At 56.3% G+C, this 48,658-nt stretch carries 44 protein-coding genes (1 of these 44 running past the window's edge); 31 read left to right on the top strand and 13 right to left on the bottom strand.

Features of this window, described 5'->3' with window-relative positions; all coding sequences use genetic code 11:
* The 13 genes from NG99_RS15020 to NG99_RS14960 form a co-directional block, all read left to right on the top strand.
* Positions 1–588: MmgE/PrpD family protein (locus tag NG99_RS15020; RefSeq protein WP_198138788.1), on the top strand; the 588-nt coding region annotated here is incomplete at its 5' end.
* 106 nt (positions 589–694) lie between these two features.
* Positions 695–1,501: an N-acyl homoserine lactonase family protein gene (locus tag NG99_RS15015; RefSeq protein WP_034894476.1), complete on the top strand. Its 807-nt coding sequence runs from the start codon at positions 695–697 to the stop codon at positions 1,499–1,501.
* A 27-nt stretch (positions 1,502–1,528) separates the two neighbouring features.
* The gene (locus tag NG99_RS15010) at positions 1,529–1,855 is read left to right on the top strand and encodes an NIPSNAP family protein (RefSeq protein ID WP_034894473.1); all 327 of its coding nucleotides are present in this window, start codon (positions 1,529–1,531) and stop codon (positions 1,853–1,855) included.
* A 32-nt stretch (positions 1,856–1,887) separates the two neighbouring features.
* Positions 1,888–2,763, top strand: coding sequence for an NAD(P)-dependent oxidoreductase (locus NG99_RS15005; protein WP_034894470.1), 876 nt, complete (start codon positions 1,888–1,890; stop codon positions 2,761–2,763).
* Positions 2,764–2,778: 15 nt separating this feature from the next.
* Positions 2,779–4,209, top strand: a complete 1,431-nt coding sequence (locus NG99_RS15000) for an aldehyde dehydrogenase family protein (RefSeq protein WP_034894467.1) — start codon at positions 2,779–2,781, stop codon at positions 4,207–4,209.
* A gap of 77 nt (positions 4,210–4,286) precedes the next feature.
* Positions 4,287–4,685 carry a carboxymuconolactone decarboxylase family protein gene (locus NG99_RS14995; RefSeq protein ID WP_034894464.1) on the top strand — a complete coding sequence of 133 codons (399 nt, stop codon included), beginning with the start codon at positions 4,287–4,289 and terminating at the stop codon, positions 4,683–4,685.
* A gap of 102 nt (positions 4,686–4,787) precedes the next feature.
* Positions 4,788–6,140: an MFS transporter gene (locus NG99_RS14990; protein ID WP_034894461.1), complete on the top strand. Its 1,353-nt coding sequence runs from the start codon at positions 4,788–4,790 to the stop codon at positions 6,138–6,140.
* A 19-nt stretch (positions 6,141–6,159) separates the two neighbouring features.
* A complete protein-coding gene (locus tag NG99_RS14985) occupies positions 6,160–7,062 on the top strand; it encodes an NAD(P)-dependent oxidoreductase (RefSeq protein WP_034894459.1) in 903 nt (300 codons plus the stop codon).
* A 10-nt stretch (positions 7,063–7,072) separates the two neighbouring features.
* A complete protein-coding gene (locus NG99_RS14980) occupies positions 7,073–7,462 on the top strand; it encodes a cupin domain-containing protein (RefSeq protein ID WP_034894456.1) in 390 nt (129 codons plus the stop codon).
* A gap of 175 nt (positions 7,463–7,637) precedes the next feature.
* Positions 7,638–8,303: a GntR family transcriptional regulator gene (locus NG99_RS14975; RefSeq protein WP_034894453.1), complete on the top strand. Its 666-nt coding sequence runs from the start codon at positions 7,638–7,640 to the stop codon at positions 8,301–8,303.
* 188 nt (positions 8,304–8,491) lie between these two features.
* Positions 8,492–9,502, top strand: coding sequence for a LacI family DNA-binding transcriptional regulator (locus NG99_RS14970; protein WP_072017603.1), 1,011 nt, complete (start codon positions 8,492–8,494; stop codon positions 9,500–9,502).
* A 20-nt stretch (positions 9,503–9,522) separates the two neighbouring features.
* The gene (locus tag NG99_RS14965) at positions 9,523–10,644 is read left to right on the top strand and encodes a mandelate racemase/muconate lactonizing enzyme family protein (protein WP_034894446.1); all 1,122 of its coding nucleotides are present in this window, start codon (positions 9,523–9,525) and stop codon (positions 10,642–10,644) included.
* Positions 10,645–10,670: 26 nt separating this feature from the next.
* The gene (locus tag NG99_RS14960) at positions 10,671–11,894 is read left to right on the top strand and encodes an MFS transporter (protein ID WP_034894443.1); all 1,224 of its coding nucleotides are present in this window, start codon (positions 10,671–10,673) and stop codon (positions 11,892–11,894) included.
* A gap of 40 nt (positions 11,895–11,934) precedes the next feature.
* On the opposite strand, the gene NG99_RS14955 is transcribed toward NG99_RS14960, so the two are convergent.
* Positions 11,935–12,792 (bottom strand): SDR family oxidoreductase, encoded by an 858-nt coding sequence (locus NG99_RS14955; protein WP_034894440.1) that lies wholly within the window; start codon positions 12,790–12,792, stop codon positions 11,935–11,937.
* Between the two features lie 117 nt (positions 12,793–12,909).
* Between NG99_RS14955 and NG99_RS14950 the strand changes: the two genes are divergently transcribed.
* The 8 genes from NG99_RS14950 to NG99_RS14915 all read left to right on the top strand — a co-directional run bounded on the left by NG99_RS14950 (position 12,910) and on the right by NG99_RS14915 (position 19,395).
* A complete protein-coding gene (locus NG99_RS14950; RefSeq protein ID WP_034894437.1) occupies positions 12,910–13,326 on the top strand; it encodes a winged helix-turn-helix transcriptional regulator in 417 nt (138 codons plus the stop codon).
* Between the two features lie 72 nt (positions 13,327–13,398).
* A complete protein-coding gene (locus NG99_RS14945; RefSeq protein ID WP_034894434.1) occupies positions 13,399–13,815 on the top strand; it encodes a nucleotide triphosphate diphosphatase NUDT15 in 417 nt (138 codons plus the stop codon).
* Positions 13,816–13,989: 174 nt separating this feature from the next.
* The gene (locus NG99_RS14940; protein WP_034894431.1) at positions 13,990–14,754 is read left to right on the top strand and encodes an IclR family transcriptional regulator; all 765 of its coding nucleotides are present in this window, start codon (positions 13,990–13,992) and stop codon (positions 14,752–14,754) included.
* Between the two features lie 108 nt (positions 14,755–14,862).
* On the top strand, positions 14,863–16,404 hold the full coding sequence (locus NG99_RS14935) for an OPT/YSL family transporter (protein ID WP_232298315.1): 1,542 nt from the start codon (positions 14,863–14,865) through the stop codon (positions 16,402–16,404).
* 21 nt (positions 16,405–16,425) lie between these two features.
* Complete coding sequence (locus tag NG99_RS14930) at positions 16,426–17,364, top strand: DUF1177 domain-containing protein (RefSeq protein ID WP_034894425.1); 939 nt, start codon at positions 16,426–16,428, stop codon at positions 17,362–17,364.
* 1 nt (position 17,365) lies between these two features.
* Entirely contained in the window at positions 17,366–18,046 is a 681-nt protein-coding gene (locus tag NG99_RS14925) for an AroM family protein (protein WP_034894422.1), read from the top strand.
* Between the two features lie 11 nt (positions 18,047–18,057).
* Positions 18,058–18,750 (top strand): dipeptidase PepE, encoded by a 693-nt coding sequence (gene pepE / locus NG99_RS14920; protein ID WP_034894419.1) that lies wholly within the window; start codon positions 18,058–18,060, stop codon positions 18,748–18,750.
* 12 nt (positions 18,751–18,762) lie between these two features.
* Positions 18,763–19,395: an aspartate/glutamate racemase family protein gene (locus NG99_RS14915; protein WP_034894416.1), complete on the top strand. Its 633-nt coding sequence runs from the start codon at positions 18,763–18,765 to the stop codon at positions 19,393–19,395.
* Positions 19,396–19,443: 48 nt separating this feature from the next.
* On the opposite strand, the gene NG99_RS14910 is transcribed toward NG99_RS14915, so the two are convergent.
* Positions 19,444–20,046, bottom strand: a complete 603-nt coding sequence (locus NG99_RS14910; RefSeq protein ID WP_034894413.1) for a TetR/AcrR family transcriptional regulator — start codon at positions 20,044–20,046, stop codon at positions 19,444–19,446.
* Between the two features lie 148 nt (positions 20,047–20,194).
* On the opposite strand from NG99_RS14910, the gene NG99_RS14905 reads away from it, so the two are divergent.
* Entirely contained in the window at positions 20,195–20,956 is a 762-nt protein-coding gene (locus NG99_RS14905; protein ID WP_034894410.1) for an SDR family NAD(P)-dependent oxidoreductase, read from the top strand.
* A 126-nt stretch (positions 20,957–21,082) separates the two neighbouring features.
* Here NG99_RS14905 and NG99_RS14900 read toward each other — a convergent pair whose 3' ends face one another.
* Positions 21,083–22,729: an alpha,alpha-trehalase gene (locus tag NG99_RS14900; RefSeq protein ID WP_072017602.1), complete on the bottom strand. Its 1,647-nt coding sequence runs from the start codon at positions 22,727–22,729 to the stop codon at positions 21,083–21,085.
* A gap of 534 nt (positions 22,730–23,263) precedes the next feature.
* On the opposite strand from NG99_RS14900, the gene NG99_RS14895 reads away from it, so the two are divergent.
* The 3 genes from NG99_RS14895 to NG99_RS14885 all read left to right on the top strand — a co-directional run bounded on the left by NG99_RS14895 (position 23,264) and on the right by NG99_RS14885 (position 26,268).
* Entirely contained in the window at positions 23,264–24,565 is a 1,302-nt protein-coding gene (locus NG99_RS14895) for an MFS transporter (protein ID WP_052130727.1), read from the top strand.
* A gap of 158 nt (positions 24,566–24,723) precedes the next feature.
* Positions 24,724–25,353 (top strand): LysE family translocator, encoded by a 630-nt coding sequence (locus NG99_RS14890; RefSeq protein ID WP_034894405.1) that lies wholly within the window; start codon positions 24,724–24,726, stop codon positions 25,351–25,353.
* A 21-nt stretch (positions 25,354–25,374) separates the two neighbouring features.
* Positions 25,375–26,268: a LysR family transcriptional regulator gene (locus NG99_RS14885; RefSeq protein WP_034894401.1), complete on the top strand. Its 894-nt coding sequence runs from the start codon at positions 25,375–25,377 to the stop codon at positions 26,266–26,268.
* A gap of 36 nt (positions 26,269–26,304) precedes the next feature.
* Here NG99_RS14885 and NG99_RS14880 read toward each other — a convergent pair whose 3' ends face one another.
* A complete protein-coding gene (locus NG99_RS14880; protein ID WP_034894398.1) occupies positions 26,305–27,084 on the bottom strand; it encodes an L-threonylcarbamoyladenylate synthase in 780 nt (259 codons plus the stop codon).
* Positions 27,085–27,333: 249 nt separating this feature from the next.
* On the opposite strand from NG99_RS14880, the gene NG99_RS14875 reads away from it, so the two are divergent.
* Complete coding sequence (locus NG99_RS14875; protein ID WP_034894395.1) at positions 27,334–27,855, top strand: GNAT family N-acetyltransferase; 522 nt, start codon at positions 27,334–27,336, stop codon at positions 27,853–27,855.
* A gap of 2 nt (positions 27,856–27,857) precedes the next feature.
* On the opposite strand, the gene NG99_RS30225 is transcribed toward NG99_RS14875, so the two are convergent.
* The 5 genes from NG99_RS30225 to NG99_RS14855 form a co-directional block, all read right to left on the bottom strand.
* Positions 27,858–27,992 carry a hypothetical protein gene (locus NG99_RS30225; RefSeq protein ID WP_269745685.1) on the bottom strand — a complete coding sequence of 45 codons (135 nt, stop codon included), beginning with the start codon at positions 27,990–27,992 and terminating at the stop codon, positions 27,858–27,860.
* A gap of 46 nt (positions 27,993–28,038) precedes the next feature.
* A complete protein-coding gene (locus tag NG99_RS27630) occupies positions 28,039–29,628 on the bottom strand; it encodes a methyl-accepting chemotaxis protein (protein WP_052130726.1) in 1,590 nt (529 codons plus the stop codon).
* 234 nt (positions 29,629–29,862) lie between these two features.
* The gene (locus NG99_RS14865) at positions 29,863–31,179 is read right to left on the bottom strand and encodes a c-type cytochrome (protein ID WP_034894392.1); all 1,317 of its coding nucleotides are present in this window, start codon (positions 31,177–31,179) and stop codon (positions 29,863–29,865) included.
* 8 nt (positions 31,180–31,187) lie between these two features.
* Complete coding sequence (locus tag NG99_RS14860) at positions 31,188–32,969, bottom strand: GMC family oxidoreductase (protein WP_034894389.1); 1,782 nt, start codon at positions 32,967–32,969, stop codon at positions 31,188–31,190.
* Positions 32,970–32,971: 2 nt separating this feature from the next.
* Entirely contained in the window at positions 32,972–33,709 is a 738-nt protein-coding gene (locus NG99_RS14855) for a gluconate 2-dehydrogenase subunit 3 family protein (RefSeq protein WP_034894386.1), read from the bottom strand.
* A gap of 275 nt (positions 33,710–33,984) precedes the next feature.
* On the opposite strand from NG99_RS14855, the gene NG99_RS14850 reads away from it, so the two are divergent.
* On the top strand, positions 33,985–35,397 hold the full coding sequence (locus tag NG99_RS14850) for an MFS transporter (protein WP_034894383.1): 1,413 nt from the start codon (positions 33,985–33,987) through the stop codon (positions 35,395–35,397).
* A gap of 52 nt (positions 35,398–35,449) precedes the next feature.
* Here the strand turns inward: NG99_RS14850 and NG99_RS14845 are convergent, their stop codons facing one another.
* Positions 35,450–38,044, bottom strand: a complete 2,595-nt coding sequence (locus NG99_RS14845; RefSeq protein WP_052130725.1) for a sensor domain-containing protein — start codon at positions 38,042–38,044, stop codon at positions 35,450–35,452.
* A 331-nt stretch (positions 38,045–38,375) separates the two neighbouring features.
* Between NG99_RS14845 and sbmA the strand changes: the two genes are divergently transcribed.
* The gene (sbmA, locus tag NG99_RS14840; protein ID WP_034894380.1) at positions 38,376–39,605 is read left to right on the top strand and encodes a peptide antibiotic transporter SbmA; all 1,230 of its coding nucleotides are present in this window, start codon (positions 38,376–38,378) and stop codon (positions 39,603–39,605) included.
* Between the two features lie 28 nt (positions 39,606–39,633).
* On the opposite strand, the gene NG99_RS14835 is transcribed toward sbmA, so the two are convergent.
* The 3 genes from NG99_RS14835 to gltP form a co-directional block, all read right to left on the bottom strand.
* Positions 39,634–41,277 (bottom strand): dihydroxyacetone kinase subunit DhaK, encoded by a 1,644-nt coding sequence (locus NG99_RS14835; protein ID WP_034894376.1) that lies wholly within the window; start codon positions 41,275–41,277, stop codon positions 39,634–39,636.
* Between the two features lie 415 nt (positions 41,278–41,692).
* Complete coding sequence (locus NG99_RS14830; RefSeq protein ID WP_034894374.1) at positions 41,693–43,237, bottom strand: methyl-accepting chemotaxis protein; 1,545 nt, start codon at positions 43,235–43,237, stop codon at positions 41,693–41,695.
* 306 nt (positions 43,238–43,543) lie between these two features.
* The gene (gene gltP / locus NG99_RS14825; RefSeq protein WP_034894372.1) at positions 43,544–44,845 is read right to left on the bottom strand and encodes a glutamate/aspartate:proton symporter GltP; all 1,302 of its coding nucleotides are present in this window, start codon (positions 44,843–44,845) and stop codon (positions 43,544–43,546) included.
* 534 nt (positions 44,846–45,379) lie between these two features.
* Between gltP and acs the strand changes: the two genes are divergently transcribed.
* From acs to actP, 3 genes are all read left to right on the top strand, one after another.
* Positions 45,380–47,335, top strand: a complete 1,956-nt coding sequence (gene acs / locus NG99_RS14820; RefSeq protein WP_034894369.1) for an acetate--CoA ligase — start codon at positions 45,380–45,382, stop codon at positions 47,333–47,335.
* A gap of 165 nt (positions 47,336–47,500) precedes the next feature.
* The gene (locus NG99_RS14815) at positions 47,501–47,812 is read left to right on the top strand and encodes a DUF485 domain-containing protein (protein ID WP_034894366.1); all 312 of its coding nucleotides are present in this window, start codon (positions 47,501–47,503) and stop codon (positions 47,810–47,812) included.
* On the top strand, positions 47,809–48,658 hold the 5' portion of the coding sequence (actP, locus tag NG99_RS14810) for a cation/acetate symporter ActP (protein WP_034894363.1). 809 nt of this gene lie beyond the right edge of the window; the window shows 850 of its 1,659 coding nt (coding positions 1–850); its start codon is at positions 47,809–47,811; the stop codon falls past the right edge of the window. Before NG99_RS14815 ends, actP begins: the two co-directional genes overlap by 4 nt.

Genomic DNA, 48,658 nt, shown 5'->3' with positions numbered 1-48,658 from the left:
GCGGTATTTAACAAAGAAGTCCCCGCCTGTAACTTTGCCCAGTCACCCTGTCAGGTCGCGCTGGCTGCGGCCAAACGGATCAAAAGTATTGACGACATAAAGAGTATCGAGCTTTCCACCTATCAGGCAGCGATTAACTATCCCGGATGCGCCTGGCGCGGGCCGTTTAAAACGCCGCTGCAGGCCAAAATGAGTATCTACTTTGGCATCGCCGCGACCCTGACGCAGCGGGAGATTGCCGAGTCGAATTACGCGCTGCTGGCGGATGAGCGCATCGCCGGTCTGATCGATAAAACCACGCTGACCCTCTCCGCCGAACTGGATAGCGCCTTCCCTGCCCGTCAGGGCGCGGCAATCCGTGTTGAAACCGTTCAGGGCGAGGTGATTAGCGAGTCCCTTGAGGACGTTCGGGCAGCCTCGCCGGAATTAGTGGTAAGCAGGCTGAAACAGGTGGCAGGCGAACGTCTCTCCGCCGCCGCTTACCAGAGTTTTATCGCCGCAATGAATGAGTTAGTCACCGGGGAAGCAACTCCGCAACAGTTACTGAATCTGGTACGCCTGTGCAGCGGCAACGACGCACAGAGGTGATGAACGAGACACCGACATTTAATCCTGAACCGGCAACGCCTGAAAAGGTGGAGGGTTGTGCTCAACTCAGCCGTATCAGGCTCCACAGACGCAAAAGGGCCGATTTATGTCAGCAGAATGTGAACACTATCAGATCTACGCCATTCGCTATGCGCATCATGACCGCCAGGCGAGAGAAAATTTCATTGGTGGCGATATTCATGATGGCCCAATGCCAATGGACTATTTTGTCTGGGCTATTGTTGGCCGGCAGCACACCGTCGTGGTGGATATGGGATTTGATGCGGCAATGGCGGAAAAGCGCGGCCGCACCCTTACCCATCCGGTGGAAGAGGGATTGCAGCGGGCAGGGATTAATGCGGATACGGTGAAAGACGTCATTGTGACGCATATGCATTATGACCATGCGGGCAACCAGCACCTGTTTCCAGCGGCGACCTTTCATGTTCAGGACCAGGAAATGGCCTTCTGTACCGGTCGCTACATGTGCCATGAAGGGGTACGCCATCCCTTTGCGGTTGAAGATGTCCAGGCGATGGTCGGCAAACTGTTTGCCGGGCGGGTCCGTTTTCATCATGGCGACAGTGAACTGCTGCCTGGGATCAGTTTGCACCGCGTGGGCGGGCACTCCGATGGTTTGCAGATCGTCAGAGTTCACACCGAGCGGGGCTGGGTAGTGCTGGCTTCCGACGCCACGCATTATTACGCCAATATCGATCGGCAACTTCCTTATCCGGTGGTGTTCAACGTCGGCGATATGATGGAGGGCTATCAACGGGTCAGGCAGCTGGCCGACTCTCCTGACCACATCATCCCCGGGCATGACCCGCAGGTTTTACAACGTTATCCCGTGTTTCAGCCGGGGACGGAGGCATGGATTGTCCGCCTCGACCTGGCTCCATCCCCTCAATGATTCATTACCGAACACCTGGGAGGTTCCATGCTATTTGAACTGCGCGTTTATCACTGCCTGCCGGGGCGCTTACCGGCACTACTTGAACGTTTCCGCTCTACCACGCTGGAGTTCTTCAGCACCTATGGCATTGAGCAGGTGGGTTTCTGGACCACTCTGGTAGGGGAAAACAACCACACGCTGACCTATCTGCTGAAATGGCAGGATATGGCCGACCGTGAAGCACGCTGGAACGCTTTTCAGGCCGACAGCGACTGGATAGCGAAACGTGCGGAGAGCGAGCGGGAAAAAGCCATCGTCGCACGAATTGAAAACAGTTTTCTGGCGCCGACCGATTTTTCCTCACTGCGTTAGGCGATAACTGAGCTGCATTAAGAGAGGTTAGAGTGAAAGAGTACAGCAAAATAGGTTTTATTGGGCTTGGCATGATGGGCACGCCAATGGCGACCTGCCTGGCGCGGGCGGGCTATACGCTGCTCCTGCACGATGCCGACCAGGCCCGCACCGCGGCGCTCAGCGACACGCTGGGCGCCAGCGCGTTAACCACCGACACTATCGCCGCCTGCGACGTTCTGATCACCATGCTGCCCAACTCCGACATTGTGGAAGATGTGCTGCTAACCAGGAGATGGGCGGCAGGTCTCCCCCCAGGCGCGACGGTGATTGATATGAGTTCTTCGGTGCCGACGCGTTCGCGCCAGCTGGCCGAAAAGCTGCAGGAGACTGGGCTACAGTGGCTGGATGCTCCGGTGTCAGGCGGAGTGAAGCGCGCTGAACAAGGCCAGCTGGCGATTCTGGTTGGCGGTGACGCGCAGGTGCTGGCGCGCTGCCAGGCGCTACTGGAAACCATGGGGCGCTCCGTATTGCATATCGGCGCGGCGGGCGCTGGTCACGCGGCGAAAGCGCTGAACAACTATGTCTCGGCGGCGGGGCTGGCGGCGACCGTGGAAGCGCTGCATATCGCCCAACGCTTTGGCATTGATGCGTCGGTGATGACCGATGTTCTCAATGCCTCGACCGGACGCAGCAATACCTCAGAAAACAAAGTGAAGCAGTTCATGCTCAGCGGCAGTTACGCTTCCGGCTTTGCCCTGAAACTGATGGATAAAGACCTGCATATTGCCCAGGGGCTGGCGGACGATGTGCACTACCCGATGCAGCTTGGCCGCAGCTGTATCGCGCTATGGCATCAGGCGGCGGAATTGTCTTCGGCCACCACCGATCACACCGAAATGTACCGCTTACTGGCGGATAACCGTTAATTTCAGGAGCTCGTGATGTCTCACGCTGCACAATTTTATATTGATGGTCACTGGGTCGAACCGGATGCTCCCCGCCCGTTCAGCGTTATCAATCCGGCGACGGAACAGCCGTTCGCCAGCCTGGCGCTGGGTAACAGCCGCGATATCGATCGCGCCGTCAGTGCCGCCCGACGCGCGTTCCTTCCCTGGGCCGCAACCCCGGTAACGGAGCGGCTGGCGTTATTACGGCGTATTCTTGACGGCTATCAGCGCCGTTATGAGGAGTTTGTGGAGGCGATCCGCTTGGAGATGGGGTCCCCGGTCACCTTTGCCCGCGATGGCCAGGCGGTGCGAGGACCGGCACACCTGAACGCCATCATTGAGGTACTGGAAAACTTTAATTTTGAGACGCTGCGCGGCACTACCCAGATCCGGCTGGAACCGATAGGCGTCTGTGGGCTGATTACGCCGTGGAACTGGCCGGTAAATCAGGTGATGGTTAAAGTGGCGCCAGCACTGGCGGCAGGCTGCACCATGGTGCTGAAACCGAGCGAATACTCCCCTATCAGCACACTCTTACTGGCAGAGGTCCTGCATGACGCAGGAGTGCCTGCCGGGGTGTTTAATCTGGTCAACGGTGATGGCGAAGGCGTGGGCGCAGCCCTCGCCTCGCATCCTGATGTGGATATGGTTTCTTTCACCGGTTCAACCCGCGCCGGGATTGCGGTAGCGAAGCTGGCGGCGGATAGCGTGAAACGCGTCGCGCAGGAGCTGGGAGGGAAATCCGCCAATATCCTGCTGGACGATGTCATGCTGGAAGAGGCGGTAACGCGCGGCATCGCTGGCTGTTTCACCAACAGCGGGCAGTCCTGCTCAATCCCGACCCGTATGCTGGTGCCACGCGCCCTGCTGCCCCAGGTCGATGAGATAGCCAGACGCGTAGCGGCAGGTTACCGCACCGGCCCGACCGACGATCCGCAAACCCAGCTAGGGCCGCTGGTGAACCTCGCGCAATTCACGCGCGTGCAGCAACTGATCGCCAGCGGCATCAGCGAAGGTGCCAGGCTGATTGCCGGCGGCTGCGGCAAACCGGAAGGCCTGGAAACGGGTTACTACGTGCGCCCAACGATATTCAGCAACGTCACGCCCGGGATGACCCTCGCTCGTGAGGAGATCTTTGGCCCGGTGCTCTCGATTATTCCTTATGACAGCGATGATGACGCAGTAGCTATCGCCAACGATTCCGACTACGGCCTCGCGGCTTACGTTCAGTCCGGCGATCCGGCGCGCGCGCGTAACGTCGCCCGTCGCTTACGCGCTGGTCAGGTGCATATCAACTATCCCCGCCCCGATTTTCACGCGCCGTTTGGCGGCTATCGCCGCTCCGGCAACGGGCGTGAATGGGGAGAAGCAGGCCTGCGCGAATATCTTGAAATCAAAGCCATCGTTGGCTACGGCGACGCGTAAGCACAAAAAATTTTCGGCAAAACCATTGTATTACAATCATATAATGCGGACTTATCCGCATGCCGTAAGGAGGCAAAATGGACGAAAGCGAGCTGTTCCAGAAAGGGTTTAACCATCGTAAAGAGGTGCTGGGCGCGGCGCATGTAGACCGCTCCTGGGCCAACGCCGACGAGTTTAATCGTCCGGTGCAGAGGCTGGTGACCGAATTTTGTTGGGGGGAAATCTGGGGCGATAAAACGCTCAATTTTAAAACCCGCAGCATGTTGAATATCGCCATGCTGACCGCGATGAGCCAGCATCACGAACTGGCGGTACACGTACGCGGCGCGCTGAACAACGGCGTGAGCCACGAGGAGATCCGCGCGGTGCTGATGCAAACGGCGGTTTACTGCGGCGCGCCTGCGGCCCTGGCGGCATTTCGCGTTGCCAGTAACGCCATCAGCGAGTGGGAAAAGGAGAAGTCAGCAGCGGTGTAACTCTCTATCCAGTCCTCTGACCCTGCAACGAATTATCAGCGGCGCTGGATATCCAACCCAGAAAAGGCATCCACAGAGATGCGCTAAGAAACGGGAGACAATATGGTTAGCATAAGCGCCAATACGGCTGTTGCGGATGATGTTCACGCTCATTCGCACGAAGAGAAAAGAAAAAACGCGATCAAAGGCGCCTTCTTTTCTGAATACATCGATATGTTCGATATTTATCTGCCGGTCGTTGTGCTGTCGCCGGTGCTGTTCTATTTTCAACCGCCCAATCTTTCCACCGCCACGGAAACCATTCTCGCATCACTGGTTTTTATCACTACTCTTCTTGGCCGCCCGCTGGGCGCGCTACTGTTTGGCATTGTGGCGGATAAGCTTGGCAGGCGGAAGGCGTCAATCTATTCGGTATCCGGCTTCGGGGTGGTGACGCTGTTAATCGCCCTGCTGCCAGGCTATCAAACGCTGGGCGTTGGCGCTTATATCCTGCTGGTGGTGCTGCGCTTTATTGACGGTATTTTCCTTGGCGGCGGCTATACCGGTGCGATGCCGCTGGCCATCGAGTACTCAAAAAAAGAGAAGCGCGGTTTTGTCGGCGGGTTAATTATCGCCGGATTCCCGGCCGCTTACGTCAGCATTAACCTTGTCACCATGCTGATGTTTGCCCTCTTTCCGCTAAGCGGTATGGATTCACCGTATGCCCAGTGGGGCTGGCGTATTCCCTTCGTTATTGGCGCGCTGATGGCGGCGGGGCTGGCGCTTTATTATGTCTACAAAGTGTCCGAGTCCGAAGTGTGGCAAAGCGAAAGCGGAGAAATACGCCAAAAAGTGCCCTTGCACGATCTGCTGAAGGGAAAAAGCGCCCGCAACCTGTTGCAGGTGCTGATTATGATGAGCGGCTTCTGGCTAACCCAGAACATCATTACCATTTTTCTGCCAACTGGCGTGCTGCTGCATACCCTGCATCTGAGCGGCTTTGAAATGACCGCCACGCTGATTATTAGCTACAGCGTGCTGTTTTTCAGCTATATCGGCTCCGGCCTGCTGGGACAAAAAATTGGGCGTCGACGCTTTTTCGTTATTGTCGGTCCGCTGATCGCCACGCTGGGCGCGGCAATCCTCTGGGCGCTGCTGCACGTTCCCAACCTGTCATTACCCACCATTATGCTTCTGGTGTGCCTGCTGGCGGTGCTGGTGACCTCGCCATGGGGCGTGATCGTCACCTATATCAACGAGCGATTTGTCACCGACGTGCGCGCGACCGGTTTCGGCCTGGGCTTCAGCCTCTCCGTCATCCTGCCCTCGTTTTACGCCTTCTATATGGAGTGGCTGAGCGCGCTGATGCCGTTCAACCTGACGGCGGTTGTGCTGCTGGTTCTGGGCGGCTTGATAGGCACGGTCGGCGCGTTGATGGGGCCGGAGACTAAAGATGTCGATTTCTCTACGCATTAAGAAATAACGGAGACCAACGATGGACAACAGAAAAGTAGGTTTTATCGGCCTGGGAAATATGGGCGGGCGCATGACGCGCCGCCTGGTGGACGCCGGTATTCGGGTAACAGGCTTCGATACGCAAAGCGGAGCGGCTGAACGAGCTGGAGCAACTTCCGCCTCCTCCCTTGCTCAACTGGTGGAATCCAACCCGCTGATCCTGCTATCACTGCCCGACAGTAAAGCGGTGGAGAGCGTGATTAGCGGCGAAAACGGCGTGCTGGCCTATTGTCGGGCAGGTCAAACCGTGGTCGATTTAAGTACTGCCGCCGCCAGTTCTACCCGACATTTACACGGTCTGCTGGCGGCGAAAGGCGTCAACTATATTGATGCCGGGATATCGGGCGGCGCGGCGGCGGCGGAAAAAGGCACGCTGACCCTGATGGTTGGCGGCGATGCCAGCGCCATTGAAAGTATCGCCTGGGCCTTTGCGCCGATAGCCAGCAAAGTCGTGGTGATGGGAGGCAGCGGGGCCGGTCACACCACCAAGTTACTGAACAATTTCCTGAACGCGGTCAGTCTCGCGGCGACCGCAGAAGTGATGGTGGCGGGGAAAAAAGCCGGTCTCGATCTGCATCGCCTGCTGGAGGTGCTTAATAGCAGTAGCGGCGTCAATTTCGCTACCCTCAACCGCTTTCCGCGCATTGTCGACGGCGATTATCTGGAAGGCGGCCTTACCGGCAAACTGATGACGAAAGATCTGGTGCTGTACACGGATCTGCTACACGAGTTGGGAACCGCCTCGCTGAATAGCGCAGGGCCGCTGGCCAGTTTCGGCCTCGCGACCGCACTGGGCTATGGCGATGCGATCAGTAACCGCGTCGTCGACGCCATTGGCGATATCTCCGGCGGCGTACGTCTGCATTACCCGAATACTCAATAAGGAGCCAAAGATGCAAATTTTTCATGGTCGTCAGCAACAGGTACGTTCAGAACAGCGCGGCGACACTTTTACCGGCGAAGTCTGGGCCGATCCAGTGATGCCAACGACGAAGGGCGTGACCATTAATAATGTATTTTTTACACCAGGCGCACGCACCTGGTGGCATACCCATGAGCAGGGCCAAATTTTGCAGGTGGTGGCCGGCCAGGGATGGATCTGCGTGGCAGGCGAACCGCCCCAGATGATTCGCAGCGGCGATAGCGTCTGGATACCTGCCAACGAGCGCCACTGGCACGGCGCGACGACGGAGAGCTATTTGCTACATACCGCGATCTCGCTGGGGAAAACCAACTGGCAAGAGGAAGTCTCAGCGCAGGATTACGCCCAGCCAGCGGGCTAAAATCGGTAATCAGACGGCGGCGGAGACAAAACGCAGTGGGTGAAACCGGGTCCGGGACAGCAATAAAGTCCGACCGACAGATATCGGGCGCGTCCCGGACCGGCTAAACCTTGCTGAGCGCGCAATACCTGTGATAAAACCGTCTGATATTACTTTGTCATACAGGAACACAATCATGACCGCTAATATGGGGTTAATCCGGCCGGAAACGTTGCGCCACCAGGTGGAAAATGCGCTGCGGGCAGCGATTATGTCGGGACGTTTTTCTCCCGGCGAGCGGCTGATTGAACGTGAGCTTTGTGAATCGCTGGGGGTAAGCCGTACCTCGATTCGTGAGGCGCTGCGCAAGCTGGAAGCCGAGAAACTGGTGCATATCGTGCCGCATAAAGGCCCAATGGTCGCGATGGTGTCAATCCAGGAGGCAAAAGAACTTTACGCGTTGCGTGGCGTACTGGAAGGTTTTGCCGCCAATGAATTTGCCCGTAACGGCAGCGACGCGGCGATTGCCGATTTTGCGCAGGCGGCGCGGGCGCTGCGGGCAGCAGCGGAAAACGGCGGGCAAAATGAAGTGTTGCAGGCGAAAACCACCCTGTATGACATCATGCTGGATAACTGTGGTAACCAACTGGTGAAAGAGATCCTCACCAGCCTCCACTCGCGGGTGAATTTGCTACGCGCCACCTCACTGATGGAACCGCAGCGTATGCCCTCAAGCCTTGCGGAGATCGATCAGCTGGCGCTGGCGCTACAGCGGCGCGATGCGGAAGCGGCGCAGCAGACCGCCTCGCTACACGTTGCGAATGCCTGCGAAGTAGCGCTAAAAATCCTTTCTCAACAGTAAAACGGTGCCGGTTGAGGTGATATCACCTGCCGGTCCTCCGCTTCCCTCACCCCGGTATTGAGCATCCCTTTCACCCGGTCAAAAGCGCTAAATCTTTTCACCCCGGCTCACTAAAATGCGACCAGGCTCACGGTATTTGAGCAAGTAATGGTTATATTTAGGTAATCGATTACCTAAATAAATATAAAATGAAGCACAAGCTATCAATTAAGGATATTGCAGACATCGCCGGTGTCTCTACCGCTACCGTGTCGCGCTATCTCAATGGAAAATATCAATCCATGAGCGCGGATACCCGCAAAAAATTAGCGGATATCATTGAGCGCATGGGGTATCAGCCCAGTAATATCGCACGTTCGCTGAGAAGCACACACAGCAAAACCATTGCGGTGATTATGGCGGATATTTTCAATCCTTATTCGATGGATGTGCTGCGGGGAATTGAGGAGTGTTGCTCAGAAAAAGGCTACACCATTTTCATTTGTGACGCCAAAGACTCGGAAGAAAAAGAAAGAAATATTATTGAGGAAATGACGGCCAAAGGTGTGGATGGTTTCATCATTAACACCACTGGCGGCAATGACAATTATATTAAAGGCATTGCGCTTGAATATCCTGTGGTATTAGTGGGAAGAAAAATAACAAACAGCAAGATTGACACGGTATCGGTGGACAATGCTCAAGGCATACGCCTTGCAGTGGAACATCTGCGAGCTTTAGAGTGCGGCCAGATTCTCTTTTTGTCGTCAGCACCAGGGAACATTTCACCAAGAAAAGAAAGAATTAATGAATTTAACAACATCGCACGGCAGGAGGATTTTACCCCACTGAAGATGCAGTATTTACCGGTTTCCGTCAGCGATCGGCAGCAGATAAATAACATTATCATGGAATTAACCCGTTCTGACGTTGAGAAAAAAGCCGTGATTACCGGTAATGGACAAATTTCCCTGAGCGTTATGCATGCAGTAAAAAAACTGCAACTGTCTGTGCCAGAGGATTTTTTCATGGTGGGGTTCGACGATACTGACTGGGCCGAAATATTGAGAAAACCACTGACGGTGGTAGCGCAACCCACCTATGACGTGGGTTACTGCGCAGCGAGAAAACTGATTTCTCAGCTGAATAAAGACAATAACGGGCAAGAAAATAATCAGACCATCCTGCCGCTCGAACTAATAAGAAGAGAAACAGCCTAATCCTTACGAGGGGTTAATAAATGAAAATCACCGATATTAAGACATGGGTGCTGGTTGATAAACTGCCGGAGAGATTCGGTATGTCTCAATGGTTTTGGGATACCCGTGCCATCTGCATTGTGGAAGTTAAAACCGACGAGGGGATCAGTGGCTGGGGAGAGTGTTTCGGCCCTGCCCAGACTAACGCCCAGTTAATTAAAGAGCTTTTTGTTCCGCTGCTCAAAGGCGAAAATCCTCTCCAGCGTCGCCACATCTGGGAAACACTGTATAACCGTACGCGTGAATTCGGCCGCAAAGGCGTTGCCATTACCGCCATGTCCGGCATTGATATCGCGCTCTGGGATATCTTTGGCAAATCCACCGGAAAACCAATAGCTGAATTACTTGGCGGAAACGCGGAGCAATCCATTAAGGCTTACGCTTCCAGCTTTTATTATTCCCCAGTCGATGATTTCAGGCAGATTGAGCAGGATGCCAAAATCGCGCTTGATGAGGGATACCGTGATTTCAAAATGAAAGTCGGGGCGTTAACGCTGAAGGAAGATAAAAAGCGAGTCGCCCAGGTACGTGAACTGATCGGCCCTGACGCCACGCTCGCCATTGACGCCAATCGCGCTTATACCGTCAACGAAGCACTCTGTTTCGCCGAATCGGTAGCAGAATTCGATATCGCCTGGTTTGAAGAGCCGGTCCTCCCTGATGATTTCGCCGGTTACCACACCCTTAAGAGCAGGCTGTCGATGAAAATCGCGGGAGGCGAATCCGAATTTAGCCGTTTTGGCTTCCGTCATTTTCTCGCTGCGGACTGCGTCGATATTATCCAACCTGACGTTGCCGCCTGCGGCGGCATCAGCGAAGCCCTTAACATCGCGCTGATGGCTACTGCCTGGGGCGTTGAATGCTATCCGCATCAATGGGGGTCCGGCATTTCGCTGGCCGCGACATTACATCTGATGTCCGCGATTCCAGCGGCGGTCCCTCGCCTCGCGAAGGTTCCGGCGCTGTTAGAGCTGGATCGCGCCCCCAATATTTTCCGTGAGCGTCTGGCCGATCTGACGATAGGTCCGGTGATGTCGGTTCCCAGCGGCCCAGGGCTGGGGATCGAAGTCGACCGCGACATGATCGACCACTATTCCCTCTAACGGATAATCAACGGCAGGATTTCACCATGTTTAAATCTAAGTGGTTCAAAATCGGATTCACTCTGATGATCGGCCTGTTTGTGGCTTATCTGGATCGTTCGAATCTTTCCATTGCCCTGCCCGGCATGGAACAAGATTTGGGGATTGACGGCGCGGCGACCAAAAGTTTCGCCCTTACCGGCTTCCTGATCGGCTACGCGCTGGCTAATTTTTTCGGCGGTTTTCTCACCAGCAAACTCAATCCGAAAGCGACAATAGTCTCTATGGTGCTGCTGTGGTCAGTAGTCCAGATCATGACAGCCTGGATAACCTCGCCAACGATCCTTATTCTTTTCCGTATTATTCTTGGCGTGGCGGAAGGGATCTACTGGCCGCAGCAGTTCCGCTTTGCCCGGGCCTGGTTTAATAAAGATGAAATCACCCGCGGCACTAACATCATCCAGTTTTATGGGCAGTTTCTGGCACTGTCGTTAGGCTTCGTCATTCTGACGCCTATTTATCATCTTCTTGGCTGGAAGTGGGTTTTCTATATAACCGGTAGCCTGGGCGTATTTATCGTCGTGCCGATGTTCCTGCTGTTCCTCAAAAGCAAGCCGGATAGCCGCGATGCCGATCAGCATATCCCGGAACCGGAGGCGGAAGTGGCTGGCGGAAAAATCAGCTTCACCGATTTAGGCGGCTCCCCTTTTTTGCTACTGATCTTCAGCTATTTTGCCAACGGTATGTTGTTCTGGGGAATCACGCTGTTTATCCCGATGGTGGTGAAATCATTGGGGTATTCCGGTATGTCTCAGGGGATAGCCAGCTCACTGCCCTATTTCCTCGCCATTATTCTGGCGATACCCATCTCGCGCTACAGTGACAAAACGCAGCAGCGCGGGGCGATTGCCGCTATCGGTTTAGGCCTGGCCGGTCTCTGCCTGATTGGGCTGCCTTTTATTGACAGCCCGGCCGCCAGGCTGGCGCTGATCACCCTGTCGATTGGCTGTTTAACCAGCTGTTTTACCACCAATATCTGGTCAATTATTACCTCCAGCGTGAAAAAAGAGGCCGTCGGCCCCGCTGCAGGGGTGATTAATGGAATTGGCGCCGGGCTTGGCGGCACCACCGCTGGCTTTGTGGTGGAATATCTTCACAGTTACAGCGGCTCATACGTACCGGGTTTCACCGTGTTGGGTATCACCGCGACGCTGGGTGGGCTATCGGTGTATGCCTACAGCCGTATCATTGACCGGCGGACAGCAGCCTGACGGCGCCAGCAACGGGAGAGCCTGGCTCTCCCGAAAGCTTTTATACCTTCGCGACAAACGCGCTGACCACGTCCTGCCACGGCGTAGTCGGGCGGCCAATCAGCTTACTAAGGGTGCGTCCGTCATCAAACAGCGCTCCTTGCGCCGCTCCGGCATCGGAGTCAGCCAGCATCTCTGCCAGCCAGTCTGGCAGACCTGCCCCCTTCAGCGCAGCGGAGAACTCGGCCTGCGACATATTGACGTACTGAATCTCTTTTCCGCTCTTCTGCGCAATTTCAGCGCTGAACTCCGCCAGCGTATAGGCAGTGTCACCCGCCAGCTCATACGTTTTACCTGCGGCACCGCTGCTGGTGAGCACGGCGGCAGCGGCTTCGGCATAATCCTGACGGCTGGCAGAGGCAATCTTCCCTTCGCCTGCCGCACCAATAAAGGCACCGTGCGCTACGGCGGGAGCAATACTGGCGGCGTAGTTTTCGGTGTACCAGCCGTTGCGCAGAATAGCAAAAGGCACGCCGGAAGCGATCAGCGCCTGCTCGGTACTGCGGTGCTCGCTACCCAACCCCAGCGGGGTCGTATCAGCGTGCAATAAGCTGGTATAGGCCAGCAGCAAGACGCCTGCCTCTTTGGCCGCCGCAATCACCGATTTGTGCTGGGCTTCGCGCGCGCCAACTTCGCTGGAAGAGATCAGCAGCACTTTTTCCACGCCGCTGAACGCGCTGACTAAGGTATCGGGCTGCGAATAATCCGCTTTGCGCACCTGCACGCCCAGAGCGGCAATGTCCTTCGCCTTTTCAGGCGATCGCACGGCGGCAATAATGTCTGCCGCAGGAACCTTTTTCAGCAAGGCTTCAATCACTAAGCGGCCCAGTTGGCCCGTCGCGCCAGTTACAGCAATCATGATGTTTCTCCTGTACTCATTTTAAAATTTTTTGCGGCGGCTGCCGCGTAAATCGCTTTCACCCAACCAGCCTATGTCATACACTAATTAAAAGTAAGTACTTACAGGAATGTTAGTGTGAAAAAAAATGAAGATGCTCTCTGCACCTCGTTCAGCGATAAACTCCAGCGGGGTGAACTGTTCGACGCCAACTGCCCGTCCAGAGACGTGCTGAAACGCCTGACCAGTCGCTGGAGCCTGCTGATCCTGGTTGCACTCCAGCATGACACCCTGCGCTTCAGCGAGCTGAGAAGGAAAATTGGCGGCATTAGCGAAAGAATGCTGTCACAGACGCTCAGACTGATGGAGGAGGATGGCTTCGTTGAGCGTATCGCTTACGACGTTATTCCGCCCCACGTCGACTATCGCCTGTCGCCGATTGGGCACCAGGTACGAGAGCAGGTGACGGGACTGGCAGACTGGATTGAATCCAATTTACAGCAGATTATGGAACATCGTCGCCAGTTCGCCAGCGAAGCCGGGACCACGGATTAACCAGGGCGATCCCTGCCAGCGCGCCGGGAAGCGGCGCGGGGCAGCTATATTTGATGTCAAAAGGAGAAAGAAATGACCCAGCCGAAAATTGGCGTAGGCGTGCTGATTGTACGGGAAGGCAGGCTGCTGCTTGGCCGACGTAAAGGTAGCCACGGCGCAGATTTCTGGGCAGCGCCAGGCGGGCACCTTGAGTTTGGCGAAACGCCGGAAGAGTGCGCGCAGCGGGAAGTCCTGGAGGAAACCGGTTTGGTCGTGGAGCAAATGGCTAAAATCACCTTCACCAACGATTTTTTTACCGCCGAAGGTAAACATTACGTGACCCTTTTCATGCTGGCGGAACGGACCAGCGGCACGCCAGAGACGCGAGAGCCAGATAAATGTGCGGGCTGGCAATGGTTCTCCGCTGCTGAGCTGCCCCAGCCGCTGTTCGCCCCGCTGGAGACGCTGCATCAGCAGGGCGAGCTGCTGCCGCTGCTGGCTCAGGCCTGAACGGCGATAAACCTGAGTCTGCTCCTTTTTTGCTCATTGCCCCATAATGGAGCCCCATTTTGGGGCGTTCACGTCTGCACATCTTTACTATCGCAAATAATTCAACAGGTTATTATTGGCACTCATTTTGCAACTCATTAAATGGAACTGAATCCCATTTTTTGAGACTTTGCGATGTCCATCCTTGATACTACCGCCAGCATTCTGAAATTGATGGTCTCGCTCCAGGGCGGGATTCGCATCAATGATGTCATTACCCATCTGGGTATGCCCAAAAGCACCGCCTCAAGGGTGATGAACCAGCTCGAATCCTACGGCTACATCGAAAGGAACGAGGTGAAAGGCGTCTTCCTGCCGGGGCCGCTGATTATGTCTGCGTCGCATCTGGTTAATCGCCAGGCCCCGCTCAGCGAGCTGGTGGATAACGCTCTGCGCTCCCTGTGCGAACGCACCGGCTATACCGGTTATATCTCAATGCTGGATAACCAGGAGATCCTGGTACTGCGGGTGATCCACGGGCGTCAGTCGCTGCCGGTGGTGACCTGGCCTGGCTCCCGCTCGCCCGCCTGGGGGACCTCCACCGGCCGCGCGCTGCTGGCCCGCCTGAGCGAAAGCGAATTGCAGGCCTTCTTCAGCAGCCCGCAGGTTGCCGCGCAGCTTAACGGCAGCCCCCATACGGTTGAAAAACTGATGGCGGCAGTCATCCGCACCAGAGAAGCTGGCTTTGCCAGCGCGGTGAATGAGTCCGTGGCCGATACCGCTTCGGTCAGTTGCGCAATCGGCGACCCGACTACCCATGAAGCGGTGGCCTTCTGCCTCTCGTTTCCTCAAACGCTGGCACAGCCGCAAGAGCTACAGCGAATTGCCACCCTACTAAAAGAAACCGCCCTGCTTATCGCCCATAAAACGGGTGACACGCTGGTAAGCCACCAGCCTTAACGTTTTTTTGCCAATACCAGGAGAATTACCGTGAGTCAGAATGCGCTTTCAGAATCGTCACGCGAGGAAGCCCCGGTCCATCCCCGCACCTTCGCCCCGGCCACGCTATTGCTGCTGCTGGTGCTCAGCGTGTTTGGCGCCATTATCGGCGTGCAGCTGCTAACCACGCTGGGCGTCACGCCGAACACTGCCATTATCGGTGCCATGGTGGCGATGGTGATTGCGCGCATCCCGCTGCACTATTTCGCCCGCTTCCGCTCGGTTCATATTCAGAACCTGGCGCAGAGTGCCACCTCGGCGGCCACCTTTGGCGCGGCTAACTCCCTGCTGTTGCCTATCGCTATCCCGTGGCTGTTTGGCCGTCAGGATATGGTGATGCCGATGTTTATCGGCGTCTCGCTGGCCATGCTGCTCGATGGCTATCTGCTCTATCGCCTGTTTAATACCCGCATCTTCCCGGCGGAAGGCGCCTGGCCGCCTGGCGTGGCCGCCGCCGAGTCGATCAAGGCTGGTGATAAAGGCGGTAAACATGCGGTACTGCTGGGCATTGGGATTGCGATGGGCGCCGTCGGCTCCTGGTTTAAATTCCCGATGGCGGCGCTGGGGACAGCGTTTATTGGCAATATCTGGGCGCTGGGGATGCTCGGCGTTGGCTTTCTGCTGCGCGGCTACTCTCAGCCGATGTTCGGTATTGATATCAACCAGCTCTATATTCCTCACGGCATGATGGCCGGGGCGGGCGTGGTGGCGATGTTCCAGATCGTCAAACTGGTCCGCTCGGGCAAAAAAGACGCGCCCGCCAGCGATCGGCCGCAGTCGGCGCTACCGGAAGCGCAAAACGAGCAGATAGGCAAAACGCTGCGCTTTGGCGCGCTGGGCTTTGCGCTGATCTCCGTGCTGATTGCCCTAAGCAGCGGCCTCTATGCTCATCTCACCCTGCCGTGGCTGCTGGCGTTTATGGTCTACGCCGCCTTTGCCGCCTTCCTGCACCAGATGATTGTCGGCCTGGCCGCCATGCACTCGGGCTGGTTCCCGGCCTTTGCCGTTGCGCTGATTACCCTGCTGATTGGCATTCTGATCGGTTTCCCGCCCGAAGCGCTGGCGATGCTGTGCGGCTTCTCGGCGGCGACGGGTCCGGCCTTTGCCGATATGGGTTATGACCTGAAAGCGGGCTGGATCCTGCGTGGAAAGGGCCAGCACACGGCTTTTGAGCTGGAAGGACGCCGCCAGCAACTGCTGGCCGCGATGCTCGCCTTTGTGGTGGCGATACCGGTGGTGCTGTTCATTTTTAAAGGCTACTTCGCTCAGGGGCTGGTTCCGCCCGTTGCCAAAGTGTACGTCGCGGCGATTAACGCGGGCGTCTCGATGGATATCGCTAAATCGCTGCTGATTTGGGCAATTCCGGGCGCGCTGATCCAACTGATCGGCGGCCCTGGCCGCCAGATGGGCGTTCTGCTGGCGACGGGCCTGTTAATCAACAACCCTCTGGCCGGTTGGGCGGTACTGATCGGTATCGCTATCCGCGCGGTGTGGCTGCGCGTCGGCGGCGAACCGGCACGCAACAAAATGGAAGTGCTGGCGGCAGGCATGATCGCCGGCGACGCCCTGTTTAGTTTCTTCAGCTCGGTCCTGCCGGGCGGCAAAAAATAACGCATTTAATAAGGTAAAATCATGAGCTTACATCAGACTCTACAGGTATTTGAATTGCTGGACAGCGCCTGGGCCAGCGGCCAGAAAGTTCAGCAGCTGCTGGCCGGTTATGCCAGCGTGGAAGTAACGGTGAAAGAGGTTCACGGCCTGAAGGGCAAAACGGATTTCATCAAAATAGTTATCCCCGGCTCAGCAGGAAAGCACCTGGGCGGCACCGCGCCAACGCTGGGTATTGTAGGCCGTCTGGGCGGTATTGGCGCGCGTCCTGGCCGCATTGGCATGGTTTCCGATGCTGACGGCGCCGTCGCCGCCGTCGCCGCCGCCCTTAAGCTGGCTGAAATGCAGCGCCAGGGCGACAGCCTGCCCGGCGACGTGATTATCTCCACCCATATCTGCCCCGATGCGCCAACCCGCCCGCATGAGCCGGTCGACTTTATGGATTCGCCGGTCGAAACCGAGGATATGAACGAGCAGGAAATTGATGAAGAGATGGATGCGGTACTGTCGATCGACACCACTAAAGGCAACCGCATCATCAACCACAAAGGCTTCGCCATTTCGCCAACGGTGAAAGAAGGCTACATCCTGCGCGTTTCAGAAGATCTGCTGCGGGTGATGGAGATGACCACCGGCAAACTGCCCGTCACCTTCCCCATCACCACTCAGGACATCACGCCTTACGGCAACGGCGTTTATCACCTGAACAGCATTTTGCAGCCGTCGATTGCCACCTGCGCGCCGGTAGTGGGCGTGGCCATCACCGCAGAAGGCATTGTTCCCGGCTGCGGTACCGGCGCCAGCCATGAAGTCGATATCGCGCTGGCGTGCAAATTTGCCGTTGAGGTTGCAAAAGAGTTTACGCGCGGCACCTGCCAGTTCTACAACCAGGATGAATATCAGCATCTGCTTAAGCTGTACGGCTCGCTGGCTCACCTGCAAAAACGCCAGCAGGAGGTCTGAGATGGCTATCCATAAAATAGGCACCCTGACCATTGGTCAGGCTCCGCGCAGCGATATCACGCCTATCCTTGAGCAGGCGCTGCCTGCCCACGTCAGCTGTCTGCACGCGGGCGTGCTGGATGGGCTTGACGACGATGCCATCGCCGCCCAGTTTCCCGTCGTAGCTGGCGACGCGGTGCTGACCTCGCGCCTGTTGGATGGGCGCGCCGTGGTCATGGGGAAAGCGGCGGTCGGTATTGCCGTGCAGCAGAAAATCAGCGAGCTGGCCGCCGCAGGTTGCGAAATCATCGTGCTGCTCTGCACCGGCGAGTTTCACGGCCTGCACGGCGACGGCGCCTGGCTGATTGAGCCGGACCGAATTCTGCCGCCAACCCTTAATGCCCTGGTGGGCGAGCGCCAGGCTGGCATTCTGGTGCCGCTGGCGTCGCAGATTGCCAGCGAGCTGGAGAAGTGGCGCGGCGCGAAGGTTAAACCGGTCTTTGCCGTGGCCTCTCCTTACACCGCAACGGAAGAAGAGATTGCCGCCGCCGCGCGTTCGCTGGCGGAACAAGGCGCCGATATTATCCTCACCGACTGCATGGGCTACACTGGCTGGCATCGGGAAATCTGCGCCCGCCACGTTGGGCAGCCGGTGGTCCTGTCAAACCAGCTGATAGCGGATTTACTGCGCAACTTGCTATAAGAGGAGAAGAGATGAAGCTGCTTTTACTGAGTAACTCAGCATCAACCGGCGCACGCTATCTGGAACACGCCGTACCGCTAATCGGCAAAACGCTGTCGCCAGGCCAGCAAGTGGTGTTTATCCCCTTTGCCGGCGTCGTCCAGAGCTGGGATGCCTACACCGATAAAGTCCGCGATGCGCTGAGCGATCTGAAGCTGGATATCGTCGGCGTCCATACTCTTGCCGATCCGCTGGCGGCGATTGCCACGGCGGATGCCGTCATGGTTGGCGGCGGAAATACCTTTAACCTGCTGAGGGAGTGTCGTCTTCGCGGGCTGCTGAAGGCGATCCCGGCGGCCGTTCGCAACGGAGCCTTTTATGTCGGCTGGAGCGCCGGGGCCAATCTTGCCTGCCCGACCATCCGTACGACCAACGATATGCCGATCGTCGATCCGGGCGGACTGGACGCGCTGAATCTGTTTCCCGTGCAGATCAACCCGCACTTCACCAATGCCCTGCCGGCGGGTCATCAGGGCGAAACGCGCGAGCAACGTATCCGCGAGCTTCTGGCGCTGGCGCCTGAGCTGGAGGTGATTGGCCTGCCGGAGGGTAACTGGATTGAAAGGCACGACGACCAGGCCTGGGCGTACGGCCCGCACCCGACGTTACTCTTTAAAGCCGGTGAGCCAGCGCTTACCCTGGCCGCCGACTATCCACTGATCTGACAGGAGTAAACTATGCTGGGGATTATCCGGGTACTGACTCACGACGACCCGAATTTTGTCGGTGAACATGGCAGGCTGATTCAGCAGGCCTGGGGCATTAGCTCCGTCAGCCGCTGCATCGACGATCAGCGCACCGGGATTTTTGATGCAGAGAGCGAAGCTTTGGCGGTGCCGAAGATCGTCGAGCTCGGCAAAGAGCTGGAGGCAGAGGGTTGCAACGCGCTGTTTCTTAGCTGTGCAGCCGACCCAGGGCTGGCCTTGTTACGCCAGGCCGTCGCCATTCCGGTGGTCAGCGCAGGCAGCGCGTCGGCCAGCGTCGCGGCAATGCTTAACCGGCCGGTGGCGGTGATGGGCATTGGCGCTCAGGCGCCGCAGCCCTTCAGGCAACTGCTGGGCGAGGCGGTTCTTTATGCCCGCCCTGAAGGCATTTTTAACACTACAGACCTGCTGACGCCGCAGGGTCGCGAAGCAGCGCTTGCCTGCGCGGACCAGCTCTATCGTCAGGGGATTGAAGTGATTGCGTTTTCCTGTACCGGCTTTTCCACGATTGCCCTGGCCGGGGCTATCAATCAGCAGTTGGGTAAAATTGCGATTGATGCGGTCAGCGCGGCGGGGCTGTTTATCAGCCAGCTGGCGCCGCGCTGATTTGCAGGGGCGCGCTGTTGCGCTAACCCTGGCGTAAGTTTGCCAGGGTTAGCGCGATTTTCCGGAAGTGCTGGCTGGCCAGGTGGAGATCGCTTGATCGGCAACGGCCTCCAGCATTTCCCGACTGAAACCGGCCCTGGCCTGAATAGCCATCCCGTGGAGCACCGCGCACACGTAGGCAGCCAACACCTCGCAGTTGGCCGTTTCCGGTAGATCTCTCTGCTGTTTTGCCCGATTGAGGCGCTCGCGCAGCGATGCTTCTCCATTCGCACGCGCCTCAATCATGGCGCGCCTGACAGGTTCAGCATCGTCCGCCCCCGCCAGCGCACCGTGGACGCCGAGACATCCCGTGCAATCCGGGTAACGGGTGTGCAGTTCGGCCGCGCCACGCAGCATATGGGTTACCACATCTCGCGAGGTCGGCTGCTCCAGTGCTGCCGGAAAAAAATCCAGATAGTGAGCGTAGTAGCGATCGAGAGCCCGACGGAAAAGGGCTTCCTTGTTGCCAAATGCGGAATAGAGGGCGGGCCGTTCTACACCAGTAGCCTCAGTCAGGTCGGTGTAGGAAGCGCCTTCATAGCCCTTGCGCCAGAAAACCCGCAGCGCCGCTTCAAGCGCTTTGTCTATATCAAATTCCCGATGACGTCCCACCTGTTTAACCTCGCCTCGTTTGCCGCAATGGTGATTGCATAATCTCTTGACATAATAACATAACGATCATTATCGTAACCATCGTTATGTTATCAGCGCACTGTCGTTCTCCGGCGGCAGCGTTTCACTCTATGCAAAGAGGTTTTCCATGCAGAAATCATTGAAGGGCAAGGTTGCACTCGTCACCGGCGGGTCGCGTGGACTTGGCGCGGCCATTGCTCAAGCGCTTGCGGAAGAAGGGGCTGACGTCGCAATCAGCTATGTGGCGTCTACTGAGAAGGCCGAAGCCATGGTCGAAAAACTGAAGGCCAGCGGCATCCGGGCACTCGCGATCCAGAGCGATCAGGCGGACACCACCACCGCCAGCTCGCTGATCGAGAAAGTGACGGCCCACTTCGGCAAGCTCGACATCCTTGTGAATAATGCGGCAATCGTCGTGAAGGGCCAGACGGTTGACGATCCAGCCCTCAACACCGCCGCTCTCGACCGTCAGTGGCAAATTAACGTTATGGGCGCGGTAGCCACCACCCGTGCGGCAGCACCCGTGCTCACCGATGGCGGGCGAATCGTCTTTATTGGCTCTCTCAACGGTACTCATGCCCTGGTCCCCGGCGTCGCGGATTATGTCGGAACCAAGGCCGCTATCAACGGCTATGCGAAAGGCGTCGCGCGCGACCTGGGCGGGCGCAACATCACGGTCAATGTGGTCCTGCCGGGCGCAATGCCGACCGACATGATGGCGGAAGTCTTCGGCGGCACGGTTGCTCCCGATGCATTTCTGGATCTCCATCCCATTCGCCGGATCGCGACACTCGAAGAAGTCTCGGCTCTGGTCTGTTTCCTGGCAGGGCCCAACGGCGGCTATATGACCGGCGGAGTGATTAATGTCGCTGGCGGCCTTGGCATCTGATGAATCTTTCAGGGCGGCCTGTGCTGATGACCGCCCTTTCCCACAACAGGCTCGTGACTGGCGAAATCGCGACATAGAACAAATAAGGCCTTCATGATGAAGGCCCTGATGACGGGATAAAGTGGCTTAACGCTGCGGCGCAGCGTCCGGATACATGGCTAACAGCCGGCGCGTCACGCCGTTGGTCCAGCCAAATCCATCCTGTAGCGGATACTCACCACCACCGGCAAGCACTGGCGCACGCCCGGCAACATTATACTTTTCAACCATCTTGTGGTGGCGATGGTAGGTCGCGCCAACTACCTGAAGCCAGCGCGCGGCAATCTCTTTCGCCAGCAGCTCTTCGCCGTAGTTATTGAAGCCCTTAATAGCCATCCACTGCATTGGCGCCCAGCCGTTGGGCTTATCCCACTGCTCGCCGGTTTCTTCGACGGTAGACAGCACGCCGCCCGGCGCCAGCAGATGCGAGCGGATCGCTGCCGCCGTATGGGTTGCCTGGTCCAGACTCGCCATACCCACGAACAGCGGCGTGACCGAAGCGGCGGAAAACGCGCCCTTTTCACGTTCGCGCCAGTTGTAATCCCGGTACAGCTTCGCTTCCGCGTCCCAGAGATACTTGTCGAGGATCTCACGACGGCGCACCGCTTTCTGCTGAAAGAGTTCGGCGGTATCAGGGTCGTTTTTCCCGGCCGACAGGCGCGCAATGGTCGTTTCCAGCTTATAAAGAAATGCGTTCAGATCGACCGGCACAATACTGGTGGTCTGGATGCTCTCCAGACGGCCAGGCTCACTAAGCCAGCGTGAAGAAAAGTCCCAGCCAGAGGCCGCCCCGGCCCGCAGATCGCGATAGACTTCGCTGGAAGGACGGGCCGAATTCCTGGCCGTTTCCACATCTTCAATCCATGACTCGTCGCGCGGCGTATCGCGGTCGTCCCAGTACCGGTTCAGGACCGCCCCGTCGGAAAGCATCACCACATGGCGGTACGCTTCGTTGGGCGTCAGAGACGCTTCACCATCCATCCAGAATGCATATTCACGCTTCAGCTGTTGCAGATAGCGCTGCGCTTCGTGCACGCCATCCTTCTCAAACAGCTCCACCATCATCGCAAATACCGGCGGCTGAGAACGGCTCAGGTAGTAAGTGCGGTTGCCGTTAGGAATGTGTCCATAGGTATCGATCATCCAGGCGAAGTTATTCGCCATGTTTTTCAACAGATCGGTACGGCCGCTGTCGGCCAGGCCCAACATGCTGAAGTAGGAATCCCAGTAGTAGGTTTCACCGAAGCGCCCGCCCGGCACCACATAAGGCTCAGGCAGCGGCAGCAGAGAAGAGAATTCAGAATGCTTCTCCGGTTTACGGGTTAATACAGGCCACAGCGAATCGATATGTTCACTGATGCTTTTATTCGGATCGGAAACGTAGCGGCTGTCGTGGACTCGCGGCAGGTCGAAATTCTCCAGCACGAAGGCCAGCAAATTAAAATCTTCGCGCTCACGCTGCATAAAGAAGCGGTAGAGAATTCTTTCGGGTTCGATTTTTGGCGCGCAGTCCGCAAAGGTTTTACTGTCGGTAAATATCCGTGAGGTCTGCACCGCCTCAAACAGCTCCTGATAGCGATCGGACGGGGTCAGGATGTCCGATACCGGCAAACCGCGGATCGGCTCGGGTTGTGGCTCAACTACCGCATCCGGGCCAGCTTCATAGTCGTGATAATAGGTATCAAAGTCAGTCTGGTTATTGTCAATGAGCAGGTTATTTTGGTTAAAAGTGATAAAAACCTCCAGATGCCAATTGATATCGACAATGATGACTCAGTAATTTGGTAAGAACGGTTCAGTATAGTACCCTCGTCTCACAACGCAACCCAATGAATTCATTACTGACCATGAGATAATATGTCAAAAAATAAATATCACCGTTGGCACGGACTATTTCATCAAGGTTATTTACACGCCGTATTACCGCCCGGTCTGAGTTGACAGAACCAGACAAAAACTTATGAAACTAAAATAACCGGCAGCGCTGGGGAACATTCTGACTGGCTGGCAATCCCATAGCAATAGCTCAAAAAGAGAGCTGACGCGGACTTAAATCAAATAGATCCGTCAGATGCCGCTTTGTTCGACGTCAACATTTTTTATCAGGATTAGTCTGATGAAAAAAATAATTGGTCCAGCCATTTACATTATATTTAAACAGTCGAATACTATGCAGGCCAGATCGTCGTGCAGCCCTTGCCACGTCTGGCATCAATAAGTTTATCTGATAGCAAACCAGATCTGTTAAATAATAGTTAAGGAACTCTCGTGGCACCGGTAGTAAATAAATCCGCAGCGTTGCACTCGGAAAGTCTTTCTGATGAGGATGACAGTTTAGTTTCCCCCCTTGATAATACCGCCTCCATAAATAAAACCTATATTACTCGTGGAACACGTCGGTTTATGCACGCCACTCTGGCGCTATTTTGTGCTGGACTGTCCACCTTTGCGGTTCTTTATTGCGTTCAGCCGATTCTGCCGGTGTTCTCGCAGAGCTTTCACCTGACGCCAGCCCAGAGCAGCCTGTCACTTTCCGTCACCACGGCCATGATGGCGCTGGGACTGCTGGTCACCGGGCCGTTGTCTGACGCCGTCGGGCGTAAATCGGTCATGTCGATTTCGCTATTGCTGGCGGCGTGCTTTACGCTGCTCTGCGCCACCATGAGCAGTTGGCAAGGCGTGCTGGCTATGCGCGCGCTGACCGGCCTGGCCCTGAGCGGCGTGGCGGCCGTGGCGATGACCTGGCTGAGCGAAGAGCTGCATCCGGTGTTCCTCTCCTTCTCGATGGGGCTGTACATCAGCGGCAACTCAATCGGCGGGCTGGTCGGCAGGCTCTCCACCGGAATGCTGGCGGACCATTTTTCGTGGAACGTTTCGCTGTTTGTCGTCGGGCTGTTCGCGCTGGCCGCCGCCGGGCTGTTTTTCCGTCTGCTGCCGCCTTCCCAACACTTTCGTCCCAGCTCGCTGCGACCGCACAAGCTGCTGGTTAACTTTATGTTCCAGTGGCGCGACATGGGGCTGCCGATGCTGTTCCTCGTCGGGTTTATCCTGATGGGCAGCTTCGTTACCCTGTTTAACTACGTCAGCTATCGCTTTATGGCCGCGCCGTTTTCCCTGAGCCAGACCATCGTCGGCCTGCTCTCCGTGGTGTACCTGACCGGCACCTACAGCTCGCCGCGCGCCGGGATGATGACGGTGAAATACGGTCGTGGCGTGGTGCTGATGGGCTCGCTGAGCCTGATGCTGGCTGGCCTGCTGGCGACGCAGTTCAGCACGCTGTTCCTGGTGCTGCCGGGGCTGATGCTGTTTGCCGCCGGTTTCTTTGCCGCCCACTCGGTTGCCAGCAGTTGGGTGGGCCATCGCGCGCGGCGCGCCAGAGGCCAGGCCTCTTCGCTCTATCTGTTCTTCTACTATCTCGGCTCCAGCGTTGCCGGCACGCTGGGCGGCGTGTTCTGGCACAGCTGGGGTTGGATGGGCGTTTCGGCCTTTGTGGCAGTGATGCTGATCGGCGGTCTGTACCTTGCCAACAACCTGCGTAAGATCCCGGTTCTGGTGAAGAAAGTTCGCTAAGGCCTGGGCGGAGCTGAGCCTCCGCCCGGCTTTTCTGTCTCGCTGACGATTTACTTCCCCCAGCTCAACCATTAAGCTATCGCGCATACTACACCCGGACTATTCCCCAGCCTGCACACCTTTCCAGGCAGAGAATTTGCCTTTGAAGGAACATCACGATGAATTTGCCCCTCTGGCTGGCCTATACCGGCATTATTGCCACGCTGATCGCCATCCCCGGCCCCTCCGCCCTGATCAATATGACCCACGGCTTACGCTACGGCCGCCGCAGCGCGCTGGCTACCGTGTTGGGTGGCGTGTTCTCCGCCCTGACGCTGATGACCGCTTCTGCACTGGGGCTGGGCGCGATCCTCGCCGCCTCCACTACCGCTTTTACCGTACTGAAAGTGGTCGGCGCCGCTTATCTGATCTGGCTGGGGATCAGCGCCTGGCGCGATAACAGCCATGCCGAAAGCGTGGCGACGCCGGAGCAGACCGAAGAACACCCCAGCCGCCTGAAACTGTTCCGCAAAGGGTATATGGTAGGGATCAGCAATCCTAAAGACCTGCTGTTTTTCGCCGCGCTGTTCCCGAATTTTATTGATGCCAGCCAGCCTCATGCGGTGCAGTTCGCCACGCTGGCGGTCACCTGGGCAGCCATCGACTTCAGCCTGATGTTTGCCTATGCCTGCGCCGGACGTCGCCTCTCCCCGGTATTTTCCAATCCGAAACGCCTGCGCATACTGAACCGCTCGACCGGAATGCTGTTCGTCTTTGCCGGCAGCGCGCTGGCCGTTTCGGCCCGCTAATTGCCGGGAGGCGTACAGACCATGAGCGACGTTGAAAACCTGCAGGGAATGGTGATCTTCGCCAAAGTCGTTGAGACGCTTAGCTACACCGAGGCAGCCAAATTGTTGGGGCTCTCGAAATCCTCGGTCAGTAAAGAAATTTCCGCGCTGGAAGTGCGGCTTGGCACCAGGCTGCTTCAGCGCACTACGCGAAAAATCGTGGTGACCGACGTCGGCATGACCTGGTATCACTACTGCGCCCGCATCATCAGCGAGGTGAAAAGCGCTGACCTGTTTATTCGCCAGTATCATGAAGAGCCTACCGGCAGCCTGCGCGTAGTGGCCCCGGTCACCTTTGGCTGTCAGTGCATCGTGCCGGTGCTCAACCAGTTTGTGGCGAAAAATCTGCACGTCAGCGTCGATCTGGATCTCACCGATCGGCCGGTGAACCTGGTTGACGATAACGTCGACCTGGCAATAGTTATCCGCCGCGATCCGCCCGAACACGCCCATTGTACGTTACTCAGCGATATCAGCTGGGGCCTGTTCGCCGCGCCCGACTACCTGCAACGCTTTCCGCCGATCGCTCACCCCGACGATCTACCGCGCCATGACTTCATTCTGTTCCGTGGCCCGGCGCACACTCTTTCCCTGCCGTTTCGTAAAGAGAAGCAGAAGCTGGATATTGAGGTCCGCAGTCGATTTCGCGCCAATAACAGCACGGCGCTGATGAATTCAGCAATGGCGCAGACCGGTATCGCTTATCTGCCGGAATACATCGCGCAGGAAGCCGTGAAAGAAGGGAAATTAAGCCGGGTGCTGCCGGAATGGGAGATGGAAGTCTATCGTTCGTGGGCCCTGACCAAAGACGGCAGTCTTATTTCACCGCGCATCAGGGTATTTATTGAGGATTTGCAGAAGGCGCTGCAACAATAATAAAGGGCGGAAACCGCGTTCCGCCCCTCGTCATGCTTAGTAGTAGTTACCGTGACGGTAATCCCAGGTGGTGAAGGTGTCGGACAGCATCGACATAATTTTATCCACGTCCAGACCTTTACGGATCAGCACCGGGCAAGGCGTGATATTGCGTTCGCCTTTCTGCTCAGGAACCAGCTTGCCCTGCTCGTCCACCATCGCCACCATCACGCCCTGCTCGTAGCGGGTCTTCTCAGACTCGTTCGGCTGGATAGATTTCACATAGTCGTTGGCTTCGATAATCAGGTCAGCCTGCGATTCAATCCGCTCGCCGATGCCTTCCACCAGGCCACGGTTGCCCTTGCCTGACGGGTTAGCCGAGCTGGCGAAGGAGAATTTACCGTGATTTTCCCACAGCTCTTTCGCCAGGTTTTCGCCGGGCACGCCAAACTTGATCACGAAGCAGCTGGTCTGACGGCGATCCATCATCAGCTCTTTAGAACCGTCTTCCGGGATGCGGGCTACCGCTTCTTCTTTCCACGGCAGGATACAGCCTAACAGTACGTCCTGATCCCAGTGCTGCTGATACAGCGATTCGATTTCCGGGTTCAGCTGCGCCAGCTCTTTCAACTGCGCCAGGGAACCACACAGCACCACGCCAGGCTTGTTACGGTTACGCTGCTTGGCATCAAACTTGCGCTCCAGGCCTTTAGCGTCAGAGGTCATGATGATGTAGCCGACTTTAGTCGGGCAGACGATCATGCCGCCGTCAGCGGACAGAATGTTTACCGCTTCTGGCTGTAAGCCGCCGTTCCAGTGGATAGTCTTATTGCTCATGGTCGCACCTGTCTTTCTCAGAGGGTTAAATTGAGTCGGTCAGCGCTTCAAGGTAGCACAGCTTTCGCTCGCTGGCCCCTGGCTGGCCTGTTGCAAACATCCTGACGCTAACCGTCCCTCAGCGCAACAATAAAGCACATAAAGCCATCATTGTTCCCATAATGAAACAATTGTTGCGAAATTGGCCCGCCCGGCGAACTTTACCGGCGGCTGGCCCACTCATTTTTGTGCCATTAAGCGGGAGCGACTATGCAGCTGACTTTTTTTGATGAGCGGGATACGACGGTGCTGAGAAGCTGGTTTCCTTCTCAGCAGGCGGTGGTTCAGTGGGCGGGTCCCGGCGTAGCCTGGCCGCTCACCGACGGCTTTCTTGCTACGCTGCTGAATTCCGCCAGCCAGCAGCCCGCCACCCTGCTGACGTTTACCGCGCGACAAGAGGGACAGCAGGTTGCCGTGGCGCAGTTAGGCTTTGACTGGGATAACCATCTCGCCTGCCTGTGCCGGGTGGTGGTTAATCCGCAGATGCGCGGCCAGGGGCTGGCTGAGCAGATGCTACAGCGGCTGATTGATAACGCCTTCCGCCAGCCGCCGATCGAACGAATTGAGCTTCAGGTTTATCCATTTAACGGCGCAGCAGTCAGGACCTATGAAAAGCTAGGGTTTGTCCGTGAAGGGGTAAGGCGTGCGTGCGTAGCGGTGGGCGAGGAGCGTTGGGACAGCGCTTTTTACGGCTTACTGCGCACGGAGTACTCCGCGCGCAGCGCCGCCTGAAATCAGAAAGCAATCAGTCGTTCAGCTTTCAGCCTGGCAAACAGCGCGTTAAAGCCATCGCGAATATACTGATAACCGGTAAAGCCAGCCTTGCGACTCTTGCTGATATCGGCTTCCCTCAGGCTGAACTGCTTCACTGATTATGCTGAATCGGCAACGTCTGCAGGCATTAGTTCATCACGGTCAGACTGCCTTGTTGCTAACGACTCTCCTTGTGCTTCGGGCACTGATGGCCTTAACGGATCCATGCTTTTTTTCGCCGGTGAGTCTGAAGGAATAGACCTGTCCCATTAACTGCTGGGCTTGCTCGTGAAGGCTCGACGAGGCTTCGGCGGTTTGCTCGACCAGCGCCGTGTTTTGCAAAGTCACGTTATCGATGGTGTTCATGCCCTCCGAGACGTGATCGATCACCCTGCGCTGCTCCTCCGCCGCGGTTTTAATCTCCTCGATCAGTTGGGAAACTTCCGTGACGGAATCCGTGGAGTTTTTGATCTTCTGATTGGTTTCCGTGACCAGCTGCACGCCGTTGGAAATTTCTGACGTTGTCTGAATGATAAGATTGCGAATACCCTGGGCCGCGGTGGCGCTGCGCTGCGCCAGGTTGCGGATCTCACTGGCTACTACTGCAAACCCACGCCCCCATTCGCCCGCACGGGCAGCTTCCACGGCAGCATTGATCGCCAGAATATTCGTCTGGCTGGCAATACTGGTGATGATACTGTTAATTTCCGAAATGGACTTGGAGCTTTCCTGAATAGTGTTCATCAGGATACGGGTTTCTTCAGCCGCTTCGCCCCCTTCCAGCGCCATTTTCCTGGCGCTGAAGGCCAGGTCATGAGCTTTATTGGCATTATCCGTATTCTGTTTAACCGTCATTTTAATCTGTTCCATGCTGGCAACAGTTTCATGCATCGCTTCCGTATTGGAAGAGAGTTTCAGGTTGCCGCTGGCAATCGCATCGGCACCCGAAGTGATATTTTCCGCACTGGTACGAACCTGAGAAATAAGCTTTATCAGGTTATTCTGCATGTTTTTCAGCCCGCGAATGGTCACGCCTATTTCGTTGGCCGCCCCATCATCAATATTCGCGCTCAGGTTCCCTTCGCCAAGCTCATTAAGATGCTGGTTGACCACATTCAGACGATCGATAATCTGCCTGCGCATCCAGACCCGCGTTAAGATGAACACTACAACGGTAAAAATGATGGAGGCGACAGCGATAAGGTAGCCATGGAACACAGAGCGTTCAATTTCTTCATTAATTCTGATCTTCTCTGCATCGTTTATTTTTGAGTACTCTTTTACCCCAGTCCAAAAAGGCCCAGACGCATAGCCTAAATTCAGATCGGTTGACAATCCATCTTTTAACTTCAGTACCTTATCAGCCACCACATTCAGATAGACGATAAGCGCTTCCTGCGTTTTTTCAGAAATCGCCTGCGAATTTAGCGAGACTTTTTTTGTCTGCACCCAATGTGAAATGATTTCGCGGGACTCACTGGAAAGACGATTGATTGCCTCGTCCATTTTTTGATCGAAGTTGTTATTTGCTGACTTATCATAAGCGATATAATTAAGAATAGCGCTGATATCGTAGACTTTTACAATAATTGAGGCCAGCTTATCTTTTTCCTCATCTAACTGCTGCACGTTAAAATGAAGGTTTTGCGATTTATAGAGGGTAAAGGTAGAGGATGCCGTTATTGAGATAATCAACAAAAGGAAGAGCAACAGAATGGCCTGTATCACTGCACTTATCTTAAAACTAAACATTTAAACCACCTTTATATAAATATTTTAATAACAACTATAACCTTCATCCATAAGGTTAAAAGTAAAGTATTTTTCACCCACATTATATATACGGTTGATTCTTCATTAAGATAAGCGGCGGGGTCCCAGCGGTCTTAAGAAGGGCAGACTGGCTTAATTCACTCCGTCCAGCACCCCCTTATTCAGGCAAAAAAATGGCCGGAATATCCGGCCATACAGTCATGTCGCTAACGGTTACTTCTCTTGCATTAGCTTTTCAACGCTGACACTGCCCGTCTGCGCTGGCAGCGTTTTGCGAACCTTCGCCACGTCGCTGTCGCTGACCTGCGTTTTGGCCGTATTGCCCCAGCTGGTACGGATAAAGTTCACCACGTCGGCCACCTGTCGATCGTTAAGACGCCAGCCGAAGGCAGGCATAGTGATGCTGGAAGGCGCGCCCTTCACGCCAGGCAGCATGGCGCCGCTGAGCACGATGTGAATTAGCGAGGTTGGGTCTTGTGCCTGCACCACCGCGTTACCGCGCAGCTGCGGGAAGAAGCGCTGATAGCCGCTGCCGTCCGTTTTGTGGCAGGCGGCGCAGCTATCCACGTAGACCGAAGCCCCGGGCTTGCTGTCGTCCCCCTGCCATAGCGCTTTCGCTACCGCGTCATCCGGCTTATAGCCCACCTGGTTAGGGTCCCTTGCTCCCAGCGACTTCAGATAGCGCGCAATCGCCGTGGCATCCTCTTTGCTGAGATATTGCAGGCTGTGTTCGACTACCTCGGTCATGCCGCCGAAGACGGCAGTTTGATCGTTGCGGCCCGTACGCAGGAACTGCACCAGATCGTCCTCGCTCCAGCGGCCTAAGCCGTCTCGGTTATCGCCGCGCAGGTTGCTGGCTGTCCAGCCGTCAATCGGCGCGTTGCTGCCGGAGAGGTAGTCGCTGCCTTCTCGGTTGTTCAGCGCCTTTTCCTGCATGGTCAGACTGCGCGGCGTATGGCACGCGCCGCAGTGACCAAGCCCCTCGACCAGATACTGGCCGCGCGCCAGCACCGGGTCCTGACCTTTAACCGGCTGGAAGGCCGCCACGTCCGGAGCAAACAGGCCGCGCCAGATTGCCAGCGGCCAGCGCATTGACAGCGGCCACGGAATATCACTCGGCCTGTTAACCTGCTCTACCGGCTGCACGCCGTGCATAAACCAGGCATACATCGCCCGCATATCGTCATCGCTGACTACCGCATAAGAAGGATAAGGCATCGCCGGATAGAGCGTGTCGCCATTTTTCGCCACGCCATGACGCACGGCCTTTTGGAAGTCGTCATAACTGTAGTCGCCAATGCCGGTTTTTTTATCCGGCGTGATGTTAGTGGAATAAATAGCGCCAATCGGCGTGTCCATCGACAGGCCGCCGGCAAAGGGCTGGCCGCCGGCTTTGGTGTGACAGGCCACGCAGTCACCGGCTCGCGCCAGATATTCGCCGCGCCTGAGCTGCTCAGCGCCGTTATCGTCCGCCAACGCGATAAAGCTCGCCATGCCCAGTAACAGGGCGGGAAGGGTCATTTTCATCATGGTTGTCCTTACGCCTGCACCAACGGACCTGGATTTTTCAGGTACTGTTCACGAATCGCCTTAGCTGACCAGTAGGTCAGCGCCGCCACCATGCCGGTTGGGTTATAGCCCAGCCCTTGTGGGAAAGCGGAAGCGCCAGGGACAAACACGTTAGGGACATCCCAGCTTTGCAGATAGCGGTTTACCGCGCTGGTTTGCGGATCTTCGCCCATGATCGCGCCGCCGTTCATATGGGTAGTTTGATAAACGGTAGTGTCGAAATGCGTACCCTGCTGTTTTGGCGAGCCGCTAATCAGCTGAGGGTTCATTGCCTCAGCGATTTTGTGCATCCGTTCGTGCATGAACTGCGACATTTTGATGTCGTTATCCTGCCAGTCGAAGGTCATCCTCAGCAGCGGCTGCCCAAACGCATCCTTGTAGTTGGGATCCAGATCGAGATAGTTATTGCGGTAGGACTGGTGCGCGCCGTGGGCATCCATCGAAACGTGGTGCGTATAGCGATCGGCGACGGCGGCTTTCCACTTGCTGCCCCAGTTTGGCGTGCCGGGAGGCGTAGGCAGGCCAGAAATCGGCTTCACGCCCGCCTGGTTGACCCAGAACGGCGATCCGCCAACGAAACCATATTTGCCATGATCGAAGTTATCCGCGTTGAAGTCATCCACGCCAACGCCCGCCCCGCCTGCACCGATAAAGTTATTGGTGAAAACGTCCTTATCGAAGAACGCTTTGATGGTGGAGATGTTCTGGTAGGCAAAGTTACGGCCTACGGTGCCTTCATTGGTCAGCGGATTGTAAGGCTTGCCAATGCCGGAAAGCAGCATCAGATGCACGTTGTGGAACTGAAACGCTGAGAGGATCACCAGATCCGCTGGCTGCACAATCTGGCGGCCCAACGCGTCGACATAGGTCACGCCGGTGGCGCGCTTTTTGTCAGCGGTCAGGTTCACCCGCAGCACGTTAGCGTTATCACGCAGCTCAAATTTCGCCTCCTGACGCAGCGCAGGCAGCACGTTAACGTTTGGTGAGGCCTTTGAATACATGTAGCAGGCATAGCCGCTACAGTAGCCGCAGAAGTTGCACGGCCCCATCTGCGCGCCGTAGGTGTTGGTATACGGGCCGGAGGTATTGGCGGAAGGCAGATCGTAAGGATGATAGCCCACCGACTCCGCCGCCTGGGCAAACAGCTGCGCCGAGAAGGTGCGCTTTTGCGCGGGCAGCGGAAATTTATCAGAACGGTCCGGCGCAAACGGGTTGCCTTTGCCCTGCCCCACGATTTTTCCTTTCACGCTCCACGCCGAACCGGAGGTGCCGAAGACTTTCTCTGCCTTATCGAAGAAGGGTTCCAGCTCATCATAAGTGACGCCGAAGTCCTGAATCGTCATCCCTGCCGGAATAAAATTTTTGCCATAGCGCTCTTCGTAGTGGCTGCGCATTCGCAGTTCAGTCGGGTCTACGCGAAAATGCACGCCTGACCAGTGCAGACCAGCACCGCCGGTGCCAGTACCGGGCAGGAACGCCGCCAGCTGGCGATAGGGTTGCGCGGTCTGCGCTGAGTTATGACGAATGGTGACGGTGCTTTTTGACAGGTCCTGAAACAGCTTTTTACGGATGTTATAGGTCAGCTCATCAATAACCTGCGGATAAGCGCCGTCGGGATAGGTATCGCGATGCGGGCCACGCTCCAGCGCGACCACGTTCAGACCGGCCTCGGTCAGCTCTTTAGCCATGATCGATCCCGCCCAGCCGAAGCCCACGATCACCGCATCGACTTTTTTCATTTCGTTTGCCATGGTTACGCTCTTTCCCCACCAATCGATACCGGTGGGAACGGATAGCGCTCGCCACGTTCCACCCAGTCCATAAAGTCCGCGCGAGCTCCGGGGAAGTTAATCAGCTTCCAGCCGACCATGCCCTGATTGCCGCCGTGGATGGGATCGCTGAAGAACCCTTCGCGGGTGTTTTGCAGCAGGTAAGAGAAGAAGACCTTTGCCGGGACCTGCCTGAACGCCACGCTGCCTGCCTCAAATGCCTGAAGCAGCGCGTCCTGCTGCTCCCCGCTCAGCGTGGCGAAGACGCTACCGTGCCGGGCTTTTGCTACGGCATCGGCATCTTCCAGCCCTAAGCGATAGATCTGACGAGGCACCAGCGGGTACTGATAGCCCAGCTCTTTATCGGCATCAGGATGGAAGGGGCCCTGCATATACCAGTTGGCGCCGACGGCGTAGGGCGTATTCATCTGGCGATCGATATATTCCGCCACGCCAGCTTCCAGCGCGCCGGGACCGCGTTCGTCCGCCGGGATCAGGCGGGAAACGGCAGCCTGTATAAAGGCATATTCTTCAGGAGTGAACCAGGTTGGCTGGTAATCTCGCGCTTTTTGCGGGCCCGCCGGAGCCGTCTCTTTAGCCGTGGCCGGGGCAGCGACGGTCAGCGCGCCTATCCCGGTACTGCCCATCGCCACGGCCGGAGCCAGGGTGATGGTCTTCAGCAGAAAGTCCCTGCGGGAGCTTCCTTTATTCTCTTTCGACATGACATTGCCTTATCAAAATTACGCCTGGTGCTCTGGCTTAATGTTTCACGGTTGCTTGCAGTATTTTTTTTGAACGGGACAGAGAAATGCGGTTGCCGGCTCAATGTTACCGGTAACAAAACCGGGGAGTTTAGCAGGTCTTTTAGCAAAAATTTAGCGAGGAGAAACAAAATGGCACAAATTCATTAACAACAGCGGCATAAGGATATACAAATCCTGACACAAACCCTTAGGATGGAGGATGACAACACCGCGACATCAAGAGAAAAAAAATAATGAGTGAAGTGAGTTCGACAGGGACGCTGCCGCCCGTGCAAACATTTAATAACCATAAGCTTTCCGATCGTATTGACGCGTTACCCCCTTCTGCCGGGCTATGGCGTTTTATTGCCCTGCTGTCGCTGGGCGGCTTCTTCGAACTTTACGATCTCTTCCAGACGGGCTACATCAGCTCGGGACTGGTAGCAGAAAACATTTTTCACCTTGGCAGCCTTGGCGTGTTTGGCGTTTCTGACCAGGCCGCCTTTGCCTCTTCCACCTTTCTTGGCCTGTTCCTCGGGGCAAGCCTGCTGGCACCCTATGCAGATCGCTTTGGTCGCCGGCTGACCTTTATGTGCGCGCTGGCGTGGTACGGCGGCTTTTCGCTGATCATGGCTTTCCAACATCACGCGGAGGGGATCATCTTCTGTCGTTTTCTCGTCGGCGTCGGGCTGGGGATTGAGCTGGTTACTATCGATACCTACCTGACGGAATCCGTGCCCAGCTATCTGCGCAGTAAAGCGTTTGCTTTTGCCTTCTTCGTCCAGTTTCTCTCGGTTCCGGCGGTGGCGCTGATGTCGTGGTGGCTGGTGCCGCAGACGATCCTCGGGCTGACCGGCTGGCGCTGGGTGGTGATTGCCGGGGCGATGTGTTCGCTGGTGATTTGGTTTATTCGTAAAAATCTGCCTGAGTCTCCGCGCTGGCTGGCGCAACAGGGCCGCCATCAGGAAGCCCATCGGGGCGTCACGGCGATGGAGATCCGCTGCGGTAAGTCCAGCACGGAACCGGCCCCGGAGCAGATTGAAACCGGCGAAATCATTGAGAAAAAAGGACGCTTTCGCGACATCTGGCGGCCGGAGTATCGCCAGCGCACGCTGATGCTGGTGGTGATGAACATCTTCCAGGCGATTGGCTTTTTCGGCTTCGGCAACTGGCTACCGGCGCTGCTTTCCGGGAAAGGGGCCAGCATCACCCACAGCCTGCTGTACGCTTTTTTCATTACCCTCGCCTATCCGCTTGGCTCGCTGATTTGCAGTCGCTACGCGGACAAGATTGAGAATAAATGGCAGATCGTCCTCTCTTCGTTAATGACCGTGGTGTTTGGCACGCTGTTCGCTTTGCAAAGCAGTCCGGTGCTGCTTATCCTCTGCGGATTCTGCATTACTTACTCCAACGCCTGGCTGACCTACAGCTATCATGCCTATCAGACCGAAGTTTTTCCGACGTTTATTCGCGCACGCGCCGTGGGCTTCTGTTACTCGTTCAGCCGTCTCTCTACCGTCTTCAGCAGCATTATTATCGGCATGATTTTGCAGGTGGCGGGCGCACAGGGCGTGATTGCGTTTATCGTGATCAGTATGCTGATTGTGATGCTGGTGATTGGCATTTTTGGACCGAAGACGCGCGGCCTCGATCCTGAGCAGGTATAACGATTCAGCGTGCCGGTACGACCTTTAGCTTAAGGCCGTACCGGCTCCGGCGCTATTTTTCCGGTGGCAAATCCTGAGCCAGGTTCTGGTCTGCCGTCCTGTCAGGTAGCGCGGGGGGTTGCGGCAAAGCCAGCGGTATTTCGTTCCAGTTCTCCGCAGCGTTTTCCATCAGTTGCCCTGAGGGACCAAACACCTTCAGGCGGGTCTCCGGCGGCTGCGGTCGCCCAAAGTAGTAGCCCTGGAATAGCGTACAGCCCTCGCTTTTCAACTGCTCATACTGCTCGATGCTCTCCACGCCTTCGGCAGTGATCTGAATATCCAGACTGCGGCTCATCCCGGTGATCGCCCTGATGATAGCCAGCGCTTCGCGACTGTCCTTCATATCATTAACGAATGACTTATCAATTTTGATTTTGTCGAACGGGAAGGAGCGCAAATAGCTAAGCGATGAGTAGCCGGTGCCAAAATCATCCAGCGCGATACGGACGCCGAGCGCCTTTAACTTTTGCAGCGTGCTGATATTCACCTGGGTGTTATCCAGCAGCACGGACTCGGTAATCTCTACCTCAAGGCGATGCGGCGCCAGCCCGGACTCCTTCAGCGCGGCCTCCACCACCGAGACCAGCGAGCTGTTTTTAAACTGTAGCGGCGAAAGGTTTACCGCCACGGTCTGATGAGCCGGCCACCCGGCCGCCTCGCGGCAGGCTTCATACAGCGCCAGGGCGCCAAGGCTGTGAATCAGCCCGGTTTCTTCGGCAATCGGGATAAAGTCCATCGGCATAATCAGCCCTTTCACCGGATGATGCCAGCGCATCAGCGCCTCATAACCGATGATTTCACGGCCCTGATTATTGGTGATCGGCTGATAGTAAAGCCTGAGGTGATTGTTAGTAATCGCCTCGCGCAGGTCGCTTTCAATCATCCTGCGCAGTTTGGCCGCTTCACCCATTTCGGCAGAGAAGTGCTCAAAGCGATTACGTCCGTTGCGCTTGGCTTCATACAGCGCCATATCAGCGCAGCGCAGCAGCTGCTCCGGGGTGGATAACTCGCTGCCGCCAATGGCAATGCCGATGCTCAGGCCGACGGAGAGGCTGTGGCCGTCAACGTTGAAAGACTGCCGGGTGACATCAATCAGGCGGCTGGCTATCGCATTGGCTTCGTCCTGATACGTCAGGCCGGGTAGCACAATAGAGAACTCATCTCCCCCGCTGCGAGCCAGCGTATCCGCATCGCGCAGCACGCCGCGCAGGCGGCTGGCGACGGCGCGCAGCAGATCGTCTCCGACCTGGTGGCCGAGGGCATCGTTAACGTTTTTGAAATTGTCGAGATCCAGACCTAAGGTAGCCGTCAGCTTGCCTGCTTCGCGGTCGGCACGGAGCGCCTCATTCAGGCGCTGGCTGAAGAGCACGCGGTTAGGCAGTCCGGTCAGGTTGTCATGATGCGCCATATGATGGATACGCGCGTCGGCAGCGCGCTGGTCGGTCACATCATCGGCAATCAGCAGCACATAGTTGGTCAGGGCATCGTTGCCGCGAATAATCGAGGAGGTAGCAGCAATGATCCGATCGCCAGCGTCGGTGTTTAACAGCCGCTCATTTTTATGCAGCCCTTCGTTACGCTGGGCTGCCGTGGAGAGCTGCTCAAAATAGTCACCCATCTCCACCGTCAGGCATTCATTCAGCTTTTTACCGCTGATCTGTTTTTGCGTCAGCCCAAACAGCTGCTCCGCCTTGTTGTTCATCAACAGAATTTCACGCGAAACGACGTCTTCCACGATCACTGAGGAAGGGATGTTAGCGATGATGGTATCGAGAAATTTCGACAGCGAGGCCAGTTTAATGCTGTGCTGTTCGGCCAGATCCTTCGCGTGCAGGATCTGCTGCTCGTATGCACGCATCTCGGTACAGTCGCGGGTGATTTTGGCAAAGCCCAGCAGCCGCCCCTCATCGTTGTAAATGGCGTCGATAACCACATTGGCCCAGAACGCGCTACCGTCTTTACGATAGCGCCACCCCTGGTCAGCAAAGCGCCCGACGCTACGGGCCTGTCCAAGATTAGCCTCCGGCAGCCCCGCAAGGCGATCCTCCTCGCTGTAGAAACAGGAGAAGTGCTTACCGACGATCTCATCCGCAGTGTAACCTTTTGCCCGATGAGCGCCCGCATTCCAGTTCACCACCCGCCCTTGCGGGTCCAGCATATAGATAGCGTAGTCGGTCACGCCTTCCACCAGCAGACGGAAAACCTGTTCCCGTTCGCGCTGCTCATCCAGCAGCTTCTGCTGTTCAGTGCAGTCGCGGGTAATGTTGGCAAAGCCAATCAGCGAGCCATCGTCTGCACGCACGGCATCAATGATTACGTGGGCCAGGTAAGCGCTGCCGTCTTTGCGATAACGCCAGCTTGTACTCTCATAGCGACCGGTCAGCCGGGTGGTATCCAGCGCCTGCTGCGGCAGCCCTTTCGCACGATCTTCTTCGCTATAAAAAAGGGCAAAGTTTTTGCCGACGATTTCGTCCGTAAGATAGCCTGTAGTCAGCTGCGCGCCAGCATTCCAGCTGGCTACTGTACCGTCAGGCTTAAGCAGATAAATGGCATAATCAACGACGCTCTGTACCAACATTTGGTACATCTCCTTACTATTTTCTATCATGTTCTGTTCGCCTGGTTGCTGAGGGTTTTATCGGTTTTCGCTAATAAAATCCCCGGCATTCAACTGCGTCAGGACCTGACGCCAATCGGCTCAACGCTGCATGTTGCAGCAGACTGCCTGTTTTTTTTTAAGAAAATTCTTGTTAGCTATAAACTGAAAGGCCTCGTTATTTCAAGAGATTTCCTTTTCAGTCAGAGGCTTCTTGCTTGTTTATCGGCATTGTTTAAATAATACCCAGCATTTATTTGCGCTGACACTTATCGAAACATCCACGGTAAGATTGTTCACAGTAAAAAGAGTTATAAAAAGAGCACATTACCCTGGAGTCATTATGTTTAAATCTTTTTTCCCCCGACCGGGGGTGTTTTTTGGCAGTGTCGTGCTCTGGAGTGCGCTGGCCATTTTGGTGTGGTTTGCCGGAGCCAGCAACTGGATAACTCACTTTTCCGCCTTTGCGGACGGCGCTAATCAGCCGCTGCCCAATAACGCCTGGCGCTTTGTCGCTCCCTCCGCACTGGCCTTCTACGCTTACTATCTGGTGGTGGTGGTGCTCTTTTACGCCTTCTGGGCGATAGTCAGCCCGCACCCCTGGCAGCGCTGGTCCGTGCTTGGCTCATCGCTGATTATCTTCGCTACGTGGTTTTCGGTACAGGTTGGCGTGGCGGTCAATGCCTGGTATGAACCCTTCTACGATCTTATCCAGCGCGCAATGTCGCATCCCAATACGGTAAAAATAGAGACCTTTTACGCGCAAACTCAGGGTTTTCTGAGCATCGCGATGATTGCGGTGGTCATAAATGTGATGAGTATGTTTTTTGTCAGCCACTATATCTTCCGCTGGCGTACGGCGATGAACAACTACTATATGGAACACTGGCCCGAATTGCGGGGGATTGAGGGTGCCGCGCAGCGTGTGCAGGAGGATACCATGCGCTTCTCCTCTACGCTGGAAGATATGGGCACCAGCTTTATCAACGCAATTATGACGCTGATTGCCTTTCTGCCGGTGCTGGTTGCGCTGTCGGTCCACGTTAAAACCGTGCCGATTCTGGGTAGCATTCCCTATGCGCTGGTGATTGCCGCGGTGCTGTGGTCACTGCTGGGCACCGGAATGCTGGCGGCGATTGGCATTAAATTACCGGGCCTGGAGTTTCGCAACCAGCGGGTCGAGGCCGCCTATCGTAAAGAGCTGGTGTACGGCGAGGACGATCCGCATCGCGCCCGTCCTCCCACCGTACGTGAACTGTTCGCTAACGTGCGTAAGAACTATTTCCGGCTCTATTTCCACTATTTGTACTTCAACATCGCCCGCATCCTCTACCTTCAGCTGGACGCGGTGTTCAGCCTGTTTGTGCTGTTTCCGTCGATTGTTACCGGCGCGATCACCCTCGGACTGATGACGCAAATCACCAACGTCTTCGATCAGGTGCGCAGCTCGTTCCAGTATCTGATTAACTCCTGGACCACGCTGGTTGAGCTGATGTCGATCTACAAACGTCTGCGCAGCTTCGAACGCACGCTGAACAGCCTGCCGGACCACCAGGACGTGACGGTCGAGTAAACCGGCGCCCGCGAGCAGGTTTTTGCCCTCAGCCCTTAGCCAGCGCCGCAAAAACCTGCTCTACCGCATAGGCCCCCGGATCTTTTACGCCGTTCAGGCTGTCCTCATTGAGATATGATGAACGCCCGGCCCTGGCCGACGACATTTTCGTTGTCTTATCGGCTCCTTTCTTCGCCGCCGTTGCTACGCTGCTCAGCTTTTTACCGGCAACCAGCGCCTCAAAAGCGGGATGCAGCGCATCGATCATCGTACGGTGACCAGGCCTTGCGCCGCCGTAATGCTGCATCCTGTCCAGTCCCCAGCTCAGCGCTTTCGCCAGCGGCTCGCCCTCTTCCAGCTTCTGCCCGGCAGCGGTGAACATAATCGACATCAGAACGCCGCTTGAACCGCCCATCACCACCGCCAGCTGTTCGCCTATCAGCGTTAACAAAGCGGAGGTCTCGTTCAACGGCAGCGTTTTCGCTTTCAGCTCCTTCAGCACCTTGCCCGCTCCGGCGGCAAAGGTCGATCCGGTATCGCCATCGCCCACCTTCGCATCCAGCTTATTCAGCTCGCTTTCCAGCCCAACCAGCGTGGTGCAAATTGTTTTGACAACGGCCGCCACGCCAGCATTCTCTGAAGGCTTCGCCTGCTTCGCTGCGGCCACTTTTTTGCCCTTCACTGACTTCAGGGCTTTCACCTTCACCGCCGCCTGCCAGCCGCTGACTTCAACCGGCGACAGCAGCGCTTCTTCCAGAGAAGGCGTCAGCAGCAGCGTTGACAGCGAGAACCCTTTCATATCGAGCGCGCTGACCAGGGTTGCCGGGCCAATCAGCTGCTTCACGGACTTCCCTAGCGCGGAGTTCAGCGTTTCACGGGTTAACACCGCCATCTCAAGCTCAGAAAAACCGCCCAGATTGTTGATCAGCAGCGCCACTTTTTTACCTTCGGGACGATGTTCCGCCAGCTTTTCAGTCAGCACGCGAACGATTTCCCGGCTGTTCTGCGTTTTCAGCGTGGAAGCGCCAGGCTCGCCGTGGATACCCATTCCCAGCTCGCTCAGTCCCTCTTTCAGCCGATCGTCGCGTTTTTCGCCGGGCACATGACAAGTCGAAAAAGCGAGACCGATGCTGGAAGTCGCCTCAATGGCTTTGGTAGCCAGCGCGGTGACCTCTTTCAGCGATTTCCCCTGCGCGGCGGCAAAGCCAGCCACCTTGTGGATTAGCGCCGTACCGGCAATGCCGCGTGGCTGGGGGTTGTCCGGCAGCGAAATATCATCGGTTACCATCACCAGCTCGACCCTGAACCCCAGCTTTTTAGCCTTCTCGGCCGCCAGCCCAAAATTGAGCCGATCGCCGGTATAATTTTTCACGATCAGCAGGCAGCCCTTCTCCCCGGTCACATTCACAATAGCGCTCAGTACCGCTTCAACACTGGGAGAAGCAAAGATATCACCGCAAACGGCAGCGGTTAGCATTCCTTTGCCGACAAAGCCCACATGCGCAGGTTCATGGCCCGATCCTCCGCCGGAAATCAGGGCGACCTGTGATTTGTCCCAGTCATTGCGCACCACGACGCGAATGTCCGGGCCAACGTCCAGCTGGCAGAGATTGTGAAAGGGGCTGGCAAGCAGCGTGCCTTCAATCGCTTCGTTGACGAGGTCGCTTTTCTTATTCATAAAAAACTGACTCATGACGCTTCTCTCTCTGATGTTGACAGGGTTGAGGGGAAAGGGAGCTAAGTGACTAACTGTAGCTGAATTATTCAGGCGAGCGGGGCGAAAAGAGCGGATTGTAACGGGCGGATGAGCCAGAAAATATCTCGTGAAGGGGCAAAAAGGACCAATGTCCATTACCAGAACAGCTCAACCATAATTCCTGAGATTTCGTTGCAGACGGAAGAATAGCTTGTCGCTGACGGTATTTTCCATTAAAAAAGAGACGTGCGTATTGCGGTTTCAATAATCAACAATAACAACCCCGCTCACAGCCAACGCCTTTAGTTTGATCACGCCAATGCCAGGGCTTTAAGAAAGCAGACCGCAAGGTCTGCTCTTTTTTTGCACGTCAATAACGGAAAAGCTGCGCCTGGCAACCTCGGCAGGCAAACTAGCGGAACACGCTGATCGCTTCCACCAGACGAGTGGCCTGACGAGCCATGCGCCCGGATGCCTGCGCGCCCTCTTCCACACGAGCGGCGTTTTGCTGGGTAATGTTGTCCAGCTCTTCCACCGCCTGGCTGATTTCGCTCAGCGCCGTGGCCTGCTCGTAGGTGGCAGCGCTGATTTCACCGATCAGCGAAGTCACGTTCTGCACCTGCAACACAATGTCTTCCATCGTCTTCCCGGCATCGATAACGCGATCGCTACCCAGCCCAACCTTGCTGACACTATTCTCCACCAGGCCTTTGATTTCACTGGCGGCTTTGGCGCTACGCTGCGCGAGGCTGCGAACTTCCCCCGCCACGACCGCGAACCCTTTTCCCTGCTCGCCCGCCCTGGCCGCCTCAACCGCCGCATTCAGCGCCAGAATATTGGTCTGGAAGGCAATACTGTCTATCACGCTGGTAATGCTGGCTATTCTTTGCGAACTGTCGGCAATTTCGGCCATCATGGCGACCATTTCATTCATCGCCCTACCGCCCTGAGTCGCCACGTCACGGGTGCTTTTCGACAGTGAATTTACCTGCTGAGCGGTTTCGGTATTGCTCTTCACCGTGGCGGTCATCTCGTTCATCGTCGCAGCCGTCTGCTGCACGTTCGCGGCGGCCTGCTCCGTCCTGCGGCTCAGCTCATTGTTGCCCTGAGCGATAGCATCGCTGGCGCTCAGTACGGTAATCGCCTGACCGCTGACATCATCCACCAGCCAGCGAAACATCAGCCCCAGCTGACCAATGGCCCGCAGCGTCGTACCCACTTCATCCACGCGATCCATCTGATCGACCTTGTGGCTGGCGCCGGTCGCTACCCGCAGCGCCTGCTGGCACATGCGCTCGATCGGCCGCGAGATTTGCTGCTCAAGCCACGCCGAGGCCAGCATTAGCAACACCGCCATCACCACGCTGAACATCGCCAGCGGCTGGCCCGGTAAACCCAGTGCCGCCACGCCGGCTATTGTGAGCGGGAGCAGAGCCAGCAGCGCGGTACGAATCCGCCAGCGAAGAGAGAGGGTTTTAAAGAGGGAGGTCCAGCGCATCATGCCGGTTCTGACCAGCAGTCCCTTGTGGAAACGCCAGCCTTTACGCTTGCCAGCGCGAAAATCACCGTACAACTTCTCGGCTTCCTGCACCTCCTGCACGGCTGGCCGGGTGCGCACGGACATATACCCCTGCACTTTCCCTTCCCGAACCACCGGAATTGCGTTGGCGCGCACCCAATAATGGTCACCGTTCTTACGGCGGTTTTTAACCAGCGCTGTCCAGGGTTCGCCCTGTTTTAGGGTGGCCCACATGTCGGCAAACGCCTCCGGCGGCATATCGGGATGGCGCACCATATTGTGCGGCTGGCCGTTAATCTCTTCCGGCGTAAAGCCGCTGGCCTCAATAAATGCATCGTTAGCGTAGGTAATGCGGCTGCTGGTATCGGTGGTTGACATCAGGGTCGCCCGATCGTCAAACGCATACTCTTGCTGTGTAACGGGTAAATTTGTGCGCATGGGTAAAGATCCTTGGGGCTGCTGCCAGGATTGGGCTTAAGAGAATGAGTTATGATTTTTTATATTTTCGGCGGGATTTGAGTGAACTTTAGCGGCGTAATGTAAATATCGCGCGCCGGAAGAAAAAGCATGAAGAGCAAGGCTGGAGCGGGACGCCGGAAATTGTACCGGTTCCATTTTGCTGTATAACCTCAGGCTGGCTAAGCCATTATTATCAAGCCTTGTTTTAGTATAGTAGAGAGATCTCTTTCTCGTCTGAGAACGATGCTGGCAGCGAGTCTCCCCGCCGCCAGCATCCGGCTGCGATCAGCTTGCTGAAGCCACTCTCTTCATTTTTGCTTCGTATGCCACTGCCTGCTTAGCATCGAACTGGTTCTCCCACTTGGCGACGACCAGCACTGCCAGCGCATTACCGACCACGTTCAGCGCAGTACGCGCCATGTCCATGATGCGGTCAACGCCAGCGATAAAGGCCAGCCCTTCGAGTGGAATACCTACGCTGCCCAGCGTCGCCAGCAGCACCACAAAGGAGACGCCCGGTACGCCGGCAATGCCTTTAGAGGTGACCATCAGCGTCAGCACCAGCACGATTTCCTGACCAAGGGACAGGTCAATGCCGTACAGCTGGGCAATAAAGATTGCGGCGATGCTCTGGTACAGCGTTGAACCATCCAGATTGAAGGAGTAGCCCGTAGGCACCACAAAGCTGGTGATAGATTTCGGCGCGCCGTAGGCTTCCATCTTCTCCATGATGCGCGGCAGCACGGTTTCCGAACTTGACGTGGAGTAAGAGAGGATCAGCTCATCTTTCAGGATGCGCATCAGCGTGGTGATTCGCAAACCGCACAGGCGAGCCACCGCGCCCAGGATCACAAAGGCAAAGAACAGAATGGCGGCGTAGACGAGGATAACCAGCTTAGCCAGCGGCCACAGCGAGGCAAAGCCGAAGTTGGCGATGGTCACCGCAATCAGCGCAAACACCCCAACCGGCGCGTAGCGCATGATCATATGCGTGACTTTAAACATCGCTTCCGAGGTGGAGCGAAACACCTTCAGCAGAGGATCGCGATGTTCCGCTGGCAGGGAAGAGAGCCCCAGGCCAAACAGAACCGAGAAGAAGATAATCGGCAGCATCTCGCCTTTGGCGATGGCGGCGAAAATATTCTGCGGGATCAGCGACAGAATAGTCGTCACCAGGCTATGCGCCTCCCCTTGTACCTGAGCGGTGGTAGCTTCATATTTAGAGATGTCCACCGTTGCCAGCGTCGACATATCAATGCCGTAGCCAGGTTGAAACACGTTCGCCAGGGTAATGCCTACCACGATGGCAATGGTGGTAATCACTTCAAAGTAGACGATGGTTTTCACACCAATCCGCCCGAGTTTTTTCGCATCGCCTACGCCGGCAATGCCCACAATCAGGGTGGAGATCACAATAGGCACTACGATCATTTTGATCAGGTGAATAAAGATATCTCCAGCCGGGCTAAGAATGTTAGTGATTAACCATTCGCGCTCAGAGGGCTGGTTATGCAATATGGCTCCGACGACGATCCCCAGTACTAACGCCGTCAATATTTGCCAGGCAAGGCTGAATTTTACTTTCATAACTTGTCTTTTTCCTTAACAAAACCCGATCTCCGCAGGTGAAGGGCGGAATGAATCACTCTCAAGGGGAGTAAGGCCGAAGTCGGCTAATTCGCGGATAATGGATGGTTGAAACCTGAATTTCAGGCGGGTGATAAGTACCATTTTCAGTGGACTAAATGCAACCCTAAGCAACATATGGCCAGGTTATGACCAGGCTGCAGGATAAAGCTCTGTTCTCACCAACTCCGTAATAACCCTTTGTTATAATTGGCAATGTTTCGGCATTTTTTTTGCATACCTATGCAAAACCGGCGGTTATCCTGAAATAATCAACGGTTTCAGTTGTCTACTTTTCATTCGACCCATTTCTCCCTTTCGCCGGTTTGGTGGCCGTAGAATGAGATTAGTTCCCTCTTCAGGAAGGCTATTTTTCACGTTTTCATTACCTTTCGTTATGACGTGATCTGTGGCGCAAAAAGCAAACAAATTTTCCCGGCTCGCTTCAATTAACCTTTGATTGACATATCATTAACATCTTCAAGGAGATTAGCCATGAGCCAACAACATCGTCATCCCGTTCCCGCCAATATTGCGGAAAGTACCCTGATTAATGCACAACAGTATCAGTCGATGTATCAGCAGTCCGTGCAGGACCCCGATGCGTTCTGGGGTGAGCAAGGGAAAATCCTTGACTGGATCAAACCCTATAACACGGTGAAGAACACCTCGTTCGCGCCGGGTAACATCAATATTCGTTGGTATGAAGACGGCACGCTGAACCTCGCGGCTAACTGCCTGGATCGCCATCTGCACAGCCGTGGCGACCATCCCGCCATTATCTGGGAAGGTGATGACGCCAGCGAAAGCAAAACGCTGACCTATCGCGAATTGCATCGTGAAGTATGCCGCTTCGCGAACGTGCTGATCGAACTGGGCGTCAAGAAAGGCGACGTGGTGGCTATTTACATGCCGATGGTGCCCGAAGCGGCCGTGGCCATGCTCGCCTGCGCGCGCATTGGCGCGGTACATTCTGTGATCTTTGGCGGCTTCTCGCCGGAAGCGGTGGCCGGGCGCATTATCGACTCCAACGCCAGGCTGGTGATTACCGCCGACGAGGGCGTACGGGCCGGTCGGAACATTCCCTTAAAGAAAAATGTCGATGACGCGCTGGCTAACCCCGGCGTGAAATCAATTACTAATGTGGTGGTGTTCCGCCGCACGGGGAAAGAGACTGGCTGGGAAAACGGCCGCGATCTGTGGTGGCATGAGCTGGTGAACAAAGCCAGCGCTCACCACCAGCCCGAAGAAATGAATGCGGAAGACCCGCTGTTTATCCTTTACACCTCCGGCTCGACCGGCAAGCCGAAAGGGGTGCTGCACACTACCGGCGGCTACCTGGTCTATGCCGCGACCACCTTCAAGTATGTCTTCGATTATCATCCTGAGGACGTTTACTGGTGTACCGCTGACGTGGGCTGGATCACCGGGCACAGCTATCTGCTTTACGGCCCGCTGACCTGCGGAGCCACCACGCTGATGTTTGAAGGCGTGCCGAACTGGCCGAAGCCGAGCCGGATGGCGGAAGTGGTGGATAAACATAAGGTTTCCATCCTTTACACCGCGCCTACGGCTATCCGTGCGCTGATGGCCGAAGGCGATAAAGCAATCGAAGGCACTGACCGCTCCAGCCTGCGCATCATGGGCTCGGTCGGCGAACCGATTAACCCGGAAGCCTGGGAGTGGTACTACAACAAAATTGGCGACGGCCGCTGCCCGATAGTCGATACCTGGTGGCAGACCGAAACCGGCGGCTTTATGATCACCCCGCTGCCGGGTGCGACCGAGCTAAAAGCAGGTTCCGCTACCAGACCGTTCTTTGGCGTACAGCCAGCCCTGGTGGATAACGACGGCAATGCTCAGGAAGGCGCCTGCGAAGGCAACCTGGTGATTGTTGATTCCTGGCCCGGTCAGGCGCGCACGCTGTTCGGCGATCACGACCGCTTCGAGCAGACCTACTTCTCCACCTTTAAAAATATGTACTTCAGCGGCGACGGCGCCCGTCGTGACGAGGACGGCTACTACTGGATCACCGGACGCGTTGACGACGTGCTCAACGTTTCAGGCCACCGCCTGGGCACCGCCGAAATTGAGTCGGCGCTGGTCTCCCACCCGAAAATTGCCGAAGCGGCCGTGGTCGGCATTCCGCATAGCCTGAAGGGCCAGGCGATTTATGCCTACATCACGCTGAACAGCGGCGAAGAGCCATCGCCGGAGCTTTACACCGAGGTGCGTAACTGGGTGCGCAAGGAGATAGGCCCGATTGCCACGCCGGACGTGCTGCACTGGACGGACTCGCTGCCAAAAACCCGCTCAGGCAAAATCATGCGCCGCATCCTGCGCAAAATTGCCTCCGGCGACACCAGCAACCTGGGCGATACCTCTACTCTCGCCGATCCTGGCGTGGTGGAAAAACTGCTCGAAGAAAAACAGTCAATTAAGATGCCATAACGGCGTCAGCGCTCCTCCGTATTACTGCTTTACCCCCCTCCGTCCTCAGGAGGGGGATTATAACGATAAAGCCTTGTGGTATCCCGGCTGGTCGCGAGATGCAGTCCGCAAGTGCGCAATAGAGAGCCGTTAACGGCTCTCAACCTTACCTCTGGAGACTCTGTGATGAATGACGTTATTTATCAACGGATAGAGAAGAGCGCGCGCTTTAAGGAACTGGTCAGAAAGCGCCAGGCCTTTGCTCTTCTGCTCACCGTGATCATGCTCATCCTTTACGTGGGCTTTATTCTGCTCATCGCCTTCGCGCCCGGCTGGCTGGGTACGCCGCTTCACGCCGGAACCAGCGTCACCCGTGGCATCCCGATCGGCGTGGGGCTGATTGTCATCTCTTTCCTGCTGACCGGCGTCTACGTCTGGCGCGCCAACGGCGAATTTGACCGTTTAACCCGTGAGCTGTTGAATGAGGTGAAAGCATGAAGCGTCTTCTCTCAATGGTTAGCCTGACTTCGCTGCTGCCCTTCTCAGCGCTGGCGGCGGATGCTATTACCGGCGCGGTGCAAAAGCAGCCGACCAATTACGAAGCGATCGTAATGTTTATTATCTTCGTGGCCGCCACGCTCGGCATTACCTGGTGGGCCTCGAAGCGAACCCGCTCCCGCAGTGACTACTACACGGCGGGCGGCAATATCACCGGCTTCCAGAACGGCCTGGCGATGGCGGGAGACTTTATGTCCGCCGCCTCTTTCCTCGGGATTTCCGCGCTGGTCTATACCTCAGGCTACGATGGCCTGATCTATTCGCTCGGTTTTCTGGTCGGCTGGCCGATCATTCTGTTTCTGATTGCCGAACGGCTGCGTAACCTGGGGCGCTACACCTTTGCCGACGTGGCGTCATACCGCCTGAAACAGATGCCGATTCGCACTCTTTCGGCCTGCGGCTCGCTGGTGGTGGTGGCTCTTTACCTGATTGCTCAGATGGTCGGCGCGGGCAAGCTCATCCAGCTGCTGTTTGGGCTGGATTATCATGTTGCCGTGGTGCTGGTCGGGATTCTGATGGTGCTCTATGTCCTGTTTGGCGGTATGCTCGCCACCACCTGGGTGCAGATCATCAAAGCCGTGCTGCTGCTGTTTGGCGCGTCATTTATGGCGATTATGGTGATGAAGAACGTCGGCTTCAGCTTCAACACCCTGTTCAGCCAGGCGATGGCCGTCCACCCGAAAGGCGTTGAAATCATGCGCCCCGGCGGTCTGGTCCACGATCCGATCTCAGCGCTGTCGCTGGGGCTGGGGCTGATGTTCGGCACCGCTGGCCTGCCGCATATTC

Source organism: Erwinia typographi (genome assembly GCF_000773975.1).
Taxonomy (GTDB): domain Bacteria; phylum Pseudomonadota; class Gammaproteobacteria; order Enterobacterales; family Enterobacteriaceae; genus Erwinia; species Erwinia typographi.
The sequence above is the reverse complement of the archived record's forward strand: the minus strand, read 5'-3'. Positions and strand labels throughout refer to the sequence as shown.

Bases quoted from the DNA above. Each gene is read 5' to 3' on its own strand.
- NG99_RS14880 (WP_034894398.1), bottom strand. From the start codon at position 27,084: ATGAGCAATAAGACTATCCACTGGAACGGCGGCTTACAGCCAGAAGCG.
- NG99_RS14985 (WP_034894459.1), top strand. From the start codon at position 6,160: ATGGACAACAGAAAAGTAGGTTTTATCGGCCTGGGAAATATGGGCGGG.
- NG99_RS14990 (WP_034894461.1), top strand. From the start codon at position 4,788: ATGGTTAGCATAAGCGCCAATACGGCTGTTGCGGATGATGTTCACGCT.
- NG99_RS15010 (WP_034894473.1), top strand. From the start codon at position 1,529: ATGCTATTTGAACTGCGCGTTTATCACTGCCTGCCGGGGCGCTTACCG.
- acs (WP_034894369.1), top strand. From the start codon at position 45,380: ATGAGCCAACAACATCGTCATCCCGTTCCCGCCAATATTGCGGAAAGT.
- NG99_RS14865 (WP_034894392.1), bottom strand. From the start codon at position 31,179: ATGATGAAAATGACCCTTCCCGCCCTGTTACTGGGCATGGCGAGCTTT.
- NG99_RS14940 (WP_034894431.1), top strand. From the start codon at position 13,990: ATGTCCATCCTTGATACTACCGCCAGCATTCTGAAATTGATGGTCTCG.
- NG99_RS14915 (WP_034894416.1), top strand. From the start codon at position 18,763: ATGCTGGGGATTATCCGGGTACTGACTCACGACGACCCGAATTTTGTC.
- NG99_RS14850 (WP_034894383.1), top strand. From the start codon at position 33,985: ATGAGTGAAGTGAGTTCGACAGGGACGCTGCCGCCCGTGCAAACATTT.
- gltP (WP_034894372.1), bottom strand. From the start codon at position 44,845: ATGAAAGTAAAATTCAGCCTTGCCTGGCAAATATTGACGGCGTTAGTA.
- NG99_RS27630 (WP_052130726.1), bottom strand. From the start codon at position 29,628: ATGTTTAGTTTTAAGATAAGTGCAGTGATACAGGCCATTCTGTTGCTC.
- NG99_RS14885 (WP_034894401.1), top strand. From the start codon at position 25,375: ATGAGCGACGTTGAAAACCTGCAGGGAATGGTGATCTTCGCCAAAGTC.
- NG99_RS14835 (WP_034894376.1), bottom strand. From the start codon at position 41,277: ATGAGTCAGTTTTTTATGAATAAGAAAAGCGACCTCGTCAACGAAGCG.
- NG99_RS14945 (WP_034894434.1), top strand. From the start codon at position 13,399: ATGACCCAGCCGAAAATTGGCGTAGGCGTGCTGATTGTACGGGAAGGC.
- NG99_RS14955 (WP_034894440.1), bottom strand. From the start codon at position 12,792: ATGATTGCTGTAACTGGCGCGACGGGCCAACTGGGCCGCTTAGTGATT.
- NG99_RS14860 (WP_034894389.1), bottom strand. From the start codon at position 32,969: ATGGCAAACGAAATGAAAAAAGTCGATGCGGTGATCGTGGGCTTCGGC.
- NG99_RS14965 (WP_034894446.1), top strand. From the start codon at position 9,523: ATGAAAATCACCGATATTAAGACATGGGTGCTGGTTGATAAACTGCCG.
- NG99_RS14930 (WP_034894425.1), top strand. From the start codon at position 16,426: ATGAGCTTACATCAGACTCTACAGGTATTTGAATTGCTGGACAGCGCC.
- NG99_RS14970 (WP_072017603.1), top strand. From the start codon at position 8,492: ATGAAGCACAAGCTATCAATTAAGGATATTGCAGACATCGCCGGTGTC.
- NG99_RS14875 (WP_034894395.1), top strand. From the start codon at position 27,334: ATGCAGCTGACTTTTTTTGATGAGCGGGATACGACGGTGCTGAGAAGC.
- NG99_RS14830 (WP_034894374.1), bottom strand. From the start codon at position 43,237: ATGCGCACAAATTTACCCGTTACACAGCAAGAGTATGCGTTTGACGAT.
- NG99_RS14890 (WP_034894405.1), top strand. From the start codon at position 24,724: ATGAATTTGCCCCTCTGGCTGGCCTATACCGGCATTATTGCCACGCTG.
- NG99_RS14960 (WP_034894443.1), top strand. From the start codon at position 10,671: ATGTTTAAATCTAAGTGGTTCAAAATCGGATTCACTCTGATGATCGGC.
- NG99_RS14855 (WP_034894386.1), bottom strand. From the start codon at position 33,709: ATGTCGAAAGAGAATAAAGGAAGCTCCCGCAGGGACTTTCTGCTGAAG.
- NG99_RS14925 (WP_034894422.1), top strand. From the start codon at position 17,366: ATGGCTATCCATAAAATAGGCACCCTGACCATTGGTCAGGCTCCGCGC.
- sbmA (WP_034894380.1), top strand. From the start codon at position 38,376: ATGTTTAAATCTTTTTTCCCCCGACCGGGGGTGTTTTTTGGCAGTGTC.
- NG99_RS14845 (WP_052130725.1), bottom strand. From the start codon at position 38,044: ATGATAGAAAATAGTAAGGAGATGTACCAAATGTTGGTACAGAGCGTC.
- pepE (WP_034894419.1), top strand. From the start codon at position 18,058: ATGAAGCTGCTTTTACTGAGTAACTCAGCATCAACCGGCGCACGCTAT.
- NG99_RS14975 (WP_034894453.1), top strand. From the start codon at position 7,638: ATGACCGCTAATATGGGGTTAATCCGGCCGGAAACGTTGCGCCACCAG.
- NG99_RS14995 (WP_034894464.1), top strand. From the start codon at position 4,287: ATGGACGAAAGCGAGCTGTTCCAGAAAGGGTTTAACCATCGTAAAGAG.
- NG99_RS14815 (WP_034894366.1), top strand. From the start codon at position 47,501: ATGAATGACGTTATTTATCAACGGATAGAGAAGAGCGCGCGCTTTAAG.
- NG99_RS15000 (WP_034894467.1), top strand. From the start codon at position 2,779: ATGTCTCACGCTGCACAATTTTATATTGATGGTCACTGGGTCGAACCG.
- NG99_RS15015 (WP_034894476.1), top strand. From the start codon at position 695: ATGTCAGCAGAATGTGAACACTATCAGATCTACGCCATTCGCTATGCG.
- NG99_RS14980 (WP_034894456.1), top strand. From the start codon at position 7,073: ATGCAAATTTTTCATGGTCGTCAGCAACAGGTACGTTCAGAACAGCGC.
- NG99_RS14905 (WP_034894410.1), top strand. From the start codon at position 20,195: ATGCAGAAATCATTGAAGGGCAAGGTTGCACTCGTCACCGGCGGGTCG.